Origin of the sequence: Fibrivirga algicola, from assembly GCF_011742925.1 — a bacterium.
Taxonomy (GTDB): domain Bacteria; phylum Bacteroidota; class Bacteroidia; order Cytophagales; family Spirosomataceae; genus Fibrella; species Fibrella algicola.
The window spans coordinates 1-57,671 of record NZ_WAEL01000001.1 but is presented as its reverse complement, the minus strand read 5'-3'; the positions used below and the strand labels follow the sequence as shown (position 1 = coordinate 57,671).

General features: G+C 52.9%; 44 protein-coding genes and 2 pseudogenes (1 of these 46 running past the window's edge). 27 read left to right on the top strand and 19 right to left on the bottom strand.

Going from position 1 to position 57,671, the window contains the following annotated elements; all coding sequences use genetic code 11:
* The 3 genes from kdpA to F7231_RS00215 form a co-directional block, all read right to left on the bottom strand.
* Positions 1 to 1,667, bottom strand: the 5' portion of a protein-coding gene (kdpA, locus tag F7231_RS00225; RefSeq protein ID WP_166690488.1) for a potassium-transporting ATPase subunit KdpA. It extends 49 nt beyond the left edge of the window; 1,667 of the gene's 1,716 nt are visible here — the first part of the coding sequence; the start codon lies at positions 1,665 to 1,667; its stop codon lies beyond the left edge, outside the window.
* A 117-nt stretch (positions 1,668 to 1,784) separates the two neighbouring features.
* Positions 1,785 to 1,865 (bottom strand): potassium-transporting ATPase subunit F, encoded by an 81-nt coding sequence (locus F7231_RS00220; RefSeq protein ID WP_085410606.1) that lies wholly within the window; start codon positions 1,863 to 1,865, stop codon positions 1,785 to 1,787.
* Positions 1,866 to 1,877: 12 nt separating this feature from the next.
* Positions 1,878 to 2,111 (bottom strand): hypothetical protein, encoded by a 234-nt coding sequence (locus tag F7231_RS00215; RefSeq protein ID WP_166690487.1) that lies wholly within the window; start codon positions 2,109 to 2,111, stop codon positions 1,878 to 1,880.
* Positions 2,112 to 2,331: 220 nt separating this feature from the next.
* Between F7231_RS00215 and F7231_RS00210 the strand changes: the two genes are divergently transcribed.
* Positions 2,332 to 4,284, top strand: coding sequence for a KUP/HAK/KT family potassium transporter (locus F7231_RS00210; RefSeq protein WP_208295526.1), 1,953 nt, complete (start codon positions 2,332 to 2,334; stop codon positions 4,282 to 4,284).
* A 578-nt stretch (positions 4,285 to 4,862) separates the two neighbouring features.
* Here F7231_RS00210 and F7231_RS00205 read toward each other — a convergent pair.
* The 11 genes and pseudogenes from F7231_RS00205 to F7231_RS00160 form a co-directional block, all read right to left on the bottom strand.
* Positions 4,863 to 5,555 carry a hypothetical protein gene (locus F7231_RS00205; protein WP_166690485.1) on the bottom strand — a complete coding sequence of 231 codons (693 nt, stop codon included), beginning with the start codon at positions 5,553 to 5,555 and terminating at the stop codon, positions 4,863 to 4,865.
* 306 nt (positions 5,556 to 5,861) lie between these two features.
* A pseudogene (locus tag F7231_RS27275) lies at positions 5,862 to 6,029 on the bottom strand (type I methionyl aminopeptidase); the annotation flags it as partial.
* Positions 6,030 to 6,277: 248 nt separating this feature from the next.
* Positions 6,278 to 6,781: an anthrone oxygenase family protein gene (locus F7231_RS00200; protein WP_166690484.1), complete on the bottom strand. Its 504-nt coding sequence runs from the start codon at positions 6,779 to 6,781 to the stop codon at positions 6,278 to 6,280.
* A gap of 23 nt (positions 6,782 to 6,804) precedes the next feature.
* Positions 6,805 to 7,287, bottom strand: coding sequence for a GNAT family N-acetyltransferase (locus tag F7231_RS00195; RefSeq protein WP_166690483.1), 483 nt, complete (start codon positions 7,285 to 7,287; stop codon positions 6,805 to 6,807).
* Between the two features lie 170 nt (positions 7,288 to 7,457).
* Entirely contained in the window at positions 7,458 to 8,021 is a 564-nt protein-coding gene (locus tag F7231_RS00190; RefSeq protein ID WP_166690482.1) for a DUF4256 domain-containing protein, read from the bottom strand.
* Positions 8,022 to 8,038: 17 nt separating this feature from the next.
* Positions 8,039 to 8,401: a DUF2200 domain-containing protein gene (locus F7231_RS00185; RefSeq protein WP_166690481.1), complete on the bottom strand. Its 363-nt coding sequence runs from the start codon at positions 8,399 to 8,401 to the stop codon at positions 8,039 to 8,041.
* Positions 8,402 to 8,429: 28 nt separating this feature from the next.
* On the bottom strand, positions 8,430 to 9,194 hold the full coding sequence (map, locus tag F7231_RS00180; protein ID WP_085410610.1) for a type I methionyl aminopeptidase: 765 nt from the start codon (positions 9,192 to 9,194) through the stop codon (positions 8,430 to 8,432).
* A 22-nt stretch (positions 9,195 to 9,216) separates the two neighbouring features.
* Complete coding sequence (locus tag F7231_RS00175; RefSeq protein ID WP_085410611.1) at positions 9,217 to 9,684, bottom strand: hypothetical protein; 468 nt, start codon at positions 9,682 to 9,684, stop codon at positions 9,217 to 9,219.
* Between the two features lie 121 nt (positions 9,685 to 9,805).
* Positions 9,806 to 11,158 carry a sigma-54-dependent transcriptional regulator gene (locus F7231_RS00170; protein WP_166690480.1) on the bottom strand — a complete coding sequence of 451 codons (1,353 nt, stop codon included), beginning with the start codon at positions 11,156 to 11,158 and terminating at the stop codon, positions 9,806 to 9,808.
* Between the two features lie 147 nt (positions 11,159 to 11,305).
* A complete protein-coding gene (locus F7231_RS00165; protein WP_166690479.1) occupies positions 11,306 to 12,070 on the bottom strand; it encodes an SDR family NAD(P)-dependent oxidoreductase in 765 nt (254 codons plus the stop codon).
* Positions 12,071 to 12,133: 63 nt separating this feature from the next.
* A complete protein-coding gene (locus F7231_RS00160; protein ID WP_229369529.1) occupies positions 12,134 to 12,541 on the bottom strand; it encodes a hypothetical protein in 408 nt (135 codons plus the stop codon).
* 506 nt (positions 12,542 to 13,047) lie between these two features.
* On the opposite strand from F7231_RS00160, the gene F7231_RS00155 reads away from it, so the two are divergent.
* The 8 genes from F7231_RS00155 (at position 13,048) to F7231_RS00120 (ending at position 25,716) form a co-directional block, all read left to right on the top strand.
* A complete protein-coding gene (locus F7231_RS00155; protein ID WP_085410614.1) occupies positions 13,048 to 13,650 on the top strand; it encodes an RNA polymerase sigma factor in 603 nt (200 codons plus the stop codon).
* 189 nt (positions 13,651 to 13,839) lie between these two features.
* Positions 13,840 to 14,943: a FecR family protein gene (locus tag F7231_RS00150; RefSeq protein ID WP_166690478.1), complete on the top strand. Its 1,104-nt coding sequence runs from the start codon at positions 13,840 to 13,842 to the stop codon at positions 14,941 to 14,943.
* Positions 14,944 to 15,141: 198 nt separating this feature from the next.
* Positions 15,142 to 18,447, top strand: coding sequence for a TonB-dependent receptor (locus F7231_RS00145; RefSeq protein ID WP_166690477.1), 3,306 nt, complete (start codon positions 15,142 to 15,144; stop codon positions 18,445 to 18,447).
* A 20-nt stretch (positions 18,448 to 18,467) separates the two neighbouring features.
* Positions 18,468 to 20,111, top strand: coding sequence for a RagB/SusD family nutrient uptake outer membrane protein (locus F7231_RS00140; protein ID WP_166690476.1), 1,644 nt, complete (start codon positions 18,468 to 18,470; stop codon positions 20,109 to 20,111).
* A gap of 202 nt (positions 20,112 to 20,313) precedes the next feature.
* Complete coding sequence (locus F7231_RS00135; protein ID WP_166690475.1) at positions 20,314 to 21,969, top strand: glycoside hydrolase family 28 protein; 1,656 nt, start codon at positions 20,314 to 20,316, stop codon at positions 21,967 to 21,969.
* Between the two features lie 129 nt (positions 21,970 to 22,098).
* A complete protein-coding gene (locus F7231_RS00130; protein WP_166690474.1) occupies positions 22,099 to 23,100 on the top strand; it encodes a pectinesterase family protein in 1,002 nt (333 codons plus the stop codon).
* Positions 23,097 to 24,752: a glycoside hydrolase family 43 protein gene (locus F7231_RS00125; RefSeq protein WP_166690473.1), complete on the top strand. Its 1,656-nt coding sequence runs from the start codon at positions 23,097 to 23,099 to the stop codon at positions 24,750 to 24,752. Before F7231_RS00130 ends, F7231_RS00125 begins: the two co-directional genes overlap by 4 nt.
* 121 nt (positions 24,753 to 24,873) lie before the next feature.
* Entirely contained in the window at positions 24,874 to 25,716 is an 843-nt protein-coding gene (locus F7231_RS00120) for a 3-keto-disaccharide hydrolase (protein ID WP_166690472.1), read from the top strand.
* Between the two features lie 6 nt (positions 25,717 to 25,722).
* Here the strand turns inward: F7231_RS00120 and F7231_RS00115 are convergent, their stop codons facing one another.
* A complete protein-coding gene (locus F7231_RS00115; RefSeq protein WP_166690471.1) occupies positions 25,723 to 26,274 on the bottom strand; it encodes an NUDIX hydrolase in 552 nt (183 codons plus the stop codon).
* A gap of 117 nt (positions 26,275 to 26,391) precedes the next feature.
* Here F7231_RS00115 and F7231_RS00110 point away from each other — a divergent pair, with 117 nt between their 5' ends.
* The 7 genes and pseudogenes from F7231_RS00110 (at position 26,392) to F7231_RS00080 (ending at position 32,939) form a co-directional block, all read left to right on the top strand.
* Positions 26,392 to 27,291, top strand: a complete 900-nt coding sequence (locus F7231_RS00110) for a DUF2911 domain-containing protein (protein ID WP_085410623.1) — start codon at positions 26,392 to 26,394, stop codon at positions 27,289 to 27,291.
* A 144-nt stretch (positions 27,292 to 27,435) separates the two neighbouring features.
* Positions 27,436 to 28,788 carry a magnesium transporter gene (mgtE, locus tag F7231_RS00105; protein WP_166690470.1) on the top strand — a complete coding sequence of 451 codons (1,353 nt, stop codon included), beginning with the start codon at positions 27,436 to 27,438 and terminating at the stop codon, positions 28,786 to 28,788.
* Between the two features lie 260 nt (positions 28,789 to 29,048).
* Positions 29,049 to 29,554 (top strand): annotated as a pseudogene (locus tag F7231_RS27880) (transposase).
* A gap of 40 nt (positions 29,555 to 29,594) precedes the next feature.
* Positions 29,595 to 30,086, top strand: a complete 492-nt coding sequence (locus F7231_RS00095; protein ID WP_166690469.1) for a GNAT family N-acetyltransferase — start codon at positions 29,595 to 29,597, stop codon at positions 30,084 to 30,086.
* Positions 30,087 to 30,127: 41 nt separating this feature from the next.
* A complete protein-coding gene (locus F7231_RS00090; protein WP_166690468.1) occupies positions 30,128 to 30,967 on the top strand; it encodes an MBL fold metallo-hydrolase in 840 nt (279 codons plus the stop codon).
* 120 nt (positions 30,968 to 31,087) lie between these two features.
* Positions 31,088 to 31,411, top strand: coding sequence for a YbjQ family protein (locus tag F7231_RS00085; RefSeq protein ID WP_085410627.1), 324 nt, complete (start codon positions 31,088 to 31,090; stop codon positions 31,409 to 31,411).
* 259 nt (positions 31,412 to 31,670) lie between these two features.
* Positions 31,671 to 32,939 (top strand): hypothetical protein, encoded by a 1,269-nt coding sequence (locus tag F7231_RS00080; RefSeq protein ID WP_229365006.1) that lies wholly within the window; start codon positions 31,671 to 31,673, stop codon positions 32,937 to 32,939.
* Positions 32,940 to 33,057: 118 nt separating this feature from the next.
* Here F7231_RS00080 and F7231_RS00075 read toward each other — a convergent pair whose 3' ends face one another.
* Positions 33,058 to 33,669, bottom strand: coding sequence for a GDSL-type esterase/lipase family protein (locus F7231_RS00075; RefSeq protein ID WP_085410628.1), 612 nt, complete (start codon positions 33,667 to 33,669; stop codon positions 33,058 to 33,060).
* Positions 33,670 to 33,928: 259 nt separating this feature from the next.
* Between F7231_RS00075 and F7231_RS00070 the strand changes: the two genes are divergently transcribed.
* The 5 genes from F7231_RS00070 to F7231_RS00050 all read left to right on the top strand — a co-directional run bounded on the left by F7231_RS00070 (position 33,929) and on the right by F7231_RS00050 (position 39,906).
* Positions 33,929 to 34,366: a MarR family winged helix-turn-helix transcriptional regulator gene (locus tag F7231_RS00070; protein WP_085410629.1), complete on the top strand. Its 438-nt coding sequence runs from the start codon at positions 33,929 to 33,931 to the stop codon at positions 34,364 to 34,366.
* The gene (locus F7231_RS00065) at positions 34,363 to 35,679 is read left to right on the top strand and encodes a TolC family protein (RefSeq protein WP_166690467.1); all 1,317 of its coding nucleotides are present in this window, start codon (positions 34,363 to 34,365) and stop codon (positions 35,677 to 35,679) included. The genes F7231_RS00070 and F7231_RS00065 overlap by 4 nt, the downstream gene beginning before the upstream one ends.
* A gap of 73 nt (positions 35,680 to 35,752) precedes the next feature.
* Complete coding sequence (locus F7231_RS00060) at positions 35,753 to 36,862, top strand: HlyD family secretion protein (RefSeq protein ID WP_085410631.1); 1,110 nt, start codon at positions 35,753 to 35,755, stop codon at positions 36,860 to 36,862.
* A gap of 60 nt (positions 36,863 to 36,922) precedes the next feature.
* Positions 36,923 to 38,482, top strand: a complete 1,560-nt coding sequence (locus tag F7231_RS00055; RefSeq protein ID WP_166690466.1) for a DHA2 family efflux MFS transporter permease subunit — start codon at positions 36,923 to 36,925, stop codon at positions 38,480 to 38,482.
* Between the two features lie 191 nt (positions 38,483 to 38,673).
* Complete coding sequence (locus F7231_RS00050) at positions 38,674 to 39,906, top strand: PQQ-dependent sugar dehydrogenase (RefSeq protein WP_374757358.1); 1,233 nt, start codon at positions 38,674 to 38,676, stop codon at positions 39,904 to 39,906.
* 129 nt (positions 39,907 to 40,035) lie between these two features.
* On the opposite strand, the gene F7231_RS00045 is transcribed toward F7231_RS00050, so the two are convergent.
* Both F7231_RS00045 and F7231_RS00040 read right to left on the bottom strand, forming a co-directional pair.
* Complete coding sequence (locus F7231_RS00045) at positions 40,036 to 41,064, bottom strand: T9SS type A sorting domain-containing protein (protein ID WP_166690465.1); 1,029 nt, start codon at positions 41,062 to 41,064, stop codon at positions 40,036 to 40,038.
* Positions 41,065 to 41,378: 314 nt separating this feature from the next.
* Positions 41,379 to 43,946, bottom strand: coding sequence for a cellulase family glycosylhydrolase (locus F7231_RS00040; RefSeq protein ID WP_166690464.1), 2,568 nt, complete (start codon positions 43,944 to 43,946; stop codon positions 41,379 to 41,381).
* A 262-nt stretch (positions 43,947 to 44,208) separates the two neighbouring features.
* Between F7231_RS00040 and F7231_RS00035 the strand changes: the two genes are divergently transcribed.
* Positions 44,209 to 45,573 carry a M20/M25/M40 family metallo-hydrolase gene (locus tag F7231_RS00035; RefSeq protein ID WP_166690463.1) on the top strand — a complete coding sequence of 455 codons (1,365 nt, stop codon included), beginning with the start codon at positions 44,209 to 44,211 and terminating at the stop codon, positions 45,571 to 45,573.
* A gap of 121 nt (positions 45,574 to 45,694) precedes the next feature.
* Positions 45,695 to 46,936 carry an acyltransferase family protein gene (locus tag F7231_RS00030; RefSeq protein ID WP_374757357.1) on the top strand — a complete coding sequence of 414 codons (1,242 nt, stop codon included), beginning with the start codon at positions 45,695 to 45,697 and terminating at the stop codon, positions 46,934 to 46,936.
* Positions 46,937 to 47,040: 104 nt separating this feature from the next.
* Here F7231_RS00030 and F7231_RS00025 read toward each other — a convergent pair whose 3' ends face one another.
* Positions 47,041 to 48,483 (bottom strand): Gfo/Idh/MocA family protein, encoded by a 1,443-nt coding sequence (locus F7231_RS00025; protein ID WP_166690462.1) that lies wholly within the window; start codon positions 48,481 to 48,483, stop codon positions 47,041 to 47,043.
* A gap of 337 nt (positions 48,484 to 48,820) precedes the next feature.
* On the opposite strand from F7231_RS00025, the gene F7231_RS00020 reads away from it, so the two are divergent.
* The 4 genes from F7231_RS00020 (at position 48,821) to F7231_RS00005 (ending at position 57,314) form a co-directional block, all read left to right on the top strand.
* A complete protein-coding gene (locus F7231_RS00020) occupies positions 48,821 to 50,989 on the top strand; it encodes a histidine kinase (protein WP_085410638.1) in 2,169 nt (722 codons plus the stop codon).
* Complete coding sequence (locus F7231_RS00015) at positions 50,952 to 51,596, top strand: response regulator (protein ID WP_166690461.1); 645 nt, start codon at positions 50,952 to 50,954, stop codon at positions 51,594 to 51,596. Before F7231_RS00020 ends, F7231_RS00015 begins: the two co-directional genes overlap by 38 nt.
* Positions 51,597 to 51,862: 266 nt before the next feature.
* Positions 51,863 to 52,888: a helix-turn-helix domain-containing protein gene (locus tag F7231_RS00010; RefSeq protein ID WP_166690460.1), complete on the top strand. Its 1,026-nt coding sequence runs from the start codon at positions 51,863 to 51,865 to the stop codon at positions 52,886 to 52,888.
* Between the two features lie 406 nt (positions 52,889 to 53,294).
* Positions 53,295 to 57,314: an SdrD B-like domain-containing protein gene (locus F7231_RS00005; protein WP_166690459.1), complete on the top strand. Its 4,020-nt coding sequence runs from the start codon at positions 53,295 to 53,297 to the stop codon at positions 57,312 to 57,314.
* The last annotated feature ends 357 nt before the right edge of the window (positions 57,315 to 57,671 follow it).

Below are 57,671 nucleotides of genomic sequence, written 5' to 3'. Positions count from 1 at the left end.
AAAAAAGACAGGGCCGTGATAATGATGATGACGGCGAACGTCATCAGGCCGAATGTTGGCGTGTCGGTTGGCAACGTACCTGCACTTTCGGGCACGAACTTCTTGTCGGCCAGCAACCCAGCAATGGCAACGGGACCGATGATCGGAATGAACCGGCCAAAAAGCAGCACAAAGCCGGTGCTGACGTTCCAGAACACGTTGTTGTCGCCCAGCCCTTCGAAACCCGATCCGTTGTTGGCATTGGCCGACGTGAACTCGTACAGCATCTCCGTGAATCCATGATACCCCGGGCTGTTCAGCCAGGCCGACGGTTTCACCGTCCAGTCAGCATTCGGGTAGTTGACCGTGATCCAGGCGGCAATTGCTACCCCTCCTTTTACCATCAATGTACTAAGCAGGGCCACCATCGACGCAATCTTGATCTCCCGCGCCTCTACTTTCCGCCCGAATAACTCCGGCGTACGGCCCACCATCAGCCCCGAAATAAAGACGGCGATGATCAGGTAATAATAGTAGTTCAGGAAGCCAACACCGCAACCGCCGTAGAAGGCGTTGGTCATCATACCCAGCAGTTGCATTGCCCCCGACAAGGCCATCGACGAATCATGCATGGAGTTGACCGACCCCGTTGAGATAACCGTGGTCGCAATGCTCCAGTAGGCCGACGATAAAGGGCCAAACCGGACTTCTTTGCCTTCCATCGCTCCCGTTGGCTGCGTCACGCCGAGTTGCGCAATAGCCGGATTACCGTGTAACTCGGTCACAAGCGTCGGGATGAGCAAGAGTAAAAAGCCGCTGGTCATCACACCGAACACGATCCAGGAAAACCGCTTCCGGTTGATCATATAACCCAGCGCGAAAAGCATGATAATGGGCAACATCACCTGCGCGATCAACTCGACCATGTTTGTCAGGTAGTTCGGATTCTCGAGCGGGTGCGCCGAGTTAGCCCCAAAATACCCACCGCCGTTGGTACCCAGGTGCTTAATGGCGATCAGCCCCGCCGCTGGTCCGCGCGACACGTTGACTGTGTCGCCCTGCAGCGAGATGAACTGATCTTTCCCGTCAAAACTGGCGGGCGTGCCGTTGAACGCTAGAATCGTGGCGACCACCAGCGCGCCCGGCAACAACACACGCGTGATCGCTTTGGTGAAGTACACGTAGAAATTGCCCGATAGATTCGTTTTTTCGGGTAAAAACGCCCGTACCACCAGCACCAGGGCGGCAATACCCGTAGCGGCCGACACAAACATCAGGAAGTTGATCACCCCAAGTTGCGTCAGGTACGTTAGCCCCGATTCACCCGAGTAGTGCTGTAAATCGCAGTTGACCATGAAGCTGATCGCCGTGTTGAAGGCCAGGTCCGGGGTCATCGACGGGTTACCGTCGGGGTTGAGCGGTAGCCCCGCCTGCGCCAGCAGCATACCAAAGGCGTAAACGAACCAAACAGCATTGATGGTCAACAAAGCCGTCAGGTTCTCTTTCCAGCCCATGTCTTTCGAGGCGTCGACACCCCCGATGCGGAGGATTAGGCGCTCGACCGGAGCCATAAAATCGAGGGCGTTGGGCTCACCCCTGAAAATCCGGCCAACCAGCTTTCCAAGCGGAATCGCCAGCAGCAGGGTAATCAGGTACGTGGCCAGAACGCCCACTAATTCGGTATTCATAAGTTGATTGTTAGTGATGGTCCGTATGCTGCACGGTCATCGGGGAGTCATTCCATAGTATTGATTGCCCAGGACAACTGACGGTGAAGGCCGGCGCAGCATACGGACAGCCGATTATTAGAACTTCTCCGGCCGAATCAGCACATACAGCATGTAGATGAAGGCCAGCAGGGAGGTGATAAACAGGATTGTGAGCATGATTAGACCTTTTCAAACCAGTCGATGGCTTTGTAGAAGATGGCGAAGCAGAGGAACGCCGAAAGAAGCAGAAGCAGTAATGTGCCCATGAGGACGGTTGGTTAGTTTGATTTCGGTCAGGCTATGCCAAAAAGTGGCCCAACTAAACCAACAAGCTTTACACACAATCACAACCAATTGCCAATCAACTTCTTGCAAATAGCCGTGCCAATTGTCGGCAGGCTTTATTTGCGCTCTTTTTTCCATTTTGGAAAGGCGGCTTTACCATTTTGAAAAAAATCAGTGCCAAAATCCGTAAATCGCGGTTATTCACGCGTTGGCACGATATTCGGGTAAACGTTACTGATGCCTATGAATCCCTCACCTGAGTATTGGTCTATTTAAAGGGAGCATACCAGCAACACCAACGTACCCAACCCAAACAAACACCCCCTTGAGTTCACACGCTTCTCGTAACATCGACAAAATGACGGCGGCTGGCCTGCTGGTCGCTGTCGGCATCGTTTTTGGCGACATTGGTACCTCGCCGCTATATACCTACCGTGCTATTATTGAAGACCGCATTGTCGACGAAACCCTGGCGCTGGGTGGCGTATCGGCCATTTTCTGGACGCTCACCTTTCAGACTACACTTAAATACGTGCTGCTCACCCTGCGAGCCGACAACAACGGGGAGGGCGGCATCTTTTCGCTTTATACGCTCATCCGGCGGTATGCAAAATGGCTGCTGTTCCCGGCCATTGCGGGCGGTAGTTTCCTGATTGCCGACAGTATCATCACGCCGCCTATCTCGGTGTCGTCGGCCATCGAAGGGCTATTGCCGCTCTACCCTGATCTGCCCACGGTACCCATTGTGCTGACTATCATCTTTTTGCTCTTTGCAGCGCAACAGGCGGGCACCGATAAGCTGGGCAAAGCCTTTGGCCCCATTATGTCTATCTGGTTTACCATGATTGGCCTGATGGGAGCCCTTCAACTGGCAAAGAACCCCGGCGTTGTTCGGTCGCTAAACCCCGTTTACGCCTACGACATGATCGTGAACTACCCCGACGGCTTCTGGCTGCTGGGCGGCGTTTTCCTTTGCTCAACCGGGGCCGAAGCGCTCTATTCCGACATGGGCCACGTGGGGCGGCGCAATGTGCAGGTGTCGTGGTTTTACGTCAAAATCTGCCTTATCCTCTGTTACCTGGGTCAGGCGGCGTGGCTGCTCGACCATATGGGCAAACCGCTGGGTACGTTGAACTCGTTCTTTGGGCTGGTACCCGACTGGTTCATGCTGCCCAGCATCGGTATTGCCACACTGGCGACCATCATTGCGTCGCAGGCGCTCATCAGCGGCACCTTTACGCTCGTATCCGAGGCCTTCCGGCTGACGTTGCTGCCCAAAATGCGGATCGTTTTTCCCTCCAACGCGCGCGGGCAGGTCTACATTCCGGCGTTCAACTGGCTGCTGATGGCGGGCTGTTTCGTGGTCGTACTTTACTTCCGCGAGTCGAAAAATATGGAGGCGGCGTTCGGCCTGTCGGTAAACCTGACCATGCTGACTACGACCGTGCTACTGGGCATGTACCTCTATGCTAAAAAGCGGATCAATGGCCTGATCGTGTTGGGCTTATTGCTCATCTATTTCTTCATCGAAGGTGGCTTCCTGATTGCCAACCTGCGGAAATTCACGCATGGCGGTTGGGTATCGCTCCTGCTGGGGTCGATCATGCTAACGGTAATGCTGGTCTGGCACAATGGCAGCCGCATCAAACGGCGTCTCACTCAGTTCGTCAGCCTGCGCGATCACCTGCCCATGCTGCGGCAACTGAGCAACGACACCGACGTACCTAAATACGCCACCAACCTGGTCTACCTGACCGCCTCACCACAACATCAGCTCGTAGAAGAGCACATTCTCGACTCCATTCTGGAAGGCATGCCCAAACGCGCCGACCTGTACTGGCTCATCCACATCGAACTGGTCGACGATCCATTTACAACCGAGTATGTGGTGGATACTCTGGAGCCGGAAGATGTTATCCGCATCACCTTCAAATTGGGTTTCCGGGTACAGCCGCGCATCAACTTGCTATTCCGAAAGGTGGTAGAAGAAATGGTGCGCTGCCACGAGATCACGATCAAGCCCAAGTACCGACCGCTGAAACCGAACCCCAACGCAATTGGCGATTTCCGGTTCATCGTCATCAACCGGTTCCTCTCCTACGAAAACGAATTGAGCCTGCTCGAAACGTTCATCATGAACGGCTATTTCGCCCTGAAACGCCTTAGCCTCGCCGACGAAAGCGCCTACGGCCTCGACAGCCAGAATGTAGCCACCGAACAAATCCCGCTGGTCGTCAACCCCGCCAACCCCATCCGCCTACGCCGCGTAAAAAACAAAGGTGATGTCGATGACATATCAACTATAAAGTAATAATAATTCCCTATTATGATTCAATTTTTTTATCCAGCCTGTAAGGTCATTGACCTTCAATATACGCAAGAGAAAAGAACTTGCTCAGTGCAATTCGTAATGGCTCTAAAATTATCTTGTATTCTCACTTTATCTGATAAACTAATTTCTTTTTTGCACTCTTCCAATGCAAAGCTTCTGTTTCACTGATAGTTAAAGTAAAATTTTCTGCATTTTTTCTATATCAAAGAAATAAGCACATGGATCAAGCCACCAAACTACTTGTTTTGATTCATTGTCTTATAAATTCATTACTATATCATAAATTTCTTCAGTAGGCTCGTTCAAAACATCTGATGCACAAAGCCTAATTAAAATTCTCGATATTGAATTTCAACAGGCAACCAGCCATGTTCTGGAATAACAAAATTCAAAGTTAATCTGTCCATATCCTTACTGTACCGTTTTGTATCACATAAATACAATCATATGATACATATTTTTTATGTAATTTTCTAGCTAAAATTCAGTAAAGCCATTCAGCTTTTCAGCACTTATACTTCAGATTGAATTAGAGTAACCATCAATCAACTACATTTTTACTCAATCCCTTGGTCGTTCAATTCCTCACCAGATTCAGTATCATCGTCTTCATCATAGGCGCCTATCCAAGTCATCACTTTATTAGACTTGCGATAGTCGCTGTAGCTATACATATCGACTAAAGTAGCTAGTAAGTTATACCCTCCGAACCAAATATGGAACTTCGGATTTCGTTTAGCTCGCTCAATTAATCTATTTGTGTCAATTTGCTTACGAATTGAATCATCAAGCAAATCTAAAGGCATTTTGGCAAACTTCTGCAAGTTTGTTTCATAAGGACTAAAGTCAAGAGCAAATTTCTTGATTTGGTTCTTATCCATTGAGGCTACAATTTTATCTAAAGAAGCATTACAATTTTGAACGTTATGTACAAAGCTATTACGCCATTCGGATAACGCAGAGATGTATCTTCTATAAGTATCACCCAATAATTCAAGTTCTTTTATAAATGCAATTTTTCCAGATGATTTATTACTTAGTTCTAGCCGAGAAATAATAATTTTCAGGACTGGCTCATCAAAATGATGAAGCAACAAATCAGTGCATGAGGCTTCGATTAAGGCATGTAATTTGATTACAAAAGACCAATCATCTTCCTCCAGTAATCTTTTGAAGAAATCTGATGATAGACCTAGCTTCTCCTGCAAGACCTGTATCCCACTATCCACTAAAAAATCTTCTGGTAACATGTTTTGATAAATTACATATAATTCCAAAATCAAAGAAATCTATCTTCTAAATATGATTAAAAATAACGTCTTGTGGAACCTTCACTTATCAATCTCACAACATTGACTTTTGTTTAAGGATCACTCAAGCTGATGTCCAAAAGCGTGGGTAGGGTTATTGAACGCCGATTTAATTGAGAATGTATTTTTCGATCGAACGCAAGTAAGCTTTAGCTTTCCGTTATATGAAAAAGGGAAGCGATGAATCGCCAAATCGATAGTTGAGGTTTTAGGGTTCTTACAAGTCAGTCTGATGCTTTACTACTCTCAGCCCCATATATAATTCATCTCGGTAAGGATGATTGGCTTGCCATCGGTGATTAGGATGGTGTCTTCGTGTTGTACTTTGAAACCACCTTTGTTGCCCACCATAGTCCAGCCGTCCTGTAGCGTTTCCGCGTAGGTCGACGTCGTGGAGATGAAGGTTTCAATGGGCCACTGCCCAGTTTTACGTTATTGGCATGTTTTCCGTTTCGCTGAGCAATACGGTTGGTGTTTCATTTTTAACCAGATCGTAACTCTCAAATGTACGAATTGCGCATATGGAAAGACAATGGAAAACAGCTTATTGATTAATCGTGAAGCGATCACGTCCCTACGCTAGTTTCGTTATGCGACAAGCAGGTACGTGCTACACTGATCTCTCCCTGACTATACCGGTGAGTGAACCGGACGGGTTACTATCAATTCTTTTGGTAGCGGCTCAGAAAAGCAAGTAGCGAGCAAAGGAAGGCGGCGAGTGAACAGGCGGTTCGGACAAAATTCAGGGTGACCCACCTGGTTTCGAAAAGCTGTCGCTGGCTGCTAAGCGATTCTTTCGGTGCGCTAGTTAGGTCAAGGGCATCGAGTGCTTCGTTTATCGGAATGTTGCCGACTACCGTCACCAGAAAAACGCCGACGCCATAGACGATCGTTGCAGCCAGCAACAGCCAGAACGCTGTTGTTCCGGATTGAGTCGTATGGGTGAGGTACGTGGCAAGCGGTAACGCGAGTAAAGCGCCAAAAAATGCCGTAAAAAAGGCAGGATTCTGAATAGCCCGATTGATCGACTGCATCGTGGACAGATATTGATGATCGTCCAGCTGACTTAAGGCGGGCATAACAGAAAACGAATACGCAAAGAACAGGCCCGCCATCAGCCCAACACATACAGTGGCAAAAAGTAGCGTGATAGTTGAGCCGGTCATAGGCATCTGGTTTAGGCAGAAAGTTAATCCGACCGTTTGTAAATAAACTCCTCAATATCGGCCTGCCGCGCATTTGCGAATCCCTTGTCGGTTCCAACTTGCACGAAGCCGCATTTCTCCAACACCCGCTGCGAGCCATAATTATCGAAAGCCACACATCCATATATGGGTCTGGCTGGCTCAATAGCCAACAGGTCAGTCAGGGCACTTGTGGCGATTCCCTGACCCCAGAAAGAGCGATCAATCCAGTACGTGATGCCGGCCTCATCGTCCATCACAAATTTCGCAATGCTGCCCACGATTACATCGCCCACTCGTATAGTCCGCATATTAATGGTTGGGTCAGTCAGATGCCTTGTGTACTTGTCGATATAAGCGGCCTTGTCGGTGGGATCTTTAGCGGTGAACGCCGCCAGATGATTGGCTTCGCTGTCGAGCTGGAAGTGGAAGAATGCCTCTAGATCTTCTTTCACTGTTTCCGTCAATGTAATAGACCTGTTTACCATCCGTCTGAAATCTTATACCGTTTTACCCTCTCAAAGGCTAACTGTCAAGCAAGGCGAGCGCCTGGGATTTCGGGCGGCTGGCGTAGGGAAAGATGCGCCTGCATTTAGGACTACGGTTCCCAAACAGCCTGCTACTTATCAGACGATTATTGACAGCGTCGAATTACGGATCAAACCTTCACCAAGCCACGGAACCCTCGGGCGGCGTAGTACGATTGAGCACCGTTGTGATACACGAAGACCTGACCGTAGCGGAAATCGGCGAACAGGGCACCACCCAGCTTTCTGATCGCGGCCGGTGTCTTCAGCCAACTCGACGTTTTCGCGTCGAACGTACCTAGCCGTTGCAAGTCCCGGTATTGGGCTTCATCCAACAGGTCGATAGCCATGTTATCGGCCATGTCCACCGCGTTATGTTCGGGTCGGTTGTCTTTTCTTGATTCTAGTCCGTCCAGGTCGTAACAACAGCTTCGGCGACCTTGCGGGCTTTCGGCCGAACAGTCGCAAAACAAATACTCGCCCGTCTGTTCGTCGTGGCCGATCACATCCGGTTCACCACCGGTTCGTTCCATGTCGTAGAGCGAGGCTAATTTGTCGGGATTCGCCGTCAGCTTCGCCTGTATTGGTGCCCAGTCCAGCCCTTCGTGGCGGCTTCCGTTTTTCTCAAAACGTGTCTGTAGGGTATCGAGTAACTCGTTGCGTTGGTCGGCAGATAACGCCTTTATTGTAAGCATAGGCCAGGTCGTGGTTGTTAGCGTCGTAAAATCGTTTCCATCTTCCGCCCTTTCGCCAGTTCATCTACCAGCTTATCCAGATACCGTACCTGCTGCGTTAAAGGATTGGCTATGTCTTCGATCCGATTGCCGCAGATTAAGCCGGTAATGAGGTGGGCATTGGGATGTATAGCCGCTTGCTGAAAAAACGTGTCGAAAGTCGATTTTGCGTCGATATGCCGTTGCAACGCCTTGTCATCATAGCCCGTAAGCCACTGAATGACTTGGTGCAGTTCTGCCTTCGTCCGTGCTTTCTTCTCCACTTTTGCCACATAATGGGGATAAACAGACGCAAACGTCATGGTGGCAATGCGTTCGTCCTGGCTGCTTGTCGTTTTCATGCCTTCTAGTCTTGCCTGGCCAGATTACTTAGTCCCAAATGTTATTCATCGCCGTAAGTATGATTGGCTTGCCGTCGGTAACGACAATCGTATGCTCGTGTTGCGCCATGAAACCGCCTTTGTTACCCACCATAGTCCAGCCGTCCTCCAATGTTTCGGCATAGGTTGATCTCGTTGAAATAAAAGTCTCTACCGCCACGACCGAGTTTTTCTTAAATCGACCCAGATTCGATCGATCTCTGAAATTGGCGATCTCAGCCGGCTCTTCATGCAGGCTTCGGCCTACCCCGTGGCCCGTCAGGTTTTTAATGACCCTATACCCTCTTTTCTTTGCTTCCGCCTCAATTAAAGCACCAATATCGGCGATACGAACCCCGCCTTTTATGGCGTGAATGGCCCTGTACAAAATCTGTTTCGATGCCTCGATTAACTTCTGATGCTGGTGCACATCTGTTCCAAGCACAAAGGAGCCTCCATTATCTGACCAGAAGCCATTCAACTCCGCCGAAACATCGATATTGATCAGGTCGCCCTCGTTGAGAACACGCTGGTCAGACGGGATGCCGTGACAGAATTCGTTGTTTACACTGATGCACGTCCAGCCCGGGAAGCCGTAGGTCAGGTAAGGAGCTGACTTGGCCCCTACCTCATTCAGGAGTTTTCCGCCATACTCATCCAGTTCCTTAGTCGTCATGCCTGGTTTGGCATAGTTCCTCATTTCTCTCAGCGTGTAGGCAACGGCTTCACTTGCCTGTTGCATGCCGATCAGTTCCGCCTCTCTGGTTATTGACATCGTTGTTTTTCCGTACGTTGTTTTATGCCATTCCTGACATAGTAGCTATGAAATAGTTTGACGCATAAACGCCCAATAGAATGAGTAACACATCCTGTGGCTTTTCTTCGTACGTGATCGTGTAATTGTAGTGCCACTTACGCCAATCAAATGTTGGGTCATAGAGTACCAGCTTTTCCTGCTCTTTATTCTCAATGATAAATTTGTTGTAGAACGTACCCATTGCTTTTAACACAAACTCTTGGCCATCCTGAAACGCGATAACAATCTGGCCACGCCAGTTCATTTGCAGGTTGGCTATGTCCAATCCGGCTTTTGTCACGGTAAGGGTAGTACCAAACAGACCAACCGACTTGATTTCGTAGACGTCAGACGTACCCAGCTTCATCTCGGCACTGAACGAGAAAAAACCCTTGTAGATCAGCTCACCTACCTGTTTTCCATTATCCACCAGTTGAAAGGTTTTCTGGTCTGTTGACGTCGCTTCCATTTTATGTCTGTTTTGCAAGGGTTTGGGGTGACTGAAATCAGGGGATCAACGACTGGTCTCGGCAGAGTAGCCGAGCCCATCCTTCGCCAATATACCAGATTAAGACGGGTCTGCGTACGGGCTACCCATCAAGCCCGTATTCCTGGATTTTTCGGTAAAGGGTCGTCAGGCCAATGCCGAGGAGACGGGCGGCTTCGGGTTTCTGTCCACTGGTATGGCGTAGTACGTAACGGATGTGCTGCTTTTCGACGGTAGCCAGATCGAACGTACCTGTGGCCGATACGCCGCCCGTTTGCAGGTCGAAGGGTAAGGTGTCGGGCACCAGTTCAGTCGACCCGTCGTCGCGCATATCGGACAAGATCACGGCGCGCTCGATCACATTTTTTAATTCCCGGATATTCCCCTTCCAGGCATGTTGCTGGAGCTTCTGCACGAAAGCAGGACTGAGCTGTACGTCACGTTTGCCGATCTTCACTCCTACCTGCCGGGCAAATTGGGCGGCCAGTTCGGCAATGTCCTGCGGGCGGTCGCGGAGGGGTGGCAGTTCGATGGTGAATACCGACAGGCGGTAGTACAGATCGAGGCGGAAATGACCAGCGCTCGCCTCCTGCTCCAGACTCCGGTTGGTAGCGGCAATGACCCGCACATCGGTTTTAGTCGGTTTGGTATCGCCCACGCGCAGAAATTCGTGGGTCTCCAGCACGCGCAGCAGTTTGGCCTGTAGGTCGAGCGGCATTTCGCCAATCTCATCCAGAAAAATAGTGCCTTTATGGGCTTCGGCAAACAGCCCCTTCTGATCGCGACTGGCTCCGGTAAAGGCCCCGGCGCGGTGGCCAAACAGCTCACTTTCCAGAATATCCTTGCCCAGCGCCCCGCAGTTGATAGCCACGAACGTACCTGACCGGCGCGGACTGGCCCCGTGAATGGCCTGCGCAAATACCTCCTTGCCAGTGCCGGTTTCGCCCGTCAGCAGCACAGTGGTGTCGGTCGTCGCCACGCGCTGTGCCAGCGAAATGGCCTGTCTGATGGCAGTAGACGTACCCACGATCTTTGCAAAATCGGTCCGTTCGTTGATCTGCGCTTCCAGCCGACGTACCCGGAACTGCAACTGCGCTTTCTCTACCGCCCGACTCACCAGCGGAATGATTCGGTCGTTATCGTCGCCTTTGGTGATGTAATCGAAGGCGCCGTTTTTAATGGCCGTTACCCCGTCGGCGATGGTACCGTAGGCGGTCAGCACAATGATTTCGGTGGCGGGGTATAGCTGCTTGATCTGTGCCGTGAGCTCAATGCCGTTTTTATCGGGCAGTTTCACGTCGCTGAGCACCAGATGTACCTCTTCCCGCTCCAGCGTTTTCAGGCCGGTGCGGGCGTTTTCAGCCTCCAGCACGGTGTAGCCTTCGAGGCTCAGAATCCGGGCCAGCAAGCCACGAAGCCGGGCTTCGTCGTCAATTATCAGGAGTGTAGCAGGCAAAGGAAGAGCACGTTGATTTACCTGTAAAAGTACAGCGTTTTCAGCATGTGAGGCCGGAGATTTCGGCGAGCGAGTCGGTACCGGCATCAGTCCGGTTGACCCAAAAATTCAGTTACCGGAATCCCTGGCCTCACTTGGTAAAGACCTCTACAGCGCAGCCATGCCGCCGTCGACGGTGTATTGGCCACCGGTGATGAACGCGGACTCATCGGAGGCCAGAAACAGCACCAGGTTGATTACGTCTTCTTCCCTGGCGTAGCGTTTCAGCGGAATCGCGTCGGCAAACTGCTTCTGCGCGGCCGTTCCCTGACCCGGCGCGAAGCCTTCTTCCAGCGACCGCATCATCCGGTTATCGACCGGCGAGGGATGCACCGTGTTCACGCGGATATTGTGGGCGGCTCCTTCCAGGGCAGCTACTTTCATCAACCCCACAACGGCATGCTTGCTCGTCACGTAGGCCGATACGTTGGGGGTGCCCGACAGTCCGGCTACCGACGAGGTAATGATAATGCTGCCTCCACCATGCTCCTGCATTACCGGCATCACGTATTTCAGACCCAGCCAGGCCCCCATCACGTTTACGTCGAGCACTTTCCGAAACAGGTCTTCGGGGTACTCCGTCAAGGGCACTACTTTCCCTTCGATACCCGCGTTGTTGAAGAAGACATCGATACCGCCTAACTTCTCTTTAGCCGCCTGTACATACCCCTGCACGTCAGCGGCATTGGTCACGTCGGCCCGGTAGTAAAATACCCGTCCAACCAGCCGCTCAGTCGTTTCCTTAAGCCTGGCCTCGTCAAGATCGACCAGCAGCACGCTGGCGCCTTCAGTCAGAAACAGTTGGGCGGCCGCCGAGCCAATGCCGCCTGAGCCTCCTGTAATCACGATTCGTTTTCCCTGTAAGCGATTCATACCGATTGAGTTTGGTTGATAAGCTGGTAACTAAAAAACCACCCGAAGGTGGTTTTTATAGACTTAATTGCCTGGCGTGGTAGTAGTATCCTCCGCCTGCTTCGCACGTTTCCGGGCGATCGACCCATCCTGACCCGAGCCAATGGATGGCTTCTGCATCTTGTAGTTTCGATTGGCCACGTCCTCGTCCAGCCGGTGCGGAACGGTTACGCCACCAACCGGCTGCTGGAAGGGCAACTGGGTTTTGTAGTTTGCCGACCGGTTATCGCGGCGCGAGAGGCGCGACGGCGTTTCGACTGCTACCCCTTCTTTCTCTTCCCAACGACGGGCAGCGGCTGCTTTGTTGGGGTGTTTGTAGTTGTGGGTCGAGTAAGTATGATCTTTCCGCTGCCGCTCTTCCTCCTGCGCCTTAGTGGGCAGGCTATAGGCCAACAGGCAGAGGCCTATTAACAGTGTGGTTACCTTTTTCATGATTTCCTGTGGTTTTGTTGTCGACAAAAGTAAGCGGTCGTCTATATGGTCAAACACACCCACAAAGACCTCTGTTTCAGCGCCAGATTCGGCGCGTTTCTGTCGTTCGGCCAATAGAATTTGTACCAGAAAAATGTTTGGTAGCAGGAAGCAGTAACTACCCGATTGTTACCCAACTGGCCATTTCGCCAAATAATATTTGCTTATTAGAATTCGATTGGAATTTAATTGACTCGGCCCTGCCAGTCTGGGTACGTTGGCCACCGGGCCAGTTTGCAGGACAGACACCCCATCCATGCCGGGGCTCGTTCACCTGCTCAGTCACGCAGCAGACCGGGTGGCTGTACCTAGCCTTTTCCCCTCCGGGCTAATTCCCCTAACGCCCGGGTGATGTACCCGCTATCGCCACTGAAAAGCTTTCGACTGGTACCGGATAAAGTCTGATTATTCTTCGTATACTATCAACTTGAGTATACCTTTAACATAGATTCCGCGCCAACCAGCCGATGTCGACAGATGCTTTAGATCCAAACGCTACCGACAGCCACTTATGGGACGACTTTCGACAAGGCGACCGGCAGGCGTTTGCCCTTTTGTATACGCGTTATGTAAGGGTGCTATACAATTACGGGTTCCATATGGCCGCTGATGCCGACCTGGTGCAGGATGCCATTCAGGAATTGTTTATTGACCTGTGGCGGCTTCGGGCCAACCTCTCGGCTACTACGTCTGTCAAATTTTACCTGTACCGGTCGCTTCGCCGGCGCATTCACGAAAGCATCGAATCGGGTCAGCACACAATAGCTGTCAGCGAGTTTGTCACGGCATCATCGCTGTTTCTGACGCCTTCACACGAAACCGATTACATCCTAGAGGAACAACAGGGCCTTGATCTGCATCGGCTTCAACAGGTGCTTCCTCAGCTCCCGCCCCGCCAGTACGAGGCCATCCGGCTCCGCTTTTTCGACAATTTTTCTTGGGATGAGATTTCGGCCATCATGCAGATGAATGAGCAGTCGGTGCGGAACCTCGTTCAACGGGCCATCAAAAAGCTACGCGAACTGTTCGGCCTGTTTATGGCTGCTGTGCTGTGGATGCTGATTAGTTGACACGGAGCCCTCCGTTGGTCGAAGCGGGCAGGGCTGCTCAGGAATAGCTACCTGCCACTTTACCCGGCCCACTTACATTATCCGGCGAAATTATTTCTCGTACTACTGAGTTAAAACTACTTTTTCTCCCTTTAGTACTATCAAATTGCCATCAGGGTGCTCCGGCTCCCCCAGCAGAATTTGATAGGAATGAACTACGCGCACTACGGACTTGACGATTTTTTGCTAGACAACGACTTTGTCGATTGGATCATGACCGGGAAAAATGACCTGTTTTGGCGTGATTTTTTACGCACCCATCCAGAGCAAGGCCCTGCAATCGATCGGGCGCGGACGATCATTCAGGCAACGGCTACATTACCCGTCGTTACGCCCACCGATGAGCAGGTTGGGCAGATGTGGCAAACCGTAGAGCAGTCCATTGAGCAATCGGCCGAAACGCCCGTCAAACCCTTACATACCCAACGTACCTGGCGCTACTGGGCGGCGGCGGCTTCGGTAGCTGTGTTGCTGTTGGTCGGCAGCCTGTGGTACACGAAACAGCGTTCGGCGACCCTAACGTATAGTCAACTGGTCGATCAATCGCCGCTGGCGTTACAGGAAGTTGTCAACACAGAATCGACTTCCAGATTGGTTCACCTGCCCGATGGCAGCACCATCCGGTTGGCCCCGGCCAGTCGCATCAGCTTTCCAAAAACGTTCAACAAGCTGGCTCGCCGGGAAGTGTACTTATCAGGAAAAGCTTTTTTCGAGGTTGTTCGTAAACCCGATCAGCCATTTTTGGTGTACGCCAATGAACTGGTGACTAAAGTGCTGGGCACCAGCTTCACAATTAACGCCCCCGAAAGCGACCGGCAGATCACGGTAGATGTACGCACGGGACGGGTGGCGGTGTTTGCGCATAACGACCCACAGCGTGCCGAAAAGCAAACAAGCCCCGTAGTTGGCGGACTGGTGGTGACGGCTAATCAACAGATCACGTTTACCCGCGACAATCAGCAGTTGGCCAAGTCGCTGGTCGATCAGCCGGCGTTGTTGCCAACGGTGCCACCAACGACTTCCTTCGAGTTTGACGAAACACCCGCGCCTGCCATTTTCAATGCGCTGGAAAAAGCTTACGGGGTAGAAATCGTCTACGACAATGAATTATTGAAAGCTTGTCGGCTGACGGCTTCGCTCACCAACGAGCCGCTGTTCGAGAAGATCCGCTTGCTCTGCCAGGGTCTGGATGCGACCTACGAAGTCATCGACACCCGGATTGTCATTTCAGCCAAAGGCTGTACCACTCCTTAACCCTTAACTCATCTGATCGCCTATGCCTGTACACCTGCCCTGACAACCAAAAAAAGGCCAGCTATGCGTCAACATAACCGACCTTCCTGATTACCTCCCGAACCGATTGCCATCGTTTATCGCCAGTCCCGGATGGAACTGGCACCTGGGAGTTTTTTGCCTTTCAATTAGTGAGCTAACCAAAGACAGTTTAAAACTATGAAAAAAACACTACGATACGATTCGTTCGTGGTCCAGCTTATGCGCATATCCATTTCCCAGCTATTGCTGATTATACTGGGGGGTAGTTTTGCTCTGGCACACAAGGGGAGTGCCCAGGAATTGCTTCACCAGCCCATCTCGATTCAGGTACGTGAACAAAGCCTGAAAAAGGTTTTTCAACTGATCGAGAAACAGGCAACCGTGAAGTTTCTGTACCGGGCCGACCTGATCCAGGACAGCCGGCCGGTAACCATGTCGGTAAAAGGGAAATCGCTGGATGACGTGCTGGAAACCATACTCCGACCCAACCAGCTCACCTACAATCTATCTGACCGTCAGATCATTCTGTCACGGATTAACAAGTCCGCCGATGCGCGCACCGAACCCAGCCCGCTGAAATCGGAACTGGTAGACCAGACGCTGACGGGTAAGGTAACTGATGAGAAGAACACGGGGCTGCCCGGTGTCAGCGTGATCATCAAAGGCTCGAACCGGGGCGCGACCACCGATGCCAACGGGCTTTTTAAGCTAACGATTCCTGATGGAAACGGTGTGATTCTGACGTTCTCATTTGTGGGCTACCAAAGTCAGGACGTACCTGTGGGCAACCAGACCAACCTCAATATCTCGATGGTACCCGACGTTAGTTCGCTCGACGAAGTCGTGGTGATCGGCTATGGTTCGGTGCGGAAAAAGGACCTGACGGGTTCGGTGGTTCAGCTCAAAAGTGAGCAGCTGAAAGAAGTGCCGACCGCCAACGTGCTCGAAGCCGCCCAGGGTAAAATTGCCGGGGCCGACATCACGCGGAGCAGCGGTCAGGCCGGGGCGCGGGTCAACATCTCGATTCGTGGTAACCGGTCGATCGGTGGTAACAACGCGCCGTTGATTATCGTAGACGGGGTGCAGTACGGCAACCTGGAAGATATCAACGCCAATGACATCGAAACGATGGACGTGCTGAAAGATGCCTCGTCGATCGCCATTTATGGATCGCGGGGTGCCAACGGCGTTATTCTGATTACGACAAAAAAAGGGAAAGCCGGTAAAGCCGACATTTCCTTCAACGCCTATTCGGGCATTTCGCAGGTAACCATGTACCCCAAGGCAATGGATATCAACGCCTTTCGGGATTTCAAGCGGGAAGCCTGGCGCGCAGCCGGTGTCTGGAAAAGCCCGGCCGACGACCCGGCTATTTTTACCAACGTAGCCGAGTACAATGCCCTGCAAAACAACATCTGGACCGACTATCAGGACGCGCTGATTCATAACGGACTACAGCAAAACTATCAGGTTGGCATCCGGTCAGGTACCGACCGCCTGAAATCGTACGTATCGGTCGACTATTTCAACGAGAAAGGCATTCTGAAACTCGATGAGATTTCGCGCTACACCGGTCGGCTCAACGTTGATTACACGATTAACGACTGGATGAAAATCGGCCTGCAAAGCCAGCTCACCTACTACAACCAGAGCGTGCGGCGCGACCCGCTGAACCAGGCCAACAAGATCAGTCCGCTGGGGTCGCTGTATGATGCCAATGGCAACTTCAACTACATCATGCTGGATGGGCAGACAGCCAACCCGCTATCCGATGAGCAGCCCAACGTATTCAAAAACAACGTACTCACAACGCGTATCCTGACCAACGGTTATCTGGAAGTTACACCGTTCAAAGGCTTTACGGCACGCTCTACACTGGGCGTTAACCTGGCCTCGGCGCGTGATGGTGCCTATTCGTCGCCTAAATCGATCGACCGTTCGCTGACGGGCAAATCACTGGCTACCTACAACACCAGCAACAGCCGTACCATCAACTGGGAAAACGTGATGACCTACCAGCGTACCCTTGGTCAACATGCCTTCACCCTGACCGGAATTGCCAGTTACCTCGGAAACACATCAGACAACGCGTCGGCGTCGGGGGTGAATCAGTTGCTTCCTTCGCAGCTTTTTTACTCGATCGGCAGCGCTACCGAAGAAATCAAGATCAACTCAGCCTACGCGCAGAATGACCTGGTTTCGTTTGCCGGTCGCCTGAACTACAGCCTCCGCGATCGCTATCTGGTTACGCTGACCGCCCGCGAAGACGGCTCGTCGAAACTGGCCGCTGGCAACAAGTGGACCTTCTTCCCCTCGGCAGCTGTGGCCTGGCGAATCATTGAAGAACCGTTCATGCAAAACATAAGCGGACTGAGCGACCTGAAAATCCGGGCTAGCTACGGTATTGCCGGGAACGACCCATCGGGCCCGTATGCTACACAGACCACGCTGACCCGCATTGCTTTTGGGTATGACGAAGTGGCCGCGCCTGCCTACACGTTCTCGCGTAACGTAGGAAATGCCGCCCTTGGCTGGGAGTTATCGAGCACCCAAAACCTGGGCCTCGATTTCGGGCTGTTCAACGGCCGGGTCAATGGCTCGATCGATTATTACGATACCCGTACCTCTGATCTGCTGCTCGACCGGGGCTTGCCGCCAACAACCGGCGTCACCACCGTGAAACAGAACATCGGCAAAACCCGTAACCGGGGCCTTGAAGTCACGCTGGGCAGTACCAACATCAAAACCCAGCACTTTAGCTGGAGCAGCAATCTGACCTTTACGCGGAACAAAGAAGCCATCACCGAACTGGTGACCGGTAGCAACGACATCGGCAACGGCTGGTTCATCGGCTCGCCCATCAACGTATTCTACGATTACGAAAAGCTGGGTATCTGGCAGACGTCAGAAACCGACCTGGCCGCCAAATTGTCGCCAACCCAGCTACCGGGCGAAATCAAGGTGCGTGATCAGAACGGCGATGGCAAAATCGACGCCGTCAATGACCGGATCATTTTGGGAACACCCCGCCCGAAATGGAGCGGTGGTTTCGATAACACGATCAAGTACAAGGGCTTCGACCTGAATTTCTTCCTCTACGCCCGTGTCGGCCAAACGATCAACTCCGACCGGTCAGCCCGTTTCGATCAGCAGGGTGTTGGCAACAGCACCGCCGGTCTGGACTACTGGACGCCCGAAAATCCAACGAACGCGTACCCACGGCCCAACAAAAATGGCGGCCTGAAATACCTGTCGACCCTTGGCTATCAGGATGGCACCTACGCCCGAATTCGGAACATAACGCTGGCCTACAACGTACCTGCGAGCTTCCTCAAGTCGAAGGTCATCCGGGGGATCCGGCTGTATGCAACGGGTAAAAACCTGTACACCTTCACCAAGCTGAACTACGATCCAGAGCGGGGCGGCTCCGAGAACTTCCCCATGACGAAGCTGTATGTCTTTGGCCTGAACGTCAATCTTTAATCCCAAACGTCGTATCAATCATGAATTCATTGCTCAAAAAAACGGGGTTACTGGCATTGCTTCTGCTCTCCCTCTCGTCGTGTAAAGATGTGCTGGAGGAGTACAACCCCAGCGGCCTGACCGCCGAAACGGTATATACCACCCCCGAAGGCTTCGAAACGCTTGTTAACGCCGCCTACAGCTATCAGCGCTGGTGGTATGGCAAAGAGGAAGGCTACAACATTGCCGAAACCGGCACCGATATCTGGACGAGTGGCTCCGGCGAGGTGTATCGCGATCTAACCCAGTACCTGAACCTGCAAGGCAGCAATGGCGCGCTAAGCAGCGAATGGCGGGAGTTTTATGCCGCGGTCAACCTGTGTAACGGGGGAATCAGCCGCATCGACAAAGCGGGACTATCAGCCACGCTGCGGCCTATCCGTGAAGGCGAACTGCGCTTTCTGCGCGCTTTCTACTACTGGCATATCGTTGAGACCTGGGGTGGCGTTCACTTCACTACCCAGGAAACAAACGGAATTGTGTCGACTGCGAACCGCACACCCGTTGAAACGATCTACAACCAGATTTTCGAGGACCTGAAATTTGCCGCGACCAACCTGCCCGTTACACAGCCTCAGTATGGCAAAGCGACGAAAGGCGCTGCCCAGGCGTTTCTGGCCCGCATGTACCTCACCCGGAACATGAACAAAGAAGCGCTGGAGATGGCACAGGCGGTACTGACCAGCAATGCCTATAAGCTGGAAACGAACTACGCCGACCTTTGGAAAATGAGCAACCTGAAAACGAAGGAAGCCATTTACGTGGTCGACTACTCAACCAATCTGGCCCTGAACGATTTGGCGAACAGCACGTTCAACCCATACGGACACGGCCGGGGCAGCAACAATGGACACCTGCTGTTCTTGATGAAGTATGACGATCGTCCCGGCATGACCCGCGACATCCTGAACGGACGGCCCTTCAACCGCTACATGCCAACCCGCTTCCTCCTCGATCTGTACAGCGATGACGACGCCCGGTACGAGGGTTCATTCAACCAGGTGTGGCTCGCCAATTCAACCTCGCGTCCGGCGGGAATGGCCCTCGGCGATACGGCGGTTTACTGCACCAAAAAGGAGATTCCCGATGCGTTTGAGGCTACGCGGAAATACCAGACGTATGACCGCAGCAAGATTTACAACGCCAACGGAACGGTGAAAGACAACCTGCGCTACCCCAGCCTGTCGAAGTTCATGGATCCTACCCGCGCCAGCCTGAACGAAGCGCAAAGCGCCCGCGACGTATTTGTGATCCGTCTGGCCGAAGTCTATCTGATCGCCGCCGAAGCACAGATGAAACTGAGTAACCTACAGGCCGCCGCCGATTATATCAACGTACTACGTACCCGGGCCGCTAAAGCAGGAAAAGCCGCCACAATGCAGGTAACGGCGGCTCAGATGACGCTCGACTTCATGCTCGACGAACGCGCCCGCGAATTGGCCGGCGAACAACTGCGCTGGTTCGACCTGAAACGCACGGGTAAACTGCTTGAGCGTATCCGGGCGTATAGCCCAGACAATACGATAAACCTTCAGGATCACCACGTACTCCGCCCAATTCCGCAAACGCAGTTGGATGCCATTAGCAACAAATCAGAATTTAACCAGAACGCGGGTTACCAATAGGCGGACGCAGCGATGTGCGCTGTGAATGAATTCTGCTGGTGTTGCCGATGTCTGGTCGAAGGGTTAGGCGTCAGCACCAATAACACGACTCGTCCATAACGCCCGTTAACTACTTTTGGCTTGCCGACACGCATCAATACAGGTACGTTGGCAAGCCAACCTTTTTCTCAACGTTCCCTACAACCAGCCAACACGTACCTCCATGAAGAGTCAACCTTTTTTTATCGGCCTCGCCCTGTCGGCGCTAACCAGCCTATCGGCAGCGGCGCAATCCGCCCCGACCTATAGCTGGGGCAATCTGCCCAAAATTGCCCAGCCTACGTTCCGAAAAGATACGGTCAACGTACTGACGTTCGGCGCCAAACCTGACGGCGTTACGCTGAACACCAGCGCCATAAACAAGGCAATTCAGGCGTGCAGCCAGAAAGGCGGCGGGGTGGTGCTGGTCCCAGGCGGCTTGTGGCTGACCGGTCCGATTGAGCTGAAAAGCAACGTCAACCTACACCTGAAGAAGGCAGCCACTCTACTCTTTACGACCGATAAAAGCCAGTATGCGCTTGTGGAAGGGGTATACGAAGGGAAACGCGCCGCCCGAAATCAGTCGCCCATTTCGGGGATCAACCTCGAGAACATTGCCATTACGGGGCAGGGCATTCTGGATGGCAACGGCGATGTGTGGCGGGCCGTGCACAAAAGCCAACTCACAGAAGGCCAATGGACGAAAAAACTGGCGTCGGGCGGGGTGTTGAAAGATGACGGCAAAACCTGGTATCCCAGCGAGCAGTTTAAAAAAGCCAGCGTCGAAAACCGGAGTATGCTGCTCACCGATGGCAAAAAGCCACAGGATTTCGCCGATATGAAAGACGTGCTGCGGCCTAACCTGCTGGTGCTGACCAACTGCAAAAAGGTCTTGCTGGAAGGCATCACCTGCCAGAACTCGGCCGCCTGGTGCCTGCACCCGCTGATGTGTCAGGACCTGACCCTGCGAAACCTGACCGTTAAAAACCCCGAATACGCCCACAACGGCGACGGCATGGACATCGAGTCGTGCAAAAATTTCCTGATCGAAGGCTGTACGCTCGATGTGGGCGACGATGCTATCTGCATTAAATCGGGTAAAGACGAAGAAGGGCGCAAGCGCGGTATGCCCACCGAAAACGGCATTATCCGCAACAATAACGTGTATAACGGGCATGGCGGATTTGTGGTCGGCAGTGAGATGAGCGGCGGTGCACGATATATCTTCGTCTCGAACTGCACGTTCATGGGGACGGACAAAGGACTGCGTTTCAAATCAGTACGGGGCCGGGGCGGCGTGGTCGAGCATATCTACGCGAAAGACATCTTCATGAACGACATCGCCCAGGAAGCCATCTTCTTCGACATGTATTACTTCGTCAAATTTGCTACCGATGGCGTCCGCGACGACCGGCCAGTTGTCAACGAAGGCACGCCGATTTTCCGGAACATGAAGTTCGAGAACATCGTGTGCAACGGCGCCAAAAAGGGCGTCTTCATTCGCGGTTTACCCGAAATGAACGTGCAGAACATTGCGATGTCAGGCCTGGTGTTGCAAACCGAAAAGGGCGTTGAGCTGATCGATGCGAGTGGGATCAGCCTCGATAACGTGCAGTTGATCACCGAAACGACCAAACCCGTCATTGCCATCGAAAACAGCAGTAACCTGCTCTTCAACACAATCCGGTATGACGCCACCACCAACCTGCTCTTCGCCGTAAAAGGGGAACGTAGTCAGGCGATCCGTGTCACAAATACCGACCTGACAAAGGCCCAGACCAAAGCTGAATTCAGCCAGGGCGCCCAGGAAAAACAGCTCCTATTATCCGCCGCGAAGTAAGCCGCTACCATCCGCGTGCTGTACTGCATGGCTGACGCGCTCTGCGTTGCTGTCGAAGGGCCTGGCTCGCGAAGCACCACACAGCGCGTCAGCAACCCACTAATGATCTCGATTACCCCAATTCCCATAATGACCAGATACATTTTAGTTCTTTGTCTGCTGGCTCTGACAACCGTTGGAGTTGCCCAAACCACTAGTCCGGTATCGGCAACGTACCCAGCTTCGTTTACCGTAGCTCAGGATGGCAGTGGTTCGTTCAAAACCATTCAGGAAGCCGTCAACGCCTTCCGCGACCATTCGCAGGTACGTGTCACGCTCTATGTCAGGAACGGCGTGTATGCCGAAAAGCTCGTTATACCGTCGTGGAAACCAAACATTCACATTCTTGGCGAGAGCAAAGAAGGCGTCATCATCACCGGCGACGACTATTCGGGCAAGGCGTATCCCGGTGGGAAAGACGCTACGGGCAACACTAAATTCAGCACCTACACGTCGTACGTAGTGCTGGTCGATGCGCCGGACATTATCCTCGAAAACCTGACTATCCGCAACACTGCCGGGCGCGTGGGGCAAGCCGTTGCCCTGCACGTACAGGGCGATCGGTTCGTCTGCAAAAACTGCGTGTTGCTCGGCAATCAGGATACGCTCTATGCTGCCGCAGAAGGCAGTCGCCAATACTACATCAACTGCACCGTTGAAGGCACCACCGATTTCATCTTCGGAAAATCGATTGCCGTTTTCCAGTCCTGCACCATCAAAAGCCTGACCAACTCGTACATCACCGCTGCCGCCACACCTGGCTATCAACGCTACGGGTTTGTTTTCTTCGACTGTAACCTGCTTGCCGACCCCGCCGCAACGAAGGTCTTTCTGGGTCGGCCCTGGCGACCAAACGCGAAGACGATCTTCATCCGAACCACGATGGGTAGCCACATTCTTCCTGAGGGCTGGGACAACTGGCGCAACCCCGTCAACGAACAAACGGTCCTGTACGCCGAATACGGCAGCACCGGCCCCGGCAGTGACAAGGCTAAACGAGTAGCGTGGTCGAAACAACTATCCGTCAAAGAAGCCAAACGCTACACCCTCGCCAGCATTTTTTCAGGCTCAACCGCCTGGTTACCTCAATGAACTACCTTCCTCTTTCCATACTTACCGCTTGCTTCGGCATTACGGCGCTGGCTCAGTCACCTGTTCCGAAAACCGCATCCATCTCTAACGTATGGGTGGCTGATCTGGGAAACGGCACGTACAAAAATCCGGTCCTCAACGCCGACTATTCTGACCCCGACGTTTGCCGGGCGGGCGACGACTACTACATGGTGTCCTCCAGCTTCGACGCCATTCCCGGCCTGCCCATTCTGCACTCACGAGATCTGGTGAACTGGACACTCATTGGCCACGCCCTGAAACGCCAGCCTCCGTTCGAGCATTTCGAGAAAACACAGCATGGCAACGGCGTGTGGGCACCCGCCATTCGCTACCACAACAACGAGTTCTACCTCTACTATCCCGATCCTGATTTCGGCATTTACCTCACCAAAGCCACCAATCCGGCCGGGCCGTGGTCAGCACCGGTACTGGTGGAAGGCGGCAAAGGGCTGATCGACCCCTGCCCCTTCTGGGACGACAATGGCCAGGTCTATCTGGCGCATGGCTGGGCGGGCAGCCGGGCGGGTATCAAGAGTATCCTGACCATCAAGAAGCTCAGCGCCGATGGGCAGAAGGTGCTCGATGAAGGCGTTATCGTGTACGACGGCCACGAAAAAGACCCGACAATCGAGGGGCCGAAGCTGTATAAACGCAACGGCTACTACTACCTCTTTGCACCCGCCGGTGGCGTGTCGACGGGCTGGCAGCTGGTGTTACGGTCGAAAAACATCTATGGCCCCTACGAACGAAAGGTCGTCATGGACCAGGGCAAAACACCCATCAACGGACCACATCAGGGCGCGTGGGTAACGGCCGGCAAAGGCAAAACCACCGAAGACTGGTTCCTGCACTTTCAGGATAAAGACGCTTATGGACGGGTGGTGCACCTGCAACCGATGAAATGGGTAAACAACTGGCCGGTCATTGGTGTCGATGCCGACGGTGACGGCAAGGGTGAGCCCGTATTGACTTATCGCAAACCCGCTGTGGGCCGAACGTACCCAGTAGCCACCCCGCCCGAATCTGACGAGTTCAATGCGACGACGATGGGGCTGCAATGGCAGTGGCAGGCAAACCCGAAAGGCGTTTGGCACACTACCAGCAACCAGGGTTTCCTGCGGTTATACTCGGCCAACGTACCCAGCGAGGCCAAAAACTACTGGGACGTACCCAACCTGCTGCTGCAGAAGTTTCCGGCCGAAACGTTCAGGACCACCACGAAAGTCACCTTCACGCCGAACACGAAGCTGGTCAACGAAAAGGCCGGCCTGATCGTCATGGGCCTGAGCTACGCCAGCCTGGCGCTGAAAAGTCAGAAAGACGGGGTCGTGCTGGTCTACAACGTCTGTAAAAAAGCATCGGACGGTAAGGCGGAAGACGAGACCGTGATCACTAAGGTTAACAATGCGGCGCCAATCTACCTGCGCATTGAGGTGACCAGCGGCGCCAAATGCCAGTTCAGCTACAGCCTCGACGGAACAACATTCACCAAAACGGGCGACATCTTTCAGGCCGAAGTGGGCCGCTGGATCGGTGCTAAAGTGGGGCTCTTCTGCACCCGCACCAGCCAGATCAACGATTCGGGCTACGCCGACTTCGACTGGTTCCGGGTAGAGCCGGTGGCAAACTAAGTTGGTGCAGGCAGGCAGTAGACTCTGGTTCGTCGGGCCTTAGGCTACTCAGTCCCGAACAGGTAAGAGGTTCAGAAGCCGTACCTGCTGCATGCACTCACCGCCCAAACACCCCTGCCCCATGAAATTGCTGCTCACACTCGTATGCCTGGGCCTTCTATCGATGACTTCGGTCTCGGCGCAACCGGCCCGCCAACAGGGCACCTGGATATCTTTATTTAACGGAAAAGACCTGACAGGCTGGGAAACGTACCTTGACCGACCGTATTCGACAGACAAGGCAACTGTAACCGCGCCGCTGGGCCTGAACAACGACCCGTCGCATGTCTTCTCGGTGGTAACGGTAGACGGTAAACCAGCGCTACGCATCTCGGGCGAAACATTTGGCGGCATAAATACACTGGCTGACTTCGGCAACTATCACCTTCGGCTGGAATTCAAATGGGGCTCTTTACAATGGCCGCCCAAGCTTGGGCAACCCCGCGACAGTGGGTTGCTTTACCACAGTGTTGGCCAGCACGGCACCCCCATGCTCTGGATGGAATCGTTCGAGTACCAGATTCAGGAAGGTGATACCGGCGACTACTGGGGCGTGATGAACGTGGCGACGGACATTCCCGCCCGCAAGAATGACAAAGGCAAATTCGTGTATCAGGCCGGTGCGCCTTTCGTTACGTTTCAGGATGGAACACCAAACGGTCGACAGTGCGTCAAAAATCCAGACATCGAAAAGCCCTCTGGCCAGTGGAACGTAGTTGACCTATACTGTATGGGCGATACCTGTCTGCACGTGCTGAATGGTAAAGTCAACATGATGCTGACCCACACCAGCCAGTTGGTCAACGGGAAACGTGAGCCCTTAACCAAAGGCAAGATTCAGCTTCAGTCTGAAGGGGCCGAGGTATTCTACCGGACTATCCAGGTACGTAGTATCAGCGCATTACCAGCCGAGTTGGTACGATAGAGAGGGTTAGCCGTTTTTAGCCAGGGAAAGCCTGCTCTTCCGGATCATTCGACTGATCGATTCGGAGTCGGATAGCTGCTCGGCCTCGTCGAGCGACAGCCAGCGGATGCCTTTCACCTCGCGGCTTTCACCACCCAACGCCGTTTCGCTGCTGGCCGTAAACAGAAACCGGATGTCATAGTGCAGGTGCTCAGGTACGTTGCCCTTTGCCGGAATGGGGTGAATATCGACATCAAAAATAGCCGGGCTAACCAGTTTCACATCGGGGAGCAGCGTTTCCTCTTCAGCTTCGCGAAGGGCAACATTCGCCACATCGCGATCGCCATCGGCATGACCGCCCGGTTGAAACCACCGGTCGAGCTTGCGGTGATGAATGAGCAGCACCTGCGTGCCATCGGGCGAAGTGATCCAGGCCGACCCGGTAATATGCCCTTCGAGCAATGAGCGCTCGTAGCAGTTTGGGTTAGCTTCCACAAACGCAATAGTGCGGGCGGTCATCTCGCCCTCGTTGGCATCGGCCGGGCTGTGTTGCCGGAGCAACGTGAGTAAGTCTGTCATAGCATGATTGTGTCCAGGCGGTTGCTTAAGCGAAATCAACCTGATTGGCAACACCGATACACAACGATTTCGGGTTAATTTTGTGGCGAAACTAACAGACTAAATACACTCGGTACCATGAAAAAAATGATGCTTTCGGCCGTTGGCCTGGTGCTTGTAGCGCAACTGGCTACTGCTCAGATCAGAACGCCGTCGCCTAGTCCCGCCGCTACCGTTATGCAAACAATCGGCGTGACAGACGTCACCGTGAAATACTCACGCCCCAGCCTGAAAGGCCGTACGCCCTTCACGGCGGAGTTCGTACCAACCGGATCGGTATGGCGGACGGGTGCCAACGGCGCTACTGCCTTTACCACCACCACCGACCTGATGGTGAATGGCAAGTCACTGGCAGCCGGTTCATACGCCGTTTTGTCGATCCCCGCCGCTAGCGAGTGGACGCTAATTTTCAGCAAAGACATGGCCGTAACGGAGCAAAGTTACAAACAGGACAACGACGTACTGCGCGTGAGCATGACACCTTCTAAAACAGGTCAGAAAGTAGAAACCTTCACCATTGGTTTCAACAATGTGACTGACAGCACTGCCACCATGGACATCATGTGGGCAGATGTGAAGGCCTCAGCTAACCTGGCGGCGAATACCTCGGCCAACGCCGCAGCTTCCGTCGACAAAGCCGTTGCCGATAAGCCCGACGACGTGAATACACTGACTGCCGCTGCCAGCTATAACCTGAGCAAAGGCCGTAACCTGGAGCAGTCGCTGTCGTACGTCGATAAGGCAATTGCTGCCAAAGAAACGTACCGCAACTTGTGGCTGAAAGCACAGATTCTAGGCAAGATGGGCAAGTTCGCCGAGGCGATGCCCTTAGCGCAAAAAGCCCTGGCAATGGGTGAAACGTCGGGCGATGCCTCGTTTTCGTTCTTTAAAGATGCGATTGCCAAAGGTGTAACCGAATACCAGTCGAAGATGCCGGTTGCCATTCCTGCGAAGGGTAAGGGCAAGAAGAAAGCCTAATAGCCAGCTTTCTTTACACAAGCCCGCCAGCATCACGTTGGCGGGCTTTTTGTTGCTGACACAGCCACAGCCAGCAATCCGCTGGAACAGGCAACCTGAATCGGGCGTTAATCCGTTACATACTTTGCTCACCAACTCTGCACCGTGACGTTTGAACTAACCAAAGACTACCTCGACCGAATTCAGACGGCGATCGATACGGGCGACGATGTGATGCTTCGCGCCGAGATGGAGGAGTTGTACCCGGCTGACATTTCGGGTATCCTGTACGAATTGAATACCGATTCGGCCCGTTACCTGCTCAACCTCGTCGACCGGGGGATTGGGGCCGAAATCATTGCCAACCTCGACGATTCGATTCGCGACGGGTTCATTGCGTCGTTTACCTCAGCCGACCTCGCGCCTTTCGTTGAGGAGATGGACTCCGACGATGCCGTGGATTTGCTCAATGAGCAGTCGATTCAGGTACGTGAAGAAGTGATTGGCCTGATGGAAGACCGGGAACAGGCCCGGTTCATCATCGACCTGCTCCACTACGACGAAGACGTGGCGGGTGGTCTGATGCAGAAGGAATTAATCAAGATCAACGTCAACACCAACGTCAACCAGTGCATTGAAGAAATTCGGCAACAGGCCGAAGACGTTGAAAAGGTGTACGCCGTTTACGTGGTCGACGATGCGGGTATTCTGCTCGGCTTTGTCTCGTTGAAGAAGATCGTGCTGTCGCGGAAGTACACCAAGATTGCCGACATCTACGAGAAAGACGTCGTTTCGGTAGAGACCTACCGCCCTGTGGCCGAGGTGGCTGAGATCATGCAGAAGTATGACCTTGATTCAGTGCCGGTCGTCAACGTACAGGGCCGGTTACTGGGCCGGATCACCATTGATGACGTGGTCGACGTGATTACCGAACAGGCCGAAGATGACATTCAGGCCATTTCGGGTCTGTCGGGTGAAGTAGAAGAAGACGACACGCTCTGGGTACGTGCCAAAGCGCAGTTACCGTGGCTGGTGGCCGGTGCCGCCGGTAGCCTGATGGCGGCCACGGTAATCAACGGGTTTCAGAGCGAACTGGGGAAAGTAGCCGCGCTGGCCGCCTTTATTCCTATTATCGGCTCAACGGGCGGCAACGTCGGCATTCAAACCGCCTCCCTGATCGTGCAAAGCCTGTCCGACACATCGGGGTTGACTTATTCGCTGGGACAACGTCTGCTGCGCACGCTCGTGCTGGCCTTACTGAACGGAGCTGTAGTGGGCCTGATGGCGGGTTGTTATACCTTACTCATCGGTGAGCCTCGTCTGTTTCCGGTGGTGGCGCTGTCGCTCCTGAGCGTGGTGATGCTGGCCTCGTTTATGGGCACTATCACCCCCCTCCTGCTCGACCGGATCGGTATCAATCCGGCGGTTGCTTCGGGGCCGTTCATTACCACAGCCAACGACCTCATCGGTATTGGTGTGTACTTCAGCATCGCCAACGTACTGCTGGCTGAGCTGTAGTATAACAGTCGTGCCACAGTTGCACCTATAGTACGTAGCTACGGCACGTAAAGGTGACTAGAGCGAACGGTACAACCCCAACGGGGTAGTATGTCAATAGCTAGATTTAAGGTCATTCGCACCGAAGCCCCATCGGTACAATATACGGCAGGCGGGTTTACTCCTGCTATGCCGCCCCGACGGGGCTATGCTATAGATAGCCCGACCCTGGCTATTGACATACCACCCGTTGGGGTTAGCTTATTTTGGTCACTTCTACCATAACGCCCCATTTATGCCTTCTATCTACACTTTACGTTCAGATCGTTTTCGCCGTCAAAGGCCGTAAAACCTCATTCCTAGTGCTAACAAAGACGAACTACACAAATACATATCTGGTATCGTGCAGCACAAGGGCGGCAAATTGATGGCAATTCATGCCATGCCCGATCACATTCAGTTGTTCATTGGTTTTGGACCTACACTAACGATCGCTAATTTGGTACGCGATGTAAAAGCCAACTCAACTCGATTTATCAAGGATAAAGGCTGGGCTGAACAATTTGCATAGCAAGAAGGGTACGGGGCGTTTTCGTATAGCCAATCTCAGGTAAAAGACGTCATTCAGTATGTACTTAACCAGGAGCAACATCATCTCAAACGCACGTTTCGTCAGGAGTACGTCCTGCTGCTTCAACAGTTTGAAGTAGCTTATGACCCTGAGTATATCTTCGAATTTTACGACGAGCAAGTTACCAGCAACGTATCGCTCCTACCGGGGCACTGAAACAGGTTTTCCTAAACGGCGATGTGGTAGCCGCCTCCCCATGATTACTTACCAAACCTATGGTGGCTTGCCACCTGAGCCCATGCTGGGCCAATTGCTGGACATACTATCTCGCCTGTTTATTTCGCAGTCGCGGGAGGCGTGGCTGGTCGATTTGACGCAGAAAGCGACTACGTATCTGGATTTTCAGACGATCCTTGCTGTGGCCGACGGGCAGGTTGTAGGTTGTAAACTCGGCTATGACTGGCACCTCACAGCAGATAAACCCGGCGAAGCAGCGGCGACGAAACGGACTTTTTATAGTTGGCTGGGCGGGGTCGATCCGGCGTATCGAGGGCGGGGCATTGCGGGCGCGTTAATGCAGCTACAGCACGAAGCCTGCCAACAGGCCGGGTACGTTGCTGTTCGCACGCACACCTATAATCAGTGGCGCGACATGCTGATCATGAACCTGCGCCAAGGCTTTCAGATCATAGGAACCCAACCAGGTAAACACGGCTTAACGATTATGCTGGAGAAGGAACTGACTTAGTGTTTTCTGACTTACAGACTACTCATCAAGTACAGCAATCATTGACTACTCACGTTACGCATTCACTCCGTCATGGTCCTGTTGAGGGGCATCAGTTTGGGTTTTCGCGCCTGCCGTGGCCAAGGCCCATTCCGGTCTGGACGTACTATATTGATGGATTGCTGATTGATACAGGCTCACGACATACGCAGCGCAACGTGCTGCAGACCTACGCCACGTACCCGATCGGGCAGATTGCGCTGACGCATTTTCACGAAGATCATGCTGCCAATGCGGCGGCACTGGCCCGGACTCATAACTGCCCGGTGCGGTGCGGCCCCCTGACGGCCCAACTTATTAAACAACCGTACCACCTGCTTCCATACGAACACTACTGGTTCGGGCCAATCGAGCCCTGCTCGGCAGCCGTGGGCGTTGAGGTGCTGGGTACGTTCCCCGAAGCGTTTGAAACGGAACACCACCGTTTTGTACCGATCGCCACGCTCGGGCATTCCGATGACCACCATGTGTTGCTTGAGCCTGATGAAGGCTGGCTCTTTTCGGGTGACTTTTACGTAGGCAATCTCCGCGTTTTTCGGCAGGGCGAAAACATCTACCAGCAGATCGAGGCCGCCAAACAACTCTTGTCGCTGGATTTCGACACCTTGTTTTGCGGGCATAAACCTGTGCTGAAAGGCGGCAAAGCAGCCACTCAGCGCAAGATCGATCACCTGCAACGCATTGTCGACTGTTCACTGGACGGCCAGAGAAAAGGATGGTCAGAGGCGAAAATCCTGACTCAGTTGGGGTTACGTGAGGATTGGTTCATGCGTTTTTTTACCAGCAACGACGTAGCAGTAACGTACCTGGTACGGTCGGCACTGCGGGATAGGGAAGTTTAGTTTGAGGTTGCGCTGCTTATCCCACCAACACTATAGATAAACAGCGCAACCTCAAACCACAAACAGCAAACCTCAAAACGTCAAACCTTCTATATTTGGCCCATATTGTACACAGACGCTATGCTCGTTACCACTACTTCAAACATCGAAGGCAAACGCATTTCGACTTATATCGGCCTTGTCAACGGAGAGGCAATCATCGGAGCCAACATCCTCAAGGATTTTTTCGCTAGTATCACCGACATCGTCGGCGGGCGGTCGGGCGCATACGAGCAGGCACTACGCGAGGCTAAGAGCATTGCCATTAAAGAGATGATGGATCAGGCCACGCGCCTTGGCGCCAATGCAGTTATTGGCGTTGATATGGACTACGAAAACATCAACAATACCATGCTTATGGTGTCGGCCAATGGCACAGCCGTTATACTTGACGATGCCCGTTAGGCTGGCTTTCACCCTGTTGACTTCAGCGTTTTATGGCGCATAGGTTTCTGTGGCGTACCAACGTGCAAAAACCGCCCGGTCGAACCAGTATACCACATACACAAACCATTCATTATCAGTTAGTTGTCTTTTGTTGAAAAATATTATTGTTTGACTCACAAATGATTGAATCTTGTTAGATGATAGGCTGTTTTATTTGTAGTATTTTTACCCCATAGCCAAAATCGACAGACAACACCTCTCACTGCAAGACCGTAACATGAATGTAGCCATTCCGATCAGCTCCAACGGGGGGGAGCAGATGGATATCCAACGAATCGATTACACCGACACAACAAAACAACAAGCCATTGAGGCTAACCAGGCGTTCGACGAGGCCGTGAAGCAGTTTCTGCGCGCGTGGATCGAGAATGGCACCGTGGCAGACAGCGCCAAAGCCAGCCATGCAGGCAGCAACTCCGGCACATTTACCGACTTTGTCAGGTACGCTGCTATTGCCGAAGAGACAGAGGCCTTTATCGAAGAAGGTGCCCTGCGCAGCTTTTTCAAACATCACGACGACGCCCTCGAACTACTGCTCGACCAGCCGCTTATTGCGGCTCATCTGCTCAGGCAGGGCCGGTCTGTTTATTTTGAGCCAGATGCCTATGAGCCTATGCTGGCCAAATTTGAAAAACGCATTTACAACCTGGCCGTTCACCGCGAACACCGCGAAGTACCCTTCCGCTACAGTCCGACCAGCCGTCAGGGTACACATGGTGATTCCATTGGCTGGTCCGATTTACCCGCCGACCATCAGGTACGGGAAGATATTGGCTACTATTTCGGCACCCGCCGCTCAGATGCCACCGCATTAACCATTTTGGGCCGTCAGTTGCAACTGGAAGCCCTGCTGGCCGACCAGTTGCCGATTCAGGTGATCCTCGACGGGCATATGGAGGAATCATTGCGGGCCATCAAAACGGCCACTGAGGCGCTTCTGGAAGCGGGTGATTTGCGGATGCGCTGTTTTGTAGTGCAACGCCGCCACGCGGAAGATGACCGCCATCTGGGTGCTGCGCTGCTGTTGATGAACCCGGCAACGCCCGATCAACCGCACCGCCTGATTTTTTGCGATACCCTGAAACCCAATGGTAAGCCACCCTGGTGGGATTCGTTCAAGCGTAAGATCGATGCTGTGTTTCCACAGCCAGCCGGCATGGCTCCCGTTTCTGACCGGCTCGAAGACGGTGGTGTAAACTTGCAGCGACTACACGATGGGGTGCCCGTTCGGCATCAGGATATCGATTGCGCATTCTACACGGCCTCGATTGCCCGCGCGCTAATTCAAACGGCTACGCAACAACCGGACCTGATCCTGTACGGCCCGATCGACGAGGTTGTTAGTCATATGACCGGCCGGATGACGGATTATTTCGAATTGGCCGATTGCCCGAAAGACCCTGTCGTTGTTCGGGAGGTCAACATTATCCGCCGCTGGAATACGGGGCGTGAAGCATTGATGAGCCTTCAGCGGCTAAACGGCTAACCCATTTTTTTCGGCGTAGCCCTCATCGAGGGGGTTACGCCGAAAAATTACAGTTAACTAGTTTACCTGAAGCACAAGGGTTTCCCTGCGTCCTGCTTACGCGCCTCTATAGCTCGGTCTACACGAGTACAGCCGCCGGGCTTTTGAAGGCATTAGCGTGTAAAATGAGCTGTTCACGCCAGCGAGCATAGCCTGACGGGCTTAAGTGCAGTCCATCCTCGACGTACAGTTCACGCTCCGGTTGTCCATCGCCGGTTAACATGACCGGTGTGGCGTCGACAAACTGAAAATTGGGCAATTCATTAATCTTTTCGGCAATCAGCGCATTGGCCGTGCGAATCTGATCGACAAGTATCCAGCGGGCAGGACTCGGCTTGATCGATAGAAAGGTGACAGGCACGTTGGGAAAGTGATGGATGATTTTTTCGGCCAGCGCGTAGAAAAACAGGCACACTTCTTCCGGTTGCCGTCCTTCGGCCAGATCGTTGTCGCCCGCATACAGAATCAGGGCGTGGGGCTGAACAGGCACTACAAGGCGCTCAAAGTGCCAGGCACAGGCCGCCAGCGTGGCCCCGCCAAACCCAATGTTGATGGGTTGGGCTTCCGGAAAATCAGCTTCCAGCGTGGCCCAAAGCCGGATCGACGAGCTACCGTAAAAGACCGTTCCACCCGTTGGATGCGCACTGATTTTTCGCTCAAGCTCACGAACTTCTTCTTCAAACAAAACCATAATACGGAGTCAGGCATGGGCAAATAAACCGCACCTGCTCTAAGGCCACCAGACAGTGGCCGATGGATACTAGCTACTCTATAACGTCCATCGTTCGTAATTAACCGTTACCCTCCCGAATATACATCATTGAGTGATTATACGGTCATACTTTAATCATAATCACGTCGCTTCGGTCAGGTTTAAATTCAATTAAATTTCGTTTAAACGAAATTCGTTTAAACAACTATTAGTTATTCATACGAACACCTACCGGCTTATGGATAAGTATTATCGCAACGACTATCACCGGCTGATCGCCAATCTGCACAAGACTGACGGGTACATCATGAATCACTTCGCTCAGAAACTGGCCCCGTTCGATCTTTCGGTTCAGCAATATATCGTTCTCCGTCGCCTCTCCGAAGTTTACCCCGACAGTTTGACGGCGGGTGAGCTAAAGGAAAAGATGACCGAAATAAACTCAGACATCACCCGGCTCACGGATCGCCTGATTGCCAAGAGCCTGATTGTGCGGGAGGTTGACCCGCAAAACCGCCGCCGGGTGAATCTGCGCCTAACCGAAGATAGCAACCGCTTTGTGGAAAAAGTGGCCCTTGAATTCAGCGACTTTGAATCGGTGGTGAGCCACCTCACCGACGAGGAAGTACAGCTAATGAATACACTCCTGGATAAAATTAGATACCGAATACAATGAAGAAGTATGTAGTAGGGGCTGGCCTATGGCTGGTCAGTGTGGGATTGGGCAGCGCCCAGCCCATGCCGCTGAACCAGGCTATTCAACTGGCCCTACAGAATAACAAAGGCATCAAACTAGCCGACACGCGTACACTAGCCGCCGAGGCCCGCTCGCAGGAAACCAGAGACCGCAGTCTGCCACAGGCGAGCGCCTCGCTGGCCTACTCGCGATACAGCCTGACAGGCCCGTTTTCGATGGGCGAAGGCAGCGACGGGAAACCCCTGTTTGGCCTCCCAGCCGGAGCCTTCAATGCGACCATTGGTGGCGTGACCATCAGCAAAGAAATCTTTGGCGGGTTTGCCGAAAAATCGGCCGAAAAATCAGCGGAGTTGCTGGCTAAAGCTAGTCGGCTGGATGCACAACGCAACCGGTCGGAACTGGTCTACACGGTAACCGATGCCTATTATAACATTGTCAAGCTGGTACGGTCAACGACCGTCATCGACCAGAGTATCCGGCAGTTTGATGAGAAGGAACGCGATGCGCTGAACTTGCAGAAAGAGGGCATTGTAACGGCCAACGAAGTACTGAAGATTCAGTTGCAGAAGAATAACCTGCAACTTAGCCGCCTACAGGTTGATAAAGCCCGGCAAACGGCGCTGTACAACTTCAACCTGCTGGTGGGCCTGCCCGACGACCAACCGATTACCGTTGATACCACCCTGACCAACCCGGTTGCGGCCATTGAGCCTTTGAGCAGCTTCCTGACACAGGCCGTTCAGGTACGTCCCGAAGTGCAGGCAAATGTCCTACGCGTTCAGTCGGCGGAAGCGTTACTGCAAAATACGAAGAGCAGCATGTACCCCCATTTTGGTGTATCGGCGGGCTACAACTACATCAACCCAACGGCCCGCCTGGTGCCCGAAGCCAACTCGTTTATAAGCGCCTGGAACGTGGGGGCCGGCCTGAGTTACAATATCGGCTCGCTGTATAACCTGAAAGGGCGGATGAACACCGCCAAAACGGCCATTGATCAGGCGAGTCTGCAAAGCCAGCAGCAAACCGATCAGATCCGGTCGGAAGTGGTCACGGCATATAATAACTATCAACTCGCGCTAGAGCAGCAAAACGTAATTCGCACGGCAGTGGTGCAGGCCCGCGAAAACTACCGCCTGACCGAGTCGCGGTTCCGCAATGGCCTGGTTGGCTCAACTGACCTGCTGGAGGCCAATAACTTCCTGCTCCAGGCGCAACTCAATGTAATCAACGCCACCGTCGACGCACAACTGGCTTACCAGCGTTTGCTGCGGGCCACGGGCACTAACCTTTAATTATTTAGTAATCAGTAGGCTGTACAGGTAATGAAGCAAGCCTACTGAGTCTATTTTCCACTTCAGTTAAGTCATGAACAAGACAACATTATTCCGCGTGGGGGGCCTCATTATTCTGGCGGTGGCGCTCGTTTTCGGGTACAGTGAATTCAGTTACCTGCGTCGCCATGAAACCACTGACGACGCCCAGATTGATGGCGACGTAAACCCGGTCATTCCCAAAGCTGGTGGGTACGTTAAAGCCATCCGGTTTAAAGACAATCAGTTTGTAAAAGAAGGCGACACCCTCGTTGTGCTCGACGATGCCGATTACCGCATCCGGGTAGCCCAGGCCGAAGCTGCACTGCAAAGTGCAATGGCCAGCGCGGGCGTAACACGGTCGAGCGTGAACGTGGCCTCGGCTACCATTCAGAGTTCACAGGCCGGGGTACAAACGGCGCGCAATCAGGTAGCTACGGCGCAGGCCAACGTAACAGCCGCCCAGGCAAGGGCGCGGAGAGCCAACCAGGATTTTGAGCGCTATAGCCGTTTGCTGGCCGAAAAAACCATTCCGCAGCAGCAGTTCGACGCCATTCAGGCTGAGCGCGACGCCGCCCAGGCCCAGTTGCTGGCGGCGCAGGCACAACTGCAAACGGCGCAGGCGCAGGTTAACGCCGCCGGTACGCAAACAGGCGTAACCAGTTCACAGCGCCGGGTTACCGAAGGGCAGATTTCGGTCGCGCAAGCCACAGTGAAGCAACGCCAGACCGAACTGGATATGGCGAATCTGCAACTATCGTACACGGTAGTGCGGGCCCCCATCTCGGGTATTGTCTCGAAACGCTCGGTTCAGGTCGGGCAACTGGTTCAACCCGGTCAGGCGCTGTGCTCTGTAGTTGGCAATTCGACGCTCTGGGTAACGGCCAACTTTAAGGAAACGCAGTTGAAAGAAATGAAGCCCGGTCAGCCGGTTGAAATCGACGTCGATGCGTTCGACGGGCAAAAGCTGATTGGGCATGTCGGCTCGTTTGCCGGCGCCACGGGGGCCAAATTTACCCTGCTCCCACCTGACAATGCAACTGGTAACTACGTAAAAGTGGTGCAGCGGGTCCCCGTTCGAATTGAATTGGATAAGACCACACCGCTGATTGCCAATCTCCGCCCCGGTATGAGCGCAACCGTGGCCGTGGATTTACAGAAATAAGCTACACGAGTTGCCTTGGCTTGTGTACCCCCAACCCAAGGCAGCTGACTACTCAGAAGTATGAAAAAGTTAGGTTTTGATAAGTGGGTCGTTGTGCTGACGGTAACAACGGCTGCCCTGCTGCAAACCATCGACTCGTCGATTGTGAACGTTACGCTGAACCAGATGATGGGGAACCTCGGCGCGTCGCTGGGCGACATTAGCTGGGTGGTAACGGGCTATGCCGCCGCCAGTGCGGTTATGATTACGATGTCGGGCTGGTTGACGGCCAAACTGGGTCGCCGGAATTACTTCGCGGCGTCGATTGTGCTCTTCACGATAGCGTCTGTTTTCTGCGGCACCTCTACCAACGTCTGGGAACTGGTATTTTTCCGCGTGGTGCAGGGTATCGGTGGCGGCGGCTTGCTGACAACGGCACAATCCATTCTGATTCAGACATTTCCGAAAGAAGACCTGGGCATTGCCAACGCTATCTTCGGGATGGGTGTCATCATTGGTCCATCGATCGGGCCAACGCTGGGCGGTTACATTACCGATAACCTGTCGTGGAACTGGGTCTTCTACATCAACATCCCCTTTGGCATTCTGGCTACCGCACTCACCTACGCCTACATTAAGGAACCGGCCGAGAAGATGGTGGCGGGAAGCATGGACTGGTTGGCCCTAGTGCTGCTGGTCATGGGTATTGGCGGGTTGCAGATCGTGCTCGAGAAGGGGCATGAAGAAGACTGGCTGTCGTCGGGCTTTATCGTAGGCATGTCGATTGCTGCGGGCATTGGTCTGATCGGGTTCATCTGGCGTCAGCTAACGGTCAGTATCCCGATTCTCGATCTACGGCTGCTTCGTCAGCGTCGGTTTGCGGTGGGTACGTTGTTCAACTTCATTCTCGGCTTCGGACTGTTCGCGTCTGTATTCATTATTCCGGTTTTCTGCCAGACAATCCTGGGCTTCACGGCCAGTCAAACTGGGTTGTTGCTAATGCCGGGGTCGATCATGACGGGAATGATGATGCCGGTGGTGGGCGGGTTGCTCAGCAAGAATTACATTTCCCCGGTGTGGTACGCAGCCATTGGGTTTCTGCTCTTCTTCGGTTTTTGTTTCGACCTGTCGAGCATCAGCCTTGTTGCCGGGCCGGATTACTTCTTCTGGCCGCTTATCGTTCGCGGTGTGGGTATGGGCATGATCTTTATCCCCCTGACAACAATTACGCTGTCAGATCTGAAGAGCATCAGCATTCCGCAAGGATCGGCCCTCACGGGTATGATTCGGCAGTTGGGGGGTACGTTCGGCACCGCGATCATGACGACCTACATTTCAACGCGCACTATGTTCCACGCCTCGCGACTGGGCGATAACGTGTCGATCTACAACCCGTTTTCAGTCGACCGGATCAAGCAGTATACCAACCTGTTTCTGTCGAAAGGGGATGCACTAGCCGCCGCCACCAGCAAAGCCTATGGCCTGATGCAAGGGTCGGTGATGCGCCAGGCGCTGGTGATGACTTACGCCGATGCTTTCCTGGTCATCGGCGGTTTCTTCCTGGTCTGCGTGCCGTTGCTGCTGCTATTTATCGGCAAGAAGATCGAAACCCCCGCTCACGTCGATATGGCGATGGAGTAATAATCGTTTTCGTTTGTGTTCAGGAAAGCCCTGCCGTCACGCAATTAGTCGCTGACGCAGGGTTTTTCTTTGTTCCAGACACGCACAAAATAGCTTGATTCAATAAATCTATTATACCTATAGAACATATGATACTGTTACTGGTTTGAAGATTAAAACAGTTTAATCCAGCTAGTACACTCAACGTAAACATGATGAACGCAGCACGTAGACCATTACTTTTAAGTGGCCTTGTCGTGGCCGCTTTATTGGCAGCCTGTAGTAAAGACGAGTTCAACGCCCAGATTCCGGAGACCAACAAAGAGCCAACCTCGGCTCAAATCGAGGGGAATGTATTTGAGCCAGCACTGGTACCAGCCACCGATCAGCGGATTGCCCAATTGCGGGTTCCGGCCGGCTTTACGATCGCCAAATATGCTGATTCACTGGGCAAGCCGCGCCAACTGGCGGTAAGTCCGGCGGGTCACGTGTACGTAACAAACCGCGAAACCGGTACTGTGACCCTCCTCCGCGATACGAATGCCGATGGCAAGGCCGATCAGAAACAGGTAGTAGCTACCATTAAAAGCGTCCACGGCATTACCATCAATAACGGGCAGATGTACCTGGCCACGATTAAAGAGGTATTTCGGGCACCTATCAACAGCAACGGCACGCTGGGCCAGCTTCAGCAACTGATCAACAACCTGCCCGACGCGGGTCAACACCCAAACCGGACATTGGCAATTGGCCCCGATGGGCTGCTATATATTACGGTGGGCAGCACCTGCAACGCCTGCGCGGAACCCAATCCCGAACATGCAACCATGCTCCGCGCCAATGCCGATGGCACGAACCGGACCGTTTTTGCCAGTGGTCTGCGTAATACCATCGGGTTTGGCTGGCATCCACAAACAAAAGCCCTGTATGGTTTCGACCACGGCATCGACTGGTTGGGCGATGAACAGCAGAAAGAAGAGCTGAACCTGATTAAGCAGGGCGCTTTTTACGGCTGGCCCTATATCTACGGCGATGGCAACTATAGTCCGCACCCCCGCCCTATGGGCGACACAACCTACGCCCAGATTTTGGCTAAAACTACGCTGCCAGCCTTATCCTACAATGCCCACGCAGCCCCGCTGGCGATGGTCTTTTACACGGCAACGAATGGGGCGAGTATTTTTCCAGCTGAGTACCAGAACGACGCCTTTGTTACAATGCGTGGCTCGTGGAACCGCTCGAAACCGTCGGGCTACAATGTGGTTCGCGTGCATTTTGAGAACGGCGTTCCAACCCGAATCGACGATTTCGTAACCGGTTTCCTGGTCGACAACAACAGATCGCAGTTTGGCCGGCCGGTTGGTATTGCCACATTACCCGATGGATCGTTGCTATTTTCGGAAGATAACAACGGGGTTATCTACCGGGTAAGTCGCCAGCAGTAAGGGCTTGTGCCTCATACTCCAGTAAAAACAGGAGCATTATATTCCAGAGGCTATTCAGGCCTCCCATAAAAAAAGCGATCAGGTACGTTTACCTGATCGCTTTTTTGTTTCTATGTTCTACACCGCAACCTATCGAATCAAGACGTTTACTACCCGCTTTTGCCCGTTGCTCTGTACTTCCAGTAGGTAAACCCCCAGCGGCAACGGACGTTGAAGCAGCACCTCAACGTCGTCTTGCCGACGCTCAATTTTACCGTCTATCGCCTGACCGGTTAGGGTTAACAGCCTCAGCGTTGCGTTATCAGCGGCGTTTCTGAGCCGCAGATGAATTCGGCTGTCGGAAGTAGGGTTGGGATACACCACTGCCACCAGCGATTCGGGGTCGACAACGACTGAAATTGGTTTGAAGGTCTGCTGAAGGCCAGTACGGTCAATCTGCCGCAACCGATAGTAGTTAATGCCGGGTAATGGTTGCTCGTCGGTCAGGCCATAATACTGGCGCGTGTCGGTTGTGCCTTTGGCGGCAACATCGCCCACGATACTGTACTCGCCAAGGTCAGTACTACGCTCCACGACGAAGCGATCGGCGTTCTGTTCTGAGGTGGTAGACCAGGCAAGTTGAACCCGATCGGCTTCGGCTTTGGCCGTAAACGAGAGCAACGTGACCGGCAACACTGCGTTGGCACAGGCTGGCGATGCATATGAAATGGTTCGGTTATTTAGCTGGTAACTACCATTGAATGGACCGCCGCATAGCTTATCTCCTACATTGATAATTGAGGCGTTGTTTCCTCCTTTTATAAAATTCGACGTCGTTCTGAGTATGATAACGGAGTTGATATTCAGTATCTCAAACTTGGTGCCTGCCCCGGCACCGCTGCCAAAATCGAGCGAGCCTGCTCCTGACACATCGATCGTGACCTGTCCCGTTATACGAATAGTGCTATAGTCGGGAAACAGAAGCGCATGATTGACATTGATCGTACCCGTAAAAGTTGTGTTTGCACCTATACCGGGTACAATCCCACAATCCCACACAGCTGGGTCGTTCCAGTAGCCTGCCTTATTGGTAGAACAGGTTTGCTGCGCCCACACGGATGAAATACCGAGTGTGAGGCTTCCTAAAGAGGTACATAGGAAAAGATATAGATACTTCATGGAGGACTGCGCTAACCGATGCTGAGTATATTACTCCGCAATATATACGCATTTTTACGCAGTAGCCCAGCCGTTTAGTAGATTCACAGAGGCCAGGGATAATTGCCAGGCCTTATCAGAAGCAGTAGAAGGAATCCTTATTAACCAATTGACTATCAATGTATTTTTATTGGCGAACTGACGAAGCCTATAGCAGGTACTACACGCCTGCGTTGCGGCGACTCCTTCGGCTTATCCCGCCAGACAGTCTGTGCCTGCCTGGCGGTTATACAGATACGCTTGAGTAAGCAGCCCGAACAAGCCTCGTTGCAACGTTACCGTTTCAGCCCAACATAATCCAGCCACATCGTGATAGGCCCGGTAGTTTGTCCAACCTGTATGTCTACCTTTTCGATGGTATCGATCGTAAACGTACCTACAGTTGCCGATTGAAACGTGAGCGACTGAAAATCGGGGTACGGACGCGGTAGCAGGGTTACGGCTGCGTTTGTCAGTTGGCTAAGTGGCACCTCAATTTCGCTCAGCTCTTGCGGCAGGGTAATCACAGTGGCGTAGGTACGTCCATTGTTACCGACCAGACTGATTGTAACGGGTACCGGCTGTGCCTGCCCCGATTTACCCCGGACCACCAGTTTCGTAAAACCACGCAATTCGGCGCGCCGACCCTTGATTTTATCACCGAAATAAAACTGAAAACCCATGGGCTGGCCACCCTGCGTTTTAGTGATGCTGGCTTTGAGCAGGAGTTGCGCAGGGTTCTCGTCGGGTACAAACGTAACCGTATTGGCGCGGTAATCGCTGTTGTTTATAATCAGCCTGGCACGGTCGGCGTTGGCTTCGAACAGGTTCAGGCGACTGTTGTCGGGGGTAATAACGGATTGGTACATGGCACCGGGCAGGTAGTCCCAGGCAGTCGGGTCGCCTGACTGCGCACCTGGGTATGCCCGGTAGTCGGTTCCTTTCTGCACGGTGATCCGGTAATTCAGCATCCCCGGCCTCAGCCAATCAGCGGGAATGGTGGCCTCGTAGCGGTAGCCCCCCACGCGCTGGAGCGGTAGTGTGCTCGACCGACCAGCCCCCACCGTATTTCGCAAGTCGACAGTCGCTTTATCGGCCGAGTCCAGACCGACGATGGTGGCTGATACGGTAAGCGGCTGTTGGGCTGACACTTCGCCGTAGGGCGTATGAACCACGATGGGCTCAGCATTGGCTGAAGCGACGGGGGCGTAAAATTCGTTCAGCCCCAATACTGAGTTAGGCAGAATCCTGGGCACCGAAGCACCGGCGGCTTTCAGTAGGTACGTGCCGGGCCGAATCTGAAACGCACCATTAGTGGCCGCTGAAGCGAAGGTGTTTCCCTCGTTTTGGGCCGTTACGGCAAACGACGTACCCAGGTCGGGTAGTGTAATACGCATAGGCCAGGTGGCGTAGCGGATAGTCGTCACTTCCTTTTTAAGCGACGGCTGCTCGAACGGATCTCGGATCAGTATGGCATCGGGCATTACTTCGAGTCGCCACACGCCCGCCCCTATCTTGTCCAGGAAATAAGCGCCGGTTCCCGCATAATTGACCACCGGCGAACTGCCCACACCCGCCACCTGCGTTAGCTTAGCCACGTTGACAGGCTTCGTCGATGTGGTGTTGGCGTAAACGAAGGCCCCGTCGCTGTTCATTTCACTTAGCGCCTGACTGTAGCTCAGCCGGAATGGCCCAAAGGTGGTGTCTTGCGGGTAGCTACCGTAGCTTTTGAACCGGGGCGTTTCGCGGAATACCCGGCCGGCAATGAGCATGCTGATGGCTTTCGACGGCGTATAGGCCAGGTTCAGGTAGTGCGTCTGGTATTCGGTGTTGGCGTAGGCCGTTACCATTGGGTCGTAGGCAAACTGGGTAGCCCACTGGAAACCCGCTCCCCGGAAGCTCCGCGCCATCGCCGGATACATGTAGGGCGCATACACATCGCCCGCGTCGAACTCATACACAATACGGGCCTTGTTTTTGAACGCGGGGATGGTATCGAACGGAATAAGGTACCGGTCGACGTGCAGCAACGAGTTACCCTGAATGGTGTGTCCGGCTACCAGGCCCAGCGGATACCACTGGAAGCTGAAGCCGTTTACGTCCGATTTTGCCACGGCGTCGGCATACCACGGGTTCTGGCTGATGTTGTAGAAAATGGGTTTATCCCAGCCCGTACTCCGGAGCGCGGCGTTCACCCGGTTGATGTACTGGGTTACCGTTGGCTTCGGCCCGGCGTGCGTGGGTTCGTTATTGAGTTCAACAGCAATCACGTCGGGGTCATTACCATACGTAGACTTGGTGAAAGGATTTACGTGCCGGAAAAACTGACGCACGTATTCCTCCTGCGCCTTTATCCCATTCTCGATCTGATTGACCTTACCCTTGCCGTACACCCTCGAAAAACCGGGGGTACGTTCGTCACGCTCGGGGTAGCCGTTACCCCAGTAGGCAATCGGCGTGATAATGACTTTGATGTGCCGCTTTTTGAGCTGCGCCACCAGGTAATCGAACAGTCGTAAGTGGTCGTTGTCGAGCAGATTTCCCAGCGAATCGCTGATTTCGGTATCCCAGACATGTACCCGGAACGCATCGGCGCCCATCCGGGCAATGTGGTACACATCCTGGTCGATAGCCGTTTCGGGTTTGGTATTCAGCGCCTTTACCGCCCGGTAGCCATAAGCGAACGGCAGGCAGTAATTGACACCGTAGAAAGCCGCTTCCTGGTTGGTTTTGGTATACCGGATCACCCCGGCTTTATCGACGTAAATGAGATTTTTGGGGTTAGGCTTTGTCTGGGCCAGCGTGCTGAACGCAGCGCAAACGAAGATTACCAGCAGACAGAATCGAGTGTGAAGCAACTTCATGAATAGGCGTTGATGAAACAGTATGGGTGATTTTTGCAGTGATGGTATTTTGCTGGTGCCGGGCACGACTCGCGAAGCAACAGGCGTCAGCAGCCGCTACACAGCACCCGTCAGGAAGAAAAGCGTATGGGCGTAGAGTTGGTTTCCTGGCGGTCGCATAGGCATAGACTTTCTGGCGGCAAGTGATAACCCGGCCGTTTTTTCATAGATTACCAGTCAAGAATCAACCTGAACGAGCAACGCTGTTTATCACCCCACGTCAATGAGAAAAGTAACTACCCTGTTTCTGCTTTGCCTCTCCTTATGCTCCTACGGCCAGAATGCCGACTCGGTGGCGATTCGCCGAATTTATAACGAAGCCCTGTCCAATGGGAAATCGCACGAATGGCTCCGCTACTTGACCCAGCAGATTGGCCCGCGGCTAAGTGGGTCGGCCGGGGCACAGAAGGCCGTCGACTGGACCAAACAACTTATGGAGCAGCAAGGGTTCGACCGGGTGTTTTTGCAGGAAGTGATGGTACCGCACTGGGTACGTGGTGCCAAAGAAGTGGCCTATATCCAGATTGGCAAGCAAAAAACGAACGTACCCATTGCGGCCCTGGGTGGCTCAGTAGCTACGCCCGCCAAAGGCGTTGAAGCGCAGGTGATCGAGGTAAAAAGCTTCCCCGAGTTGCGGGCATTAGGAGCCGAAAAGGTGAAAGGCAAAATTGTGTTCTTCAACCGGCCGATGGACCCTACCAAGACCATTACCTTCGATGCCTATGGCGGAGCAGTGGATCAGCGGGCGGGTGGTGCTACCGAAGCCGCCAAACTGGGTGCGGTTGGGGCAATTATCCGATCGATGGGGCTGGCGCAGGACGATTACCCACATACGGGCGGCACGCGCTACGGCACTGGTGTTCCGCTTATTCCTACGGCGGCCATCAGCACCAATGGTGCCAACCTGCTGAGCAAATCCCTGGCCGAAAACCCAACTCTGACCTTTTATTTCAAGCAGAACTGCGAGTCACTGCCCGACGCCAAATCATATAACGTAGTGGGCGAAATCAAAGGCTCGGAAAAACCCGACGAGATAATCGTGGTGGGCGGTCACCTCGACTCGTGGGATCTGGGCCAGGGGGCACATGACGACGGCACCGGCTGTATGCAGTCGATCGAAGTATTGCGCATCATGAAAACGCTGGGCATAAAGCCGAAGCGTACCATCCGAGCGGTGATGTTCATGAACGAAGAAAACGGCCTGCGTGGCGGCGTGAAATATGCCGATCTGGCTAAACAGAACAACGAAAAGCACATTGCCGCTATCGAGTCAGACGAAGGCGGGTTTACCCCCCGTGGTTTCGGCATCGTAGGTACCCCGCAACAAAAAGAGAAAGTACTCCAGTGGAAACCGCTGCTGGCACCCTATGGCCTGCACGACATTGGTCCTGGTGGCGGTGGTGCCGACATCGGGCCGCTGGTCAACATTGGTACGGTGCTGTTCGGCTTCAAGCCCGATTCGCAGCGGTACTTCGATTTTCATCACACCGCCGCCGACCGCTTCGAGATGGTAAACAAACGGGAGCTTGAACTGGGCGGCGCGTCGATGGCCGCACTCGTGTACCTGCTCGACACCTACGGACTGTAGATCAGCCTGTTGAGGGTAAGTCTTTGCCTGGCTGTGAGTAATAGTTGGGTGAGTTTTGCTTCGCGCTATAGGTTGAGTGCGAAGCAAAACCCCTGATCTGACATCTCCTCTACCCTTACCAATGGCAACTTCTTTACCCCACCACCCGGCCACCCTTTCTCACGCCGACCGACTCCCCAGGCAAGGCACATTTCCCGGCCCTCGATTGATGTCGATGGACGCGTATCGGGGATTCGTTATGCTGCTGATGGCCGGTGAACTCCTGCGTTTTTCTGATCTACACGAGGCCATGCCCACCAGCAGTTTCTGGGCATTTCTGGCCTTTCAGCAAAGCCATGTCGACTGGGCGGGCTGTTCACTGCACGATCTCATCCAGCCTTCATTCTCGTTTCTGGTGGGCGTAGCCCTCCCCTACTCGGTAGCAAGTCGACTAACACGGGGCGACTCGGTTCGGTCGCAATTCGGGCATGCCCTGCGCCGCTCGCTGATTCTAATTCTGCTCGGCATCTTTCTGCGCTCCATTCATAAAACGCAGACCTATTTTACGTTCGAAGACACCCTGACGCAGATTGGCCTCGGCTATCCGTTTTTATTTCTGCTTGGCAACGCCACGCCGCGCACGCAATGGATAGCGCTGGTCGGGGTGCTGGTTGGCTATTGGGTCGCGTTTGCGCTCTACCCCGCCCCCACGGCGGGTTTCGATTATGCGGCCGTGGGCGTGCCGGCCGACTGGCCGCATCACTACACCGGACTGGCCGCACACTTCAATAAAAACAGCAACCTTGCCTGGGCATTCGACACTTGGTTTTTAAACTTATTCCCGCGCAAATCGCCCTTTCTGTTCAATGGTGGCGGCTACGCTACGCTGAGCTTCATACCTACGCTGGGCACTATGCTGCTGGGGTTACAGGCGGGCCAGTGGCTGCGCTCGGCGCAACCGGGGCGGCTCATTGTTCGTCAGTTGCTGATTGCCGGGGCGGTTTGTATCGCACTGGGGCTGCTGCTTCACCTAACCGGCCTTTGCCCCATCGTGAAGCGCATCTGGACACCCGCCTGGACGTTGTTTAGCGGCGGATGCTGCTTTGGGCTGATGGCCTTTTTCTACGCCACCATCGACATTGCCAAACGCCGGAGTTGGGCGTTCTTCCTGACGGTTATCGGTATGAACTCGATCGCGATCTACTGCATGGTCGAGCTAATCAGTCATTTCATCACCGACTCGTTCTACATCCACCTCGGGCACGGCCCGTTTCAGATGTTCGGCCCAGCGTTCGAGCCGTTACTGGCAGGCGCGGCAACCCTCGGTGTCTTCTACCTCATTTTGCTGTGGATGTACCGCCGGAAGCTGTTTATTCGGGTGTAAATACGGCTGTCGTAGTGTTGTACTACCTATCGTGCCCTTCGATAAGTAGTACAATACTACGACAGCGCAACATACAACCAGTAACTACCTGAATCGTAGGTACGTTACTGCAGGTCAGGGTCCGGTCCTCTGAAGGCGTCTTTCTTCGACACAGTGGCCAACCTCACCGGCTTCCCTTCGCTAGCCGACTGGTAAATGGCTTCCATGATTTTCTGATCCTGCAAGCCCTCTTCACCGGGCGTAAAGGGTTGCTTGTTGTTCAGGATACAATCCGAAAAATGGTCTATTTCGGTAACAAACTGGTTTTTCTGGTTTACAATTGGCGTTTCTTTCCGCTCAATCATGCCATCGGCGCGGGCAGTTTCCATCTGAATGCCGTTGTACGAAAAGGCAGGGTCGAGGCCCATCCAGCCGCGTTCGGCCAGAATCCGGTACCTCCGCGACTCGTGTACGTTGTAGTGGGTGGAACAGTTAGCAATGACCCCGCTTGGGAACCGCATTTGCCACGACATCACTTCTTCAACCTCCCGGAATAGAGGATTTCCGGGTGTGCTGTACTGATAACCAAAGACTTCGGTTGGTTCTTCACCCAGAATAAACCGCGTTGTATTCAGGCAGTATAGACCAATATCGGGCAGGGCACCACCACCGGCCAACGCCTTGATATGACGCCAGTGCTGCGGATTAGCCGAACTCTGGCAATTCGACGCTTCAACGAACTTGGGTGCACCAAACTGCTTCGACCGGACCATATCACGGATCATCCGGTTGTTTGGTTCGTACTGAATTCGGTATGCTACCATCAGCTTCCGACCGGCCTTGTTGCAGGCATCGATCATGGCCTGCGCTTCCTTCGACGAGTTGGCCATGGGTTTCTCGCACAAAATATGCTTACCCGCCTGCGCTCCACGAATGGTATATTCGGCATGCATGGAATTGGGCAGCACAATGTAGATCGCCTGCACCTCCGGGTTATCTTTTAGCCGATCATATTGCTCGTAGCTATAGCAATTGCTTGCTTTAATGCCATACTGCTGCGCTACTTTTTGCATCTTCTCGGGGTTGCCGCTCACCAGCGCCACCGGCTTCGACTTCTTGCACTGGGCAAATGCCGGCAATAGCTCTTCCAGCGTCAGGTGACCTAAACCAATCAGCGCGTAGCCCACCCGCTGATCCATCGGTAACGGCGTAGGCGTAGGGGCCGATTTTCGGTCGACATCTGATTTCCAGGCTTCTAGTTCAATGGGTTTGTCGGCTTCTTTCGGCACCTTGGCAGGCGGCGAATACGGAGTCGATGACGGAATCTGCTGCCCGGTCGGCGATTGATAGACCGTTGACGGATTGGCGGGGTAACGTCCCCCCGGCTGGCTGGTTTTGCAGGAGGCTGCCAACCCACCAGCTACGCCAAGAGCCAACCCTTTCCCGGACAGGCGCAAGAAATCAGTTCGCGACAACGCAGTTTTCAATAAGTCGGTCTGTGTTGTGGCATTTTCCGGCAAATCCAGGCTGGTTTTTACCAGATGGAGCAAATGATCGATTTGTTTCATAACGCGAGCGCATTTACAGAAACAACCCGACCACTCTCATTTAGTTACGAAAAAGAGAGGTAGTACCAACGTCAAAAACTTACGGAGAAGCTGCGTTATTGATGGATCAGGCAACTGGGTTAGCTAACAACGATCGCTTTTTCAACACTCGCCATGACTATCTGGCTTGCGAAAAAGCGATCGCCGTTAACAACCAGTTGTCATAAAGCGACACAAAGAAGGATGGTGTGGATAGATAGAGCACAAATATGGCCGCTTACGTTGGGCAACGCTATACCTAGTTCGGGGTATATTTAGCGCTAAAGACTTCGTATCTTTTTGGCCAAATAGATGTCACATGGGTCCTCGTAACGCACTCTTCATCATGCTATTGGCTCTTTTGGCCATTCAGAGTATGGGGCAAGCCTCATTCCATCCTCTTCCAGAGCTGAACAGCTATCGGCGCGCTGACTTTGTTTACCTCGACAGCCTGTCGGGCCTGGCAAAAACGCAGTACCAACAGCTAACAGCTTTACCGCGCACTGCCAGGTACGACACGTTGCGCTACAAAGCCCTTTACTACCTGGGACGGCTCTATAAATCGTGGTATGGCCGACGAGACAGTACGCTTTATTTTGGGCAGGAGTTGGTAAATCAGGCTAAACAGGGGAAGAACCTGTTTTATGAGATCAACGGTAAATTAACCATCGCCGATTACTATCTGGCAGGTGAGCTAAGTCCGATGATGGCGCTCCGATTGAACCTGGAACTGCTGCCCCTACTGCCCCACGCAGATCCGTATTATGCCGTTTCCCGCTATCGAATACACGTCAATCTAAGTAAGCTCTATACTATATCCCGAGCCTACGACAGTGCCTTACACCATCTGAAACAGGCACAGACGTTATTGTCTGACGGTTTCGCGCATGTTGTACCAGCGACTACCCGATCCTTCCGGATAGAGATCAAACAGAGTTTAGGAAACGTCTACGACCAGATGAACAATTTCGCCGATAGCGAAAAGCAATACCTGGAAGCCGAAGCACTGTTGAAGCAAACCACGCTTGTGGCTAATTTGGGGTATATCTATGATGACCTGGCCGAACTCTACCTGAAATACAACCGATTCGAGTCAGCGCTGTTATACGGCAGTAAAGCAGAAGCCATCTGGGATCGGGTAAAACCTCAACATGAGTCGAAGGGATGGGGAACGCTTGCTTGTGCCTACGCTGCGCTTGGTCGTGATGATGCCGCTCTGGACTATGCGCACTGTGTGCTGCAACTTCCCAAACCACCTAAGTTTGTACTGGAGCAGACCTACATGGCTCTACAGCAAGCCTATGAACACCGGGGCGACTGGAAAAATCATGCGCTGTACTACAAAAAATACATTGAGGTACGTGATCTGATTACTGCTGGCCAGCATAGAAATGAAATGGCTACCATACAGAAACAGGCCGAATTTGACAGCATTACCCAGGCAAACCAACAAGCCCGCCAGTTACAGGCTCAGCGGTTGTTGACTGTTCAGAAGCAGTTCACGATCAACCAACTCCTGGCTAAAGCCGAGGCTGAGGCGCTTACCGAGCAGGCCACTATTAGTGAACAGAAGCGACGCCTGGAGATGGCACAGGCCAAAGCGCTACTGAGCCGACAACAGGTAGCACAGCAATCGCAGCAGCAGGATTTCGAGCAACAATCGCTTCAGCAACAGAATCGAACGCAGCAAAATCTTCTTTTCTACATAACCAGTGTCTCGCTGTTTATTGTGGGTATGCTGACCCTACTGCTTTATACGTCACAGCTCCGTAAGCGGCAGGCGGAAGCCGACCTGCGGCTAGCCAGCGAACGACGCGATGCCAACACCCGTATTATTCAAACCCAGGAAGCAGAACGGCAACGGATTGCTGCTGATCTGCACGATGAACTCGGGGGCACGCTGGCGACTCTTCGCCGTAGACTCGACGATATCCGTCAGCGGACAATTGATAAAAACGTGGAACGGGATTTTGCTGACGCGGAAACGCTGATTCAGAAAAGTAGTGACGACATCCGTCGTATTTCTCATAACTTGATGCCGCCCGAATTTGCCCGGATTGGCCTGCGCCACGCCCTTGAGCAACTTATACTGAGTCAGCCTGCGCATCCTACCAGGTTTACGTTTGTCGTATCGGGGACTGAGCATAAACTACCTATCGATACCGAGCTGAACACCTATCGAATTGTTTCTGAGTTAATTCATAACATACACAAGCACGCCCAGGCCAGCCGGGCAGCCCTGCAACTGCTTTACCGGGACGACCGGCTCACAATCACAATTGAGGACGATGGACTGGGCAGTGCACTCATGACCGAACCCTACAAAAACGGTGGAATTGGTCTAAAAACTAGTAGCTTACGAGCCGAGTATATCGGGGCAACCCTGTGGCGTGACCCGAGTGAGGCAGGTACCCTTGTGGTGCTTGATATTCCATTTACAACGCAGCGCTATGCCGTCCGCACCACTCTATCGAATTCTTTTAATTGACGATCACCGACTGTTTAATGACGGCGTCAAGAGTTTACTCGACAACCAGACTGATTTAGCGGTTTGTGGGCAGGTGTTCCAGGCACGCGATGCAATTCCGGCCGTTCAAGCCACGACACCTGATCTTGTCTTGCTCGATATCAACCTTCCCGGCAATAACGGTATCGACATCGGTAAACTGATCCTCACTCATCACCCAGCCAGCAAGGTGTTGATTCTGACGGCTTATAATCAACCTAAACTGCTGGAGGAGGTTCAGCGGGCGGGACTGCACGGGTATTTGCTGAAAGACGCCACCACAGCCGAAATGCTGCTCAGCATCAGAACCATACTGGGTGGAAAATCTTATTTTGATCCACGGGTTACCACCCCAGCCAATCAACCCGCCGACTCTGTCGATGATGGGTTTACCAAACGGACAAACTTAACCTTCCGTGAAGTAGAAATTGTGTCGCTTATTCGGGAGGGGTTAAGCAACGAGCAAATCGCCGACCGGATTCACCTCAGTGTGGAAACTGTGAAGACGCACCGTAAAAATATTCATTTCAAACTGGGCATCAACAAAGTGACCGACCTGGTTCGGTTCGCCATTGAAAACGGTATATAACGAGGGTTAGGCACGTTACTTCGGCCTAATTAACGGGCAAAGGATTACATTCCGGCAAGGGCTATCCCTATACTCACGCCTAATCATTTCTCAAACGCATTATACGATTTTTCTTTACTATGGCCGCTCTGTTTCTCATGCTGACGGTGTCAATTGCTGCGCCCTCTTCGGCATCGAATTTATAAACGGTAGCTGCTACTGACGGCCTTCAATCGCTAGGTGTGTTTATTCAAAAAGAATTATTTTAGCATAAAAAAAAGCGCTAGATGAGCAATAGTAAGCCTATAAATGTAGTAGAGTTCCCTCTTCAACCACTCACCCATCCCGCTTCATTTCACAACGAGGCCATACGCATCTTTAAGGCAACAATTAATGAAAATGGCAGCTATGCAGAGATGTCGAACAACTTTATTAGTGGTAGCTGTGAGGTCATCGCTCTTGACAAAGACAATTGGGCTTATATAGTGAATGTCACCTACAAAGAGGCAATAAAATACGTGTTCGAAAAAAAATACAAGAAAGATTGGCTCCACGTAATGCTCAGCCAGCCGAATAGTGGCACTTTTTTTTCACATATCGAATATTTAAAATCCGCAGGAAGCGAATCAGAGGCAGGGTCAATCCCGGAATATGGTCAGTACGAAGGTCGTTTTTTATATCAACCAGCCGGCTGCGTAAAATTTATTTCCCTGTTCATCAGCCAAAAGTGGCTCTCAGAAAAAACCTTAGACATCGATTTCAGCATTACTCAGCCAGCTACACTATTAAACCAATTGGCCATTAATAATTTAGATATCAACAACATATACAACAATCACAATATAGGAAACGTACTGGATGAAATAAAAGACCAATCTGATAAGGCACTAATCTGCAAAACAAACAAGCTCAATAAGCTAATAAATGACCTTGTAGCAACGCTTTTTCCTACCAATTATTTTGATTTATCGATCAAAAAACAACGGGAGATGAAAGGCATTATGGAAGCAGAAAGACTATTAGTCAGTAATTTCAGAATACCGCCGCCTACGCTTGACGAATTAGCTAAAGTCTCAGGGCTGAATAGAGTTAAATTTCAACAATTATTTAAAAAAACGTACGGCTTAAATTTCTATCAACATTATCAATTGGCTCGTTTTACGCATGCAAAACAACTAATAGAGAAAGAAAACTACAATATTTCTGAAGCAGCCTATACCGTAGGTTTTAAAAACTTGAGTTACTTCTCTATCAAATTTTTCGACATTCTGGGCGTGAAGCCCGCCGAATTGAAGAAAAAAAGCGCCGCCTGACTACACGCTCGTCTGTATTGCCCCATGCGGTGGCGATACAGCTTACGCTTTAGTTATTCATTTTCGACTACAATACGTTTATTTTGGTATAAAGTACTGGAATAGAAATAGCTATAAAAGAGGAGAAAGCATCGCTTCGACACAACTCCTTACCATGTATATTCCAGCATTACTTTACACGTCCTTTACGCCAAAAGCAAGATCCACACCGGCCCTATTTTACGCAACAATACGGCTAAATCTGCGCTATGCCGCTGGCCCTCATTTAGTTAACAACCTACTGATCATACTAATTTGGTCAGCCACATTACTTCAGGTAGATGCGTTGGCTGAATCACCAGTTATCACGTCAGACAGGCCGGTAAAATTACCAGCGTTCGCGAAGTTCAGTGCATCAACTCGTGCGATGCAACAACTACCTACTCTGGCCTGCGCCATAACAATCAACCGGGTAGTAGTATCGGGATGCTATTCAGTCAGCGGAGTCAGCAAGGCAACAGTCAGTGTGGAAGTGGGTTGGCAGGAAGTAACTGCCGGGGCAAAGATCATTGTTACCCTAAGCGACTCGCCCGGTTTGACCAACCCACAATCCAGAACAATAACCCCCGGTGCCTACAACACCACCAGTGGCGACGGGACTATTGTAACCCCGCAGGTGGTGTCCTTTGAGGTCAACGCCGACGGCTCGACCAAAGCGATACAGGCATTTACGGGTAACACGTATGCCGGTTCAAGCTGTCGGGTTGAAACCTCCGCAGGTATCCCGCCCGCCTGCCCGCCAACGCTTTGCACCAGTGGCATGCTGGGAGGCACGGTTTTCAATGATTACGACAATAACGGAACCAAAGGAACGGGCGAAACGGCCGGTATCGCCAACGTGCTGGTAAAAGCCATAACCTGTGTCGGAACCTCCTACACAGCCACTACTGATGCCTTTGGCAAGTACACCATGAACGTACCTGTCAACCTGTACCCGGTGCGGGTCGAATTTGGTAATTTACCGGCTTATGCCGGCCAGGGCACCCTAAACGGCATAGATGGCCGCACAACGGTTCAGTTTGTAACAGCGCCTGATTGCACCGTCGATTTGGGAATACTCGATAATAATGACTACTGTCAGGCTACGCCAAAACTCATAATTCCGTGCTACGTCTACGGCGATCCGCTACCGGGGAGTAGTACGGCTGGTCAGCTAGAGGCCCTGGTTGCGTTTGACTACGGCACATCGGGTGGTAAAGACATGTCGAAGATTACCCCGCTGGCGGTAGCAAAAACAATTGGTACAACCTGGGGCGTAGCCTATGATAAGTACCGTAAAAAAGTATATACCTCGGCTACTCTGAAACGCCATGCCGGACTGGGCCCTCTGGGGCTGGGCGGCATTTACGTAACCGACATGGTTTCGCAGACAACAGGGGCGTTTATCGATGTAGCGGCGGCCCCACTTAACATCAACGTTGGGGCTTCGGTAGTCGGCAATCCCTGGTTTGGGGTAACCAACGCCAGCCGTGGACTGACGACAGACGCCACGGCGGCCAGCAATGACCCTCTATCATTTACTGCCATTGGCAAAATAGGGATCGGTGACCTGGAAATTTCGGAAGACGGAAACTCGCTGTATTTCGTCAACCTCTTCGACAAAAAACTGTATCAGCTATCTATCACGGGGGCTACGCCAACACTGGTGGGTTCCTGGGCAATTCCTGATCCCGGCTGTGCAGGCGGTGCAATGCGGCCATTTGCCACGAAAGTGTATAAGGGTAAGGTGTATGTGGGATCGGTTTGCGACGCCTTCACATCGCAAGACAAATCGAGTCTTCGCGCGTATGTCAACGCCTTCAACGGCAAAACGTTTAGCCCCGTTTTCGATTTTCCGCTGACGTACCCGAAAGGTGCAGCCCAACTGGCGGCGGCTTTTCAACCCTTTACAGGCTGGTACGCCTGGACTGACAGTTTCAGCGCGATCAATACGGGGGCGCAAAGCAGCAGCATTACGCAGCTGATTCACCCACAGCCAATGCTATCGGATATTGAGTTCGACATCGACGGCTCCATGATCTTGGCCTTTGGTGACCGGACCGGCTTACAGACTGGCTACAGAAACTATGACCTCACCAGCACAACCACGCTCTACAGTGGCGTATCGGGCGGCGATATCCTCCGGGCTGCTTTGACCAGTACAGGTACGTATATTCTGGAGAACAACGCCAGTGTACCGGGCTTTACCGGAGCAGGAGCCAACAATAACCAGGGACCCGGTTTTGGTGAATTTTATAATGACGATTTTCTGGGCTCTACGGGTGGTGGACTGCACGCCGAAATTGCGTTTGGAGCACTGGCCCTGAAACCCGGATCGGGCGAAGTAATCATTTCCTGTATGGACCCGGTAGACCGCAATATTGGCGGACTAACCCAGTCGGGCGGTATACGTTACCTCAGCAATACGACCGGACGTTCGCCGAGCGGACTGGCGATGGGATTCATTCTGTACAATTCAGCACCAACCTCAAGCACGGCTACCGACGAAAGTGTGGGTACGTTTGCCAAAGCCACCGGTCTGGGCGACATGGAAGTAAGTTGCGACCTGCCCTTATATCTTGAAATTGGTAACCGTGTTTGGCTGGATAGCGATGGAGACGGCGAACAGGATGCCTGCGAACAGGCACTGGCGGGCGTGACTGTGGCGCTGTACCAGAATGGTCAATTGGTAGCGTCGACGACCACGAACCAGAATGGAGAGTATTACTTCACCAATAACCCACAGTCAACGTCGGCCGTGTCAACAACGGTTCTTTTGCCTGCCACTGCCTACCAACTTGTGTTTGGTACAGGCGGGCAGTTCACGGCCAACAGGCTCACGGCGAACGGGGGTAGCTACCAGCTTACGGTGGCCAACACTACAGGCAGCAACCAGACTGATGCCACTGACTCAGATGCCCAACTAGCCACGGTGAATGGTATAACGGCACCCGTAATCAGTCTCACAACGGGCAGTTACGGCACCACCAACCACACCTACGATGTGGGCTTTATTTGTGCCACGCCAGCCACCGTGGCCTCGGTAAGCGTAACACCGGCAAGTTGTGACCTGACAACCAACACCGGTACTAACGACGCACGAATTACCCTCAGCGGAATTTTAAACGCCGACAAAGTGGCGTTGGTAGCAGCAGGACAAGCTATTCCGTCATACACAGCAACTATAAATACGGCTGTTCTCGCTAGCAGTGCCTCACTAACGGGCATCAGTAATCCAATATCGAGCAGCGGAACGTCGTACAGCGTGGTACTCTTCAACGGGCCAGACTGTGCGACAACCATACTGTCGGTCAACGTACCCAGAGCCAACTGTAGCTGCGCCCTGACCGTGACGGCAAGTGCTGGCAACTGCAATCCGGTTACTAATGCCTATACGCTGACCGGCATGCTCTCGCTGACGAATACACCAGCTGGCAACTTCACCATTGCCAACGGATTGCGGGCAACCATTGTGAGTGTTACAGCGGGGCAGACCAGTCTGGGCTTTTCACTCACCGGTTTACCCAGCACGGGAACAAACCAAGTAGTCACGGTCACGTCATCGGGCACGGCCTGTGGTACTGTCAGCGCATCGTACGTTGCCCCGGCTTCCTGCACGATAGCGGCAAGCATTTCGGTGAGTTCGGTAACGGTGTGTTACGGAACAAGTGTTACACTCGTTGCCAGTGGCTGCGTTGGCACGGTGACCTGGTCAGATAGTTCAACGGGCACGACCCTGGTTGTACCCAACCCAACCAGCACTACCAGCTACACGGCTACCTGTACCACTGTCACCCAAACGGCTAGTGCCATAGGAACGGTGACGGTCAACCCACAACCAGTGCTAACGCTCAATTCAGCAACCGTCTGCGCGGGCTCATCACTTACGCTACTGGCAGATGGTTGCCTGGGCGGAACCGTCCACTGGTCAACAGGTGCGACTACGTTTGCACTTGTTGTGACACCATTAGTTAGCACCTCCTACTCGGCTACCTGTACCCTGCCAACAGGCTGTTTATCGATCGCTACAACAACCGTGACTATCAATCCCGTACCGAACTCCAGTCTGGAGCCCAGAGTGACTATGGCCACCTGTTTGGGCACCACAGCCCGGAACGATGCCAGAATTGATTTGACCGGTTTGGCCAACTGTGAACGGGCTGACATTGTACCGGGCAGTAGCTACAGCAACGGACCTGCCTACGGGTCAACCAGTAACAAAATAGTGGTGAATGGGTCAGTTAGCTTTACCGATTTACCGAATCCGGCTACACCGCAACCCTATACCATACGGCTGTATAGCGCCAACGGAAAGTGCTACACAGACATCCCGGTACTTGTTAACCCAACCACGTGCGACTGTGCCGTAAAGAATTGCATCCCCATCCTAATCGGGCGAATTAAGTAACCAGGATGATTCAATGAGAATCGTCGGGCCAATCACGACAACGGCGTATTCGGTAAGTACGCCAGGTACGTATGCGGACGCACCGACGGGTTGATCCACTACGGTTGGTACTCTCCACAGTGACGTAACCACAACCGATGAGTAGTCACAGGGCCTTCACAGGCGGCTATCACTCGCCAACGGACCTCAGTCTACTCCCTGACCATTCGAGACATCACTAATACCAGTATGAACACCGGCTGCCGCAGCACCCGCCTCACAGGGCAGGCACCCCCTTGCTCGTCCTGTTTGCCAGACGCTTGTAAACCAATCCAATTAAACAAGCAACAATAAATCAAAAACAGTTACATGAAAACT

Coding starts and splice junctions, on each gene's coding strand:
- F7231_RS00080 (WP_229365006.1), top strand. CDS start 31,671: ATGAATGTAGCCATTCCGATCAGCTCCAACGGGGGGGAGCAGATGGAT.
- F7231_RS00035 (WP_166690463.1), top strand. CDS start 44,209: ATGAGAAAAGTAACTACCCTGTTTCTGCTTTGCCTCTCCTTATGCTCC.
- F7231_RS00165 (WP_166690479.1), bottom strand. CDS start 12,070: ATGAATCGCTTACAGGGAAAACGAATCGTGATTACAGGAGGCTCAGGC.
- F7231_RS00145 (WP_166690477.1), top strand. CDS start 15,142: ATGAAAAAAACACTACGATACGATTCGTTCGTGGTCCAGCTTATGCGC.
- F7231_RS00075 (WP_085410628.1), bottom strand. CDS start 33,669: ATGGTTTTGTTTGAAGAAGAAGTTCGTGAGCTTGAGCGAAAAATCAGT.
- F7231_RS00065 (WP_166690467.1), top strand. CDS start 34,363: ATGAAGAAGTATGTAGTAGGGGCTGGCCTATGGCTGGTCAGTGTGGGA.
- F7231_RS00200 (WP_166690484.1), bottom strand. CDS start 6,781: ATGACCGGCTCAACTATCACGCTACTTTTTGCCACTGTATGTGTTGGG.
- F7231_RS00050 (WP_374757358.1), top strand. CDS start 38,674: ATGATGAACGCAGCACGTAGACCATTACTTTTAAGTGGCCTTGTCGTG.
- F7231_RS00190 (WP_166690482.1), bottom strand. CDS start 8,021: ATGCTTACAATAAAGGCGTTATCTGCCGACCAACGCAACGAGTTACTC.
- F7231_RS00140 (WP_166690476.1), top strand. CDS start 18,468: ATGAATTCATTGCTCAAAAAAACGGGGTTACTGGCATTGCTTCTGCTC.
- F7231_RS00205 (WP_166690485.1), bottom strand. CDS start 5,555: ATGTTACCAGAAGATTTTTTAGTGGATAGTGGGATACAGGTCTTGCAG.
- F7231_RS00175 (WP_085410611.1), bottom strand. CDS start 9,684: ATGGAAGCGACGTCAACAGACCAGAAAACCTTTCAACTGGTGGATAAT.
- F7231_RS00040 (WP_166690464.1), bottom strand. CDS start 43,946: ATGAAGTTGCTTCACACTCGATTCTGTCTGCTGGTAATCTTCGTTTGC.
- F7231_RS00150 (WP_166690478.1), top strand. CDS start 13,840: ATGAACTACGCGCACTACGGACTTGACGATTTTTTGCTAGACAACGAC.
- F7231_RS00195 (WP_166690483.1), bottom strand. CDS start 7,287: ATGGTAAACAGGTCTATTACATTGACGGAAACAGTGAAAGAAGATCTA.
- F7231_RS00185 (WP_166690481.1), bottom strand. CDS start 8,401: ATGAAAACGACAAGCAGCCAGGACGAACGCATTGCCACCATGACGTTT.
- F7231_RS00220 (WP_085410606.1), bottom strand. CDS start 1,865: ATGCTCACAATCCTGTTTATCACCTCCCTGCTGGCCTTCATCTACATG.
- F7231_RS00015 (WP_166690461.1), top strand. CDS start 50,952: ATGCCGTCCGCACCACTCTATCGAATTCTTTTAATTGACGATCACCGA.
- F7231_RS00155 (WP_085410614.1), top strand. CDS start 13,048: ATGTCGACAGATGCTTTAGATCCAAACGCTACCGACAGCCACTTATGG.
- F7231_RS00025 (WP_166690462.1), bottom strand. CDS start 48,483: ATGAAACAAATCGATCATTTGCTCCATCTGGTAAAAACCAGCCTGGAT.
- map (WP_085410610.1), bottom strand. CDS start 9,194: ATGTCAATAACCAGAGAGGCGGAACTGATCGGCATGCAACAGGCAAGT.
- F7231_RS00030 (WP_374757357.1), top strand. CDS start 45,695: ATGGCAACTTCTTTACCCCACCACCCGGCCACCCTTTCTCACGCCGAC.
- F7231_RS00020 (WP_085410638.1), top strand. CDS start 48,821: ATGGGTCCTCGTAACGCACTCTTCATCATGCTATTGGCTCTTTTGGCC.
- F7231_RS00010 (WP_166690460.1), top strand. CDS start 51,863: ATGAGCAATAGTAAGCCTATAAATGTAGTAGAGTTCCCTCTTCAACCA.
- F7231_RS00210 (WP_208295526.1), top strand. CDS start 2,332: ATGACGGCGGCTGGCCTGCTGGTCGCTGTCGGCATCGTTTTTGGCGAC.
- F7231_RS00160 (WP_229369529.1), bottom strand. CDS start 12,541: ATGAAAAAGGTAACCACACTGTTAATAGGCCTCTGCCTGTTGGCCTAT.
- F7231_RS00215 (WP_166690487.1), bottom strand. CDS start 2,111: ATGGAAAAAAGAGCGCAAATAAAGCCTGCCGACAATTGGCACGGCTAT.
- F7231_RS00120 (WP_166690472.1), top strand. CDS start 24,874: ATGAAATTGCTGCTCACACTCGTATGCCTGGGCCTTCTATCGATGACT.
- F7231_RS00045 (WP_166690465.1), bottom strand. CDS start 41,064: ATGAAGTATCTATATCTTTTCCTATGTACCTCTTTAGGAAGCCTCACA.
- F7231_RS00130 (WP_166690474.1), top strand. CDS start 22,099: ATGACCAGATACATTTTAGTTCTTTGTCTGCTGGCTCTGACAACCGTT.
- F7231_RS00125 (WP_166690473.1), top strand. CDS start 23,097: ATGAACTACCTTCCTCTTTCCATACTTACCGCTTGCTTCGGCATTACG.
- F7231_RS00005 (WP_166690459.1), top strand. CDS start 53,295: ATGCAACAACTACCTACTCTGGCCTGCGCCATAACAATCAACCGGGTA.
- F7231_RS00070 (WP_085410629.1), top strand. CDS start 33,929: ATGGATAAGTATTATCGCAACGACTATCACCGGCTGATCGCCAATCTG.
- F7231_RS00135 (WP_166690475.1), top strand. CDS start 20,314: ATGAAGAGTCAACCTTTTTTTATCGGCCTCGCCCTGTCGGCGCTAACC.
- F7231_RS00115 (WP_166690471.1), bottom strand. CDS start 26,274: ATGACAGACTTACTCACGTTGCTCCGGCAACACAGCCCGGCCGATGCC.
- F7231_RS00110 (WP_085410623.1), top strand. CDS start 26,392: ATGAAAAAAATGATGCTTTCGGCCGTTGGCCTGGTGCTTGTAGCGCAA.
- F7231_RS00060 (WP_085410631.1), top strand. CDS start 35,753: ATGAACAAGACAACATTATTCCGCGTGGGGGGCCTCATTATTCTGGCG.
- F7231_RS00085 (WP_085410627.1), top strand. CDS start 31,088: ATGCTCGTTACCACTACTTCAAACATCGAAGGCAAACGCATTTCGACT.
- F7231_RS00095 (WP_166690469.1), top strand. CDS start 29,595: ATGATTACTTACCAAACCTATGGTGGCTTGCCACCTGAGCCCATGCTG.
- F7231_RS00055 (WP_166690466.1), top strand. CDS start 36,923: ATGAAAAAGTTAGGTTTTGATAAGTGGGTCGTTGTGCTGACGGTAACA.